This window comes from Ramlibacter sp. PS3R-8 (assembly GCF_037572435.1).
GTDB lineage: Bacteria > Pseudomonadota > Gammaproteobacteria > Burkholderiales > Burkholderiaceae_C > Ramlibacter.
Genome location: NZ_JBBHGT010000002.1, coordinates 1 through 55,424, shown reverse-complemented (window position 1 = coordinate 55,424; position 55,424 = coordinate 1). Strand labels below are relative to the sequence as shown.

At 68.3% G+C, this 55,424-nt stretch carries 56 protein-coding genes and 1 other RNA gene (1 of these 57 running past the window's edge); 39 read left to right on the top strand and 18 right to left on the bottom strand.

Going from position 1 to position 55,424, the window contains the following annotated elements:
* The 5 genes in view from WG902_RS08230 to WG902_RS08210 are tightly spaced (at most 16 nt apart) and all read left to right on the top strand, a layout consistent with a single transcriptional unit that may run on beyond the window.
* Positions 1-85, top strand: partial view of a YciI family protein gene (locus WG902_RS08230; protein WP_340059536.1) — the 3' portion only. It extends 338 nt beyond the left edge of the window; the window shows 85 of its 423 coding nt (coding positions 339-423); the start codon falls outside the window, past its left edge; it ends in the stop codon at positions 83-85.
* An 11-nt stretch (positions 86-96) separates the two neighbouring features.
* The gene (locus WG902_RS08225; protein ID WP_340059535.1) at positions 97-621 is read left to right on the top strand and encodes an SRPBCC family protein; all 525 of its coding nucleotides are present in this window, start codon (positions 97-99) and stop codon (positions 619-621) included.
* Between the two features lie 14 nt (positions 622-635).
* Positions 636-1,094 (top strand): SRPBCC family protein, encoded by a 459-nt coding sequence (locus tag WG902_RS08220; protein WP_340059534.1) that lies wholly within the window; start codon positions 636-638, stop codon positions 1,092-1,094.
* A gap of 16 nt (positions 1,095-1,110) precedes the next feature.
* Positions 1,111-1,521: a VOC family protein gene (locus WG902_RS08215; protein WP_340059533.1), complete on the top strand. Its 411-nt coding sequence runs from the start codon at positions 1,111-1,113 to the stop codon at positions 1,519-1,521.
* Positions 1,522-1,537: 16 nt separating this feature from the next.
* Positions 1,538-2,800 carry an RNA polymerase sigma factor gene (locus WG902_RS08210; protein WP_340059532.1) on the top strand — a complete coding sequence of 421 codons (1,263 nt, stop codon included), beginning with the start codon at positions 1,538-1,540 and terminating at the stop codon, positions 2,798-2,800.
* Between the two features lie 167 nt (positions 2,801-2,967).
* On the opposite strand, the gene WG902_RS08205 is transcribed toward WG902_RS08210, so the two are convergent.
* Complete coding sequence (locus WG902_RS08205; RefSeq protein WP_340059531.1) at positions 2,968-3,540, bottom strand: DUF2889 domain-containing protein; 573 nt, start codon at positions 3,538-3,540, stop codon at positions 2,968-2,970.
* An 86-nt stretch (positions 3,541-3,626) separates the two neighbouring features.
* Here WG902_RS08205 and WG902_RS08200 point away from each other — a divergent pair, with 86 nt between their 5' ends.
* The 12 genes from WG902_RS08200 (at position 3,627) to WG902_RS08145 (ending at position 16,973) form a co-directional block, all read left to right on the top strand.
* Entirely contained in the window at positions 3,627-6,305 is a 2,679-nt protein-coding gene (locus WG902_RS08200; protein ID WP_340059530.1) for an excinuclease ABC subunit UvrA, read from the top strand.
* Positions 6,306-6,371: 66 nt separating this feature from the next.
* Positions 6,372-7,295 carry an adenylate/guanylate cyclase domain-containing protein gene (locus tag WG902_RS08195; protein ID WP_340059529.1) on the top strand — a complete coding sequence of 308 codons (924 nt, stop codon included), beginning with the start codon at positions 6,372-6,374 and terminating at the stop codon, positions 7,293-7,295.
* Between the two features lie 145 nt (positions 7,296-7,440).
* Positions 7,441-8,094, top strand: coding sequence for a TetR/AcrR family transcriptional regulator (locus tag WG902_RS08190; RefSeq protein ID WP_340059528.1), 654 nt, complete (start codon positions 7,441-7,443; stop codon positions 8,092-8,094).
* Complete coding sequence (locus tag WG902_RS08185; protein ID WP_340059526.1) at positions 8,091-8,978, top strand: SDR family oxidoreductase; 888 nt, start codon at positions 8,091-8,093, stop codon at positions 8,976-8,978. Before WG902_RS08190 ends, WG902_RS08185 begins: the two co-directional genes overlap by 4 nt.
* Positions 8,978-10,636, top strand: a complete 1,659-nt coding sequence (locus tag WG902_RS08180; protein ID WP_340059525.1) for an acyl-CoA carboxylase subunit beta — start codon at positions 8,978-8,980, stop codon at positions 10,634-10,636. Before WG902_RS08185 ends, WG902_RS08180 begins: the two co-directional genes overlap by 1 nt.
* A 13-nt stretch (positions 10,637-10,649) precedes the next feature.
* Complete coding sequence (locus tag WG902_RS08175; RefSeq protein ID WP_340059523.1) at positions 10,650-11,828, top strand: acyl-CoA dehydrogenase family protein; 1,179 nt, start codon at positions 10,650-10,652, stop codon at positions 11,826-11,828.
* A 2-nt stretch (positions 11,829-11,830) separates the two neighbouring features.
* Positions 11,831-13,672, top strand: coding sequence for an acetyl/propionyl/methylcrotonyl-CoA carboxylase subunit alpha (locus WG902_RS08170; protein ID WP_340060169.1), 1,842 nt, complete (start codon positions 11,831-11,833; stop codon positions 13,670-13,672).
* Positions 13,669-14,829 (top strand): acyl-CoA dehydrogenase family protein, encoded by a 1,161-nt coding sequence (locus WG902_RS08165; protein ID WP_340059521.1) that lies wholly within the window; start codon positions 13,669-13,671, stop codon positions 14,827-14,829. Before WG902_RS08170 ends, WG902_RS08165 begins: the two co-directional genes overlap by 4 nt.
* The gene (locus WG902_RS08160) at positions 14,826-15,311 is read left to right on the top strand and encodes a thioesterase family protein (protein WP_340059519.1); all 486 of its coding nucleotides are present in this window, start codon (positions 14,826-14,828) and stop codon (positions 15,309-15,311) included. Before WG902_RS08165 ends, WG902_RS08160 begins: the two co-directional genes overlap by 4 nt.
* 13 nt (positions 15,312-15,324) lie before the next feature.
* Positions 15,325-16,152 carry an enoyl-CoA hydratase/isomerase family protein gene (locus WG902_RS08155; RefSeq protein WP_340059518.1) on the top strand — a complete coding sequence of 276 codons (828 nt, stop codon included), beginning with the start codon at positions 15,325-15,327 and terminating at the stop codon, positions 16,150-16,152.
* A 100-nt stretch (positions 16,153-16,252) separates the two neighbouring features.
* Positions 16,253-16,702: an SRPBCC family protein gene (locus tag WG902_RS08150; RefSeq protein WP_340059516.1), complete on the top strand. Its 450-nt coding sequence runs from the start codon at positions 16,253-16,255 to the stop codon at positions 16,700-16,702.
* Positions 16,703-16,709: 7 nt separating this feature from the next.
* On the top strand, positions 16,710-16,973 hold the full coding sequence (locus WG902_RS08145; RefSeq protein WP_340059515.1) for a hypothetical protein: 264 nt from the start codon (positions 16,710-16,712) through the stop codon (positions 16,971-16,973).
* On the opposite strand, the gene WG902_RS08140 is transcribed toward WG902_RS08145, so the two are convergent.
* The 9 genes from WG902_RS08140 to WG902_RS08100 all read right to left on the bottom strand — a co-directional run bounded on the left by WG902_RS08140 (position 16,963) and on the right by WG902_RS08100 (position 27,139).
* Entirely contained in the window at positions 16,963-17,946 is a 984-nt protein-coding gene (locus WG902_RS08140) for an LLM class flavin-dependent oxidoreductase (RefSeq protein ID WP_340059513.1), read from the bottom strand. The two genes, WG902_RS08145 and WG902_RS08140, sit on opposite strands and share 11 nt — an antisense overlap.
* 1 nt (position 17,947) lies before the next feature.
* On the bottom strand, positions 17,948-19,069 hold the full coding sequence (locus WG902_RS08135; RefSeq protein WP_340059512.1) for an AI-2E family transporter: 1,122 nt from the start codon (positions 19,067-19,069) through the stop codon (positions 17,948-17,950).
* Positions 19,070-19,098: 29 nt separating this feature from the next.
* Complete coding sequence (locus WG902_RS08130; protein WP_340059511.1) at positions 19,099-20,268, bottom strand: ABC transporter substrate-binding protein; 1,170 nt, start codon at positions 20,266-20,268, stop codon at positions 19,099-19,101.
* A gap of 244 nt (positions 20,269-20,512) precedes the next feature.
* Positions 20,513-21,673, bottom strand: a complete 1,161-nt coding sequence (locus WG902_RS08125; RefSeq protein WP_340059510.1) for an ABC transporter substrate-binding protein — start codon at positions 21,671-21,673, stop codon at positions 20,513-20,515.
* A gap of 67 nt (positions 21,674-21,740) precedes the next feature.
* Complete coding sequence (locus tag WG902_RS08120; protein WP_340059508.1) at positions 21,741-23,600, bottom strand: AMP-dependent synthetase/ligase; 1,860 nt, start codon at positions 23,598-23,600, stop codon at positions 21,741-21,743.
* Between the two features lie 7 nt (positions 23,601-23,607).
* Positions 23,608-24,396, bottom strand: a complete 789-nt coding sequence (locus WG902_RS08115; RefSeq protein WP_340059507.1) for an ABC transporter ATP-binding protein — start codon at positions 24,394-24,396, stop codon at positions 23,608-23,610.
* The gene (locus tag WG902_RS08110; RefSeq protein WP_340059505.1) at positions 24,393-25,190 is read right to left on the bottom strand and encodes an ABC transporter ATP-binding protein; all 798 of its coding nucleotides are present in this window, start codon (positions 25,188-25,190) and stop codon (positions 24,393-24,395) included. The genes WG902_RS08115 and WG902_RS08110 overlap by 4 nt, the downstream gene beginning before the upstream one ends.
* Entirely contained in the window at positions 25,187-26,263 is a 1,077-nt protein-coding gene (locus tag WG902_RS08105) for a branched-chain amino acid ABC transporter permease (RefSeq protein ID WP_340059504.1), read from the bottom strand. Before WG902_RS08105 ends, WG902_RS08110 begins: the two co-directional genes overlap by 4 nt.
* Positions 26,264-27,139, bottom strand: a complete 876-nt coding sequence (locus WG902_RS08100; protein WP_340059502.1) for a branched-chain amino acid ABC transporter permease — start codon at positions 27,137-27,139, stop codon at positions 26,264-26,266. It lies immediately after the preceding gene.
* A gap of 121 nt (positions 27,140-27,260) precedes the next feature.
* Between WG902_RS08100 and WG902_RS08095 the strand changes: the two genes are divergently transcribed.
* Positions 27,261-28,067 (top strand): crotonase/enoyl-CoA hydratase family protein, encoded by an 807-nt coding sequence (locus WG902_RS08095; RefSeq protein ID WP_340059501.1) that lies wholly within the window; start codon positions 27,261-27,263, stop codon positions 28,065-28,067.
* A gap of 143 nt (positions 28,068-28,210) precedes the next feature.
* Here the strand turns inward: WG902_RS08095 and WG902_RS08090 are convergent, their stop codons facing one another.
* Positions 28,211-28,630, bottom strand: coding sequence for an acyl-CoA thioesterase (locus WG902_RS08090; RefSeq protein WP_340059500.1), 420 nt, complete (start codon positions 28,628-28,630; stop codon positions 28,211-28,213).
* 40 nt (positions 28,631-28,670) lie between these two features.
* Between WG902_RS08090 and WG902_RS08085 the strand changes: the two genes are divergently transcribed.
* The 4 genes from WG902_RS08085 to WG902_RS08070 are packed head-to-tail and all read left to right on the top strand — an operon-like array spanning position 28,671 to position 31,852.
* Entirely contained in the window at positions 28,671-30,548 is a 1,878-nt protein-coding gene (locus WG902_RS08085; RefSeq protein WP_340059499.1) for an ABCB family ABC transporter ATP-binding protein/permease, read from the top strand.
* A gap of 2 nt (positions 30,549-30,550) precedes the next feature.
* Positions 30,551-30,901 carry a hypothetical protein gene (locus WG902_RS08080; protein WP_340059498.1) on the top strand — a complete coding sequence of 117 codons (351 nt, stop codon included), beginning with the start codon at positions 30,551-30,553 and terminating at the stop codon, positions 30,899-30,901.
* A 19-nt stretch (positions 30,902-30,920) separates the two neighbouring features.
* Complete coding sequence (locus WG902_RS08075; protein ID WP_340059497.1) at positions 30,921-31,343, top strand: VOC family protein; 423 nt, start codon at positions 30,921-30,923, stop codon at positions 31,341-31,343.
* A 59-nt stretch (positions 31,344-31,402) separates the two neighbouring features.
* On the top strand, positions 31,403-31,852 hold the full coding sequence (locus tag WG902_RS08070) for a metallophosphoesterase family protein (RefSeq protein ID WP_340059496.1): 450 nt from the start codon (positions 31,403-31,405) through the stop codon (positions 31,850-31,852).
* A 43-nt stretch (positions 31,853-31,895) separates the two neighbouring features.
* Here the strand turns inward: WG902_RS08070 and WG902_RS08065 are convergent, their stop codons facing one another.
* Complete coding sequence (locus tag WG902_RS08065) at positions 31,896-33,113, bottom strand: MFS transporter (RefSeq protein ID WP_340059495.1); 1,218 nt, start codon at positions 33,111-33,113, stop codon at positions 31,896-31,898.
* A gap of 103 nt (positions 33,114-33,216) precedes the next feature.
* On the opposite strand from WG902_RS08065, the gene WG902_RS08060 reads away from it, so the two are divergent.
* The 11 genes from WG902_RS08060 to rnpB all read left to right on the top strand — a co-directional run bounded on the left by WG902_RS08060 (position 33,217) and on the right by rnpB (position 41,872).
* Positions 33,217-33,573 (top strand): hypothetical protein, encoded by a 357-nt coding sequence (locus tag WG902_RS08060; RefSeq protein WP_340059493.1) that lies wholly within the window; start codon positions 33,217-33,219, stop codon positions 33,571-33,573.
* A 78-nt stretch (positions 33,574-33,651) separates the two neighbouring features.
* Positions 33,652-34,578, top strand: a complete 927-nt coding sequence (locus WG902_RS08055) for a LysR substrate-binding domain-containing protein (protein WP_340059491.1) — start codon at positions 33,652-33,654, stop codon at positions 34,576-34,578.
* A 114-nt stretch (positions 34,579-34,692) separates the two neighbouring features.
* A complete protein-coding gene (locus WG902_RS08050; RefSeq protein ID WP_340059490.1) occupies positions 34,693-35,577 on the top strand; it encodes an amino acid ABC transporter substrate-binding protein in 885 nt (294 codons plus the stop codon).
* A 59-nt stretch (positions 35,578-35,636) separates the two neighbouring features.
* On the top strand, positions 35,637-36,401 hold the full coding sequence (locus WG902_RS08045) for an amino acid ABC transporter permease (RefSeq protein ID WP_340059488.1): 765 nt from the start codon (positions 35,637-35,639) through the stop codon (positions 36,399-36,401).
* A 1-nt stretch (position 36,402) separates the two neighbouring features.
* Positions 36,403-37,065, top strand: coding sequence for an amino acid ABC transporter permease (locus tag WG902_RS08040; RefSeq protein ID WP_340059487.1), 663 nt, complete (start codon positions 36,403-36,405; stop codon positions 37,063-37,065).
* Between the two features lie 24 nt (positions 37,066-37,089).
* Entirely contained in the window at positions 37,090-37,827 is a 738-nt protein-coding gene (locus tag WG902_RS08035) for an amino acid ABC transporter ATP-binding protein (RefSeq protein ID WP_340060168.1), read from the top strand.
* 157 nt (positions 37,828-37,984) lie between these two features.
* The gene (pyrC, locus tag WG902_RS08030) at positions 37,985-39,019 is read left to right on the top strand and encodes a dihydroorotase (protein WP_340059485.1); all 1,035 of its coding nucleotides are present in this window, start codon (positions 37,985-37,987) and stop codon (positions 39,017-39,019) included.
* Complete coding sequence (locus WG902_RS08025) at positions 39,016-39,762, top strand: NYN domain-containing protein (RefSeq protein WP_340059484.1); 747 nt, start codon at positions 39,016-39,018, stop codon at positions 39,760-39,762. The genes pyrC and WG902_RS08025 overlap by 4 nt, the downstream gene beginning before the upstream one ends.
* 3 nt (positions 39,763-39,765) lie before the next feature.
* Positions 39,766-40,536, top strand: coding sequence for a DUF3025 domain-containing protein (locus WG902_RS08020; protein WP_340060167.1), 771 nt, complete (start codon positions 39,766-39,768; stop codon positions 40,534-40,536).
* A gap of 68 nt (positions 40,537-40,604) precedes the next feature.
* Positions 40,605-41,474, top strand: a complete 870-nt coding sequence (gene htpX / locus WG902_RS08015; RefSeq protein WP_340059482.1) for a protease HtpX — start codon at positions 40,605-40,607, stop codon at positions 41,472-41,474.
* A gap of 65 nt (positions 41,475-41,539) precedes the next feature.
* Positions 41,540-41,872: RNase P RNA component class A (rnpB, locus tag WG902_RS08010), an RNA gene on the top strand.
* Positions 41,873-41,966: 94 nt separating this feature from the next.
* Here the strand turns inward: rnpB and WG902_RS08005 are convergent.
* The 4 genes from WG902_RS08005 to WG902_RS07990 form a co-directional block, all read right to left on the bottom strand.
* Positions 41,967-43,076: a M48 family metallopeptidase gene (locus WG902_RS08005; RefSeq protein WP_340059480.1), complete on the bottom strand. Its 1,110-nt coding sequence runs from the start codon at positions 43,074-43,076 to the stop codon at positions 41,967-41,969.
* Positions 43,076-44,275: a YjgN family protein gene (locus WG902_RS08000; protein WP_340059479.1), complete on the bottom strand. Its 1,200-nt coding sequence runs from the start codon at positions 44,273-44,275 to the stop codon at positions 43,076-43,078. The genes WG902_RS08005 and WG902_RS08000 overlap by 1 nt, the downstream gene beginning before the upstream one ends.
* A gap of 51 nt (positions 44,276-44,326) precedes the next feature.
* Complete coding sequence (locus WG902_RS07995) at positions 44,327-45,961, bottom strand: MBL fold metallo-hydrolase (RefSeq protein WP_340059478.1); 1,635 nt, start codon at positions 45,959-45,961, stop codon at positions 44,327-44,329.
* Positions 45,962-46,037: 76 nt separating this feature from the next.
* A complete protein-coding gene (locus tag WG902_RS07990) occupies positions 46,038-46,577 on the bottom strand; it encodes a carboxymuconolactone decarboxylase family protein (RefSeq protein WP_340059477.1) in 540 nt (179 codons plus the stop codon).
* A gap of 101 nt (positions 46,578-46,678) precedes the next feature.
* Here WG902_RS07990 and WG902_RS07985 point away from each other — a divergent pair, with 101 nt between their 5' ends.
* Positions 46,679-47,683 carry a Bug family tripartite tricarboxylate transporter substrate binding protein gene (locus WG902_RS07985; protein WP_445263671.1) on the top strand — a complete coding sequence of 335 codons (1,005 nt, stop codon included), beginning with the start codon at positions 46,679-46,681 and terminating at the stop codon, positions 47,681-47,683.
* A gap of 34 nt (positions 47,684-47,717) precedes the next feature.
* On the opposite strand, the gene WG902_RS07980 is transcribed toward WG902_RS07985, so the two are convergent.
* On the bottom strand, positions 47,718-49,226 hold the full coding sequence (locus WG902_RS07980; RefSeq protein WP_340059476.1) for an NAD(P)/FAD-dependent oxidoreductase: 1,509 nt from the start codon (positions 49,224-49,226) through the stop codon (positions 47,718-47,720).
* A gap of 17 nt (positions 49,227-49,243) precedes the next feature.
* Between WG902_RS07980 and WG902_RS07975 the strand changes: the two genes are divergently transcribed.
* Genes WG902_RS07975 through WG902_RS07960 form a run of 4 tightly spaced genes read left to right on the top strand, consistent with a single transcriptional unit; the run spans position 49,244 to position 52,408 of the window.
* Positions 49,244-49,885: a 2-hydroxychromene-2-carboxylate isomerase gene (locus WG902_RS07975; RefSeq protein ID WP_340059475.1), complete on the top strand. Its 642-nt coding sequence runs from the start codon at positions 49,244-49,246 to the stop codon at positions 49,883-49,885.
* Between the two features lie 32 nt (positions 49,886-49,917).
* Positions 49,918-50,790 (top strand): diaminopimelate epimerase, encoded by an 873-nt coding sequence (gene dapF, locus WG902_RS07970; protein ID WP_340059474.1) that lies wholly within the window; start codon positions 49,918-49,920, stop codon positions 50,788-50,790.
* Positions 50,787-51,479: a DUF484 family protein gene (locus WG902_RS07965; RefSeq protein WP_340059472.1), complete on the top strand. Its 693-nt coding sequence runs from the start codon at positions 50,787-50,789 to the stop codon at positions 51,477-51,479. Before dapF ends, WG902_RS07965 begins: the two co-directional genes overlap by 4 nt.
* Positions 51,480-51,481: 2 nt before the next feature.
* Positions 51,482-52,408 (top strand): tyrosine recombinase XerC, encoded by a 927-nt coding sequence (locus tag WG902_RS07960; RefSeq protein WP_340059471.1) that lies wholly within the window; start codon positions 51,482-51,484, stop codon positions 52,406-52,408.
* Positions 52,409-52,573: 165 nt separating this feature from the next.
* Here the strand turns inward: WG902_RS07960 and WG902_RS07955 are convergent, their stop codons facing one another.
* Positions 52,574-54,325: a sensor domain-containing diguanylate cyclase gene (locus tag WG902_RS07955; protein WP_340059470.1), complete on the bottom strand. Its 1,752-nt coding sequence runs from the start codon at positions 54,323-54,325 to the stop codon at positions 52,574-52,576.
* A gap of 70 nt (positions 54,326-54,395) precedes the next feature.
* Between WG902_RS07955 and WG902_RS07950 the strand changes: the two genes are divergently transcribed.
* Positions 54,396-55,424: class I SAM-dependent rRNA methyltransferase (locus WG902_RS07950; RefSeq protein WP_340059469.1), on the top strand; the 1,029-nt coding region annotated here is incomplete at its 3' end.

The window sequence follows — 55,424 nt, the reverse complement described above, 5'->3', positions numbered from 1 at the left end:
GCGGCAGCTGTACGAGATGGAAGACTTCGACGGCCTCGTCGAGGAAAAGACCGCGGAGCGCTTTCGCGCGATGGAAAAGAAGTGAAGGGGGCGGCCATGTGGAAAACCATCGCCCTCGTCGCCGCGGCCGGCATCGCGGCCGTGCTCGCGTACGCGGCAACGCGTCCGGACACCTTCCGCGTGGCGCGTTCCGCCACCGTGCAGGCGCCGCCCGAAAAGCTGCACGCGCTGATCAACGACCTGCACGCTTTCAACACGTGGAACCCGTTCGAGAAGGGCGACCCGCGCAACCGCGGCGAATACAGCGGTCCGCAGGCCGGCCCCGGCGCCACCTACGTGTTCGGTGGCGGCTCGGCCGGTGACGGCACCCTGCGCATCCTGGACTCGACGCCCACGCACGTGCGGATGGAGCTGCACATGGTCAAGCCGATGGAGGCGCGCAACGTGGTGCAGTTCATGCTGCAGCCGCGCGGAAACGCGACCGACGTCACCTGGCAGATGGAGGGCGCCAACCCCTTCCTCGGCAAGTTGATCCATGTCTTCCTGGACATGGACCGCATGGTGGGCGGCCAATTCGAATCCGGCCTGGCCGATCTCAAGCAGCGCGCCGAGCGCACCTGAAGGAGCATCCGGACATGGACACTGCCGCGAGCGAAGCCGGGCGCGAACTCGCCACCAGCCGGGTGCTGCCGTTCCAGCGCGGGGACGTCTACCTGGCCATTGCGGATGCGCAGCGGCTGGCGCGCTGGTGGGGACCGGAAGGTTTCACCAGCACCACAGAGCGTTGCGACTTCCAGCCCGGCGGGCACTGGCGCTTCACCTTCCACGGACCGGATGGCAAGGACTATCCCAACCACAACATCTTCGTGCTGATCGAGCCGGCGCGCCGCGTGGTCATCCGGCACGAAGACCCCACCCACGGCTTTCGCCTGACGATCAGCCTGCAGCACGAAGGCCAGGGCACGCGCGTGGGCTGGCAGCAAGTCTTCGACGACCCTGGCGAGCGCGACCGCATGGCGCCCATCTGCATCCCGGCCAACGAACAGAATCTCGACCGGCTGCACGCCGAAGTCGCGTCGCGGGTCACCGCCTGAACATCGGAGAAAACAAATGGCACGCAAGATCTTCGTCAACCTGCCCATCAAGAACATGGAGCGTGCGCGCACGTTCTTTGGCGCACTGGGCTTTTCCTTCAACCCCCAGTTCAGCAACGAACAGGGCGCCTGCATGGTCGTCGCCGACGACATCTTCGTGATGCTGCTGGTGGAGCCTTTCTTCCAGACCTTCATCAAGAAGCCCATCTCCGACGCGAAGAAGTCCACCGAGGTGCTGGTGTGCCTGTCGTGCGAAAGCCGCGACGAAGTGGATGCGCTGGTGAAGAAGGCCGTCGCCGCCGGCGGCACCGCGCCCAATGCCAGGCAGGACCACGGCTTCATGTACGCCCACGGCTTCGAGGACCTGGACGGCCACGTCTGGGAGCTGGTGTGGATGGATCCGAACGCGGTGCCCCCGCAGGCTTGAGCGCGGACTGCCCGGGATGCATTCGGCCACGCACCAGGCGATCGCGGCGGTCTGGCGCATCGATGCGGCCCGCATCGTGGCCGTCGTCGCACGCATGGTGCGCGACATCGGCGCCGCCGAGGAACTGGCGCAGGACGCACTGGTCGCCGCGCTGGAGCACTGGCCACGCGACGGCATTCCCGACAATCCCGCGGCCTGGCTCATGACCACCGCGAAGCGCCGCGCGCTCGACCACTTGCGGCGAGCCAGGATGCTGGACGACAAGCACCAGGAGATCGGCCACGACCTCGAAGCGCAGGAGGCGCTGGTGGTGCCGGACTTCGTCGATGCGCTCGATGCCGCGCGGCAGGACGACATCGGCGACGACCTGCTGCGGCTGATCTTCACGGCGTGCCACCCGGTGCTGTCGACGGAGGCGCGGGTGGCGCTGACGCTCAAGTTGCTGGGCGGGCTGACCACGCACGAGATCGCGCGTGCGTATCTCGTGCCGGAGCCCACGATTGCGCAGCGCATCGTGCGCGCCAAGCGCACGCTTGGCGAGGCCCGCATTCCTTACGAGGTGCCGCGCGGGGAAGAGCTCGCGCAACGGCTGGCCTCCGTGCTGGAAGTCGTCTACCTGGTGTTCAACGAGGGCTATACGGCCACCGCCGGCAGCGACTGGATGCGGCCCGAGCTGGCGCAGGAGGCTTTGCGGCTGGGCCGGATGCTGGCCGAGATCGCGCCCCAGGAGCCGGAGGTGCACGGGCTGCTGGCGTTGATGGAGTTGCAGGCTTCCCGGATGCAGGCGCGCACGGATGCGCAAGGGCGGCCGATCCTGCTGGCCGACCAGGATCGCTCGCGCTGGGACCCCCTGTTGATCCGCCGCGGGTCGGCCGCGCTTTCGCGGGCCGAAGCGCTGGGTGGCGCACGCGGCATGTATGCGCTGCAGGCAGCGATTGCGGCTTGCCATGCGCGCGCGGCGACCAGTGCGCAGACGGACTGGACGCGCATCGCCGCGCTTTATGGCGAATTGGCGCAAGTGGCGCCATCCCCGGTGGTGGAGCTGAATCGCGGCGTTGCCGTCGGCATGGCCGAAGGACCGGCGGCGGGCCTGGCGATCATCGACCGGCTTGCAGAGGAGAAGAGCCTGCGGCAGTACCAGTGGCTGCCGAGCGTGCGGGGGGATTTGCTGGAGAAGCTGGGGCGGCGGGAGGAGGCGAGGGCGGAGTTCTTGCGCGCGGCGGAGTTGGCGGGGAATGCGCGGGAGCGGGAGCTGTTGCTGCGGCGCGCCGGGGTGTGAATTGTCGGGGTGCGCCTGCGGCGCGGCCCCACCTACGGGATCAATGAATTGTCGGGGTGCGCCTGCGCGCAACCCGACCTACGGGTCAACGAACTGTCCGCGTGCACCTGCGCGCAAAACGACGGTCACTCGTAGGCCGGGTTGCCGAAGGCACCCCGGCATTCGTTTCAACCGTCCTTCTTCCGATAAAACACCGGCGCCAACCGCTGCACCACCGGCCCATCGAACGCCCACGTCATGCACTGCCCCATGTAGAACGGCGGCTTGCCATCCACCGGCGTGTCGTCCTTGCGGCCCGCCTCGGTGGCGCGATGGTGCGGAATCATCTGGAACGCCGCGGTGGCCGCGTTGAACACCAGCTCACGCAAATGGGTGCAACCGCCGACGCCACCGATGGCGCCCTCGATCTTCTTGCGCCAGCCGGGACCCATCGTCAGGCCCACCAGCTTCTGCATCGGCTCAGCAGCGGGCTGGTGGCATTCCTGGAACGGCACGTTCACCACGCCCGTCTGCACCGCCCGGATGGTGAAGCGATCGTCCACCGTCAGCCGCACCTGCAGCAGGTGCACCGGTTCGCCCGCCGGCAACACGCCGCGCTCGCGCATCACGATGTCGTTCGCCTTGGTGTCGCTGAGCTGGCAGTCGATGTCCCACAGCCCGTCTTCGCGCAGGAAGCCTTCGAAGCTGATCCGGCGCGTGTGGATGGGGCGGCGGGACACGGGGGCGGGCAAGCTCGACATCCCGCCATCTTAGGGCGTGCCGCTCCTACAGTCTTTTCCGACGCCTCCCACGGCCCGCGCAGGGCCGCGGCTCTACCGTGGGTCGAATGGGCAAAGAACGCAAGAACAGCATCCAGGCGCCGGAGCCGGAAGCGACACAGCCCGAGCCGCAGCGCCAGCGCGGCTTCGTGCGCGTGCGCGGTGCGCGCGAACACAACCTGAAAGACGTCGACGTCGACATCCCCCGCGACGCGCTGGTGGTGTTCACCGGCGTGTCCGGCTCCGGCAAGTCCTCGCTCGCCTTCGGCACGGTGTACGCCGAGGCGCAACGGCGCTACCTCGAATCCGTCTCGCCCTACGCACGGCGCCTGATCGACCAGGCCGGCGTGCCCGACGTCGATTCCATCGAGGGCCTCCCGCCGGCCGTCGCCCTGCAGCAGCAGCGCGGCACGCCGAGCACGCGGTCCTCGGTCGGCAGCGTGACGACGATCTCCAGCCTGCTGCGCATGCTGTATTCGCGCATCGGCCACTATCCGCCCGGCCAGCCGATGCTGTACGCGGAGGACTTCTCGCCCAACACGCCGCAGGGTGCGTGCCCCGAATGCCACGGCCAGGGACGCGTGTACGACGCGACGGAGGCGTCGATGGTGCCGGACGATTCACTGTCGATTCGCGAGCGCGCCATCGCCGCGTGGCCGCCGGCCTGGCACGGGCAGAACCTGCGCGACATCCTCGTGACCCTGGGCTACGACGTGGACACGCCGTGGCGCGACATGCCGCGCAAGGTGCGCGAGTGGGTCCTGTTCACCGAGGAGACGCCGACCGTGCCGGTCTACCCCGGCTTCACGCCGAAGGAAACGAAGGCCGCGCTGCGCAGCAAGACCGAACCGGCGTACATGGGCACCTTCACCAGCGCCCGCAGCTACGTGCTGAACACCTTCGCCACCTCCCAGAGCGCGATGATGAAAAAGCGCGTGTCGAACTACATGGTCAGCACTCCCTGCCCCGTGTGTGCCGGCAAGCGGCTGAAGCCCGAGGCCCTGTCCGTCACCTTCGCCGGTTACGACATCGGGGAGCTGTCGCGCTTGCCCATCGAGGAGCTGGTAAAGATCCTGCAGCCCGCGGCGGACGGCCGCCTGCAGGACGTGGCCACTGCCGGCGACACGATCACCCGCGCGGCCTCCCGGCAGGCGACCCGCTCGCGGGTTGCGCACGGCGGCAACGCGCATGCCGGTGCGCCGGACGTGCGCCTGACCTCCGGCGTGTCGGAGGAAAAGCGGATCGCCGCGCAACGGCTGGCGCACGACCTGCTCGCGCGCGTGCAGACGTTGGAGCAGCTCGGCCTGGGCTATCTCTCGCTGGACCGCACGACGCCGACGCTGTCACCGGGTGAGCTGCAAAGGCTGCGACTGGCGACGCAGCTCGGCTCGCATTTGTTCGGCGTGATCTACGTGCTGGATGAACCCTCTGCCGGCTTGCACCCCGCCGACGGCGAGGCCTTGCTGCAGGCGTTGAAGCGCTTGAAGGCCAGCGGCAATTCGGTCTACATCGTGGAACACGACCTGTCGCTGATGCGAGAGGCCGACTGGCTGGTGGACGTCGGCCCGGAAGCCGGCGAGCGCGGCGGCCGCGTGCTGTACAGCGGTCCTCCCGAAGGCCTGGCGCGGGTGGAGGAGTCGCAGACGCGCCGCCACCTGTTCGACGAGGTGGCCGCACCGCACCGGGATCTGCGCCGGGCACGCGGCTGGCTCAAGCTGCGAGGCGTCACGCGCAACAACCTGCAGGGCCTGGACGCGGAATTCCCCGTGGGCTGCCTGACCGCCGTCACCGGCGTGTCCGGCTCCGGCAAGTCCACGCTGGTCACGCGCGCGCTGCTGGAACTGGTGGCGCAGCACTTGGGCAGCGACCTGCCCGATGGCGAGGAGGATGCCGACGATGCGTTCGAGCCGAGCGCCCGCGACGGCACGTGGTCCGGCCACCTGGCGGGCGACACCGGCGCGATCCGCAGGCTGGTGCAGGTGGACCAGAAGCCGATCGGCCGCACCCCACGGTCCAACCTGGCGACCTACACCGGCTTGTTCGACACCGTGCGCAAGCTCTTCGCCGCCACGCCGGCGGCCCGCAAGCGCCGCTACGATCCCGGCCGCTTCTCGTTCAACGTGCCCAAGGGCCGCTGCGAAACCTGCGAAGGCGAGGGCTCGGTGTCGGTCGAACTGCTGTTCATGCCCAGCGTTTATGCGCCGTGCCCCACGTGCCATGGTGCGCGCTACAACGCGCAGACGCTGGAGATCCGCTTCAACGACAAGAGCATCGCCGACGTGCTGGGCATGACAGTGGAGGAGGCGGCCGCCTTCTTTGCCGACGAGCCGGCCGTGCTGCGGCCGCTGCAGGTGCTGCTGGACATCGGCCTGGGCTACCTGCGCCTCGGCCAGCCGGCCACCGAGCTGTCGGGCGGCGAAGCGCAGCGCATCAAGCTGGCCACCGAACTGCAGCGCACGCACCGCGGCGACACCTTGTACGTGCTCGACGAGCCGACCACCGGCCTGCACCCGGCCGATGCGGACCGGCTGATGGCGCAGCTGCAGCGGCTGGCCGACGAGGGCAACACGGTGGTGGTGGTGGAGCACGAGATGCGCGTGGTGGCCCAGAGCGACTGGGTCATCGACATGGGGCCGGGCGCCGGCGTGCAAGGCGGCCGCATCGTTGCCGCCGGCGTGCCGGCCGACGTCGCCGCCTCGCGCGCGAGCCGCACGGCGCCGTATTTGAAGCGGGTGCTGCCTTCGTAACGGCCTGAAGCCGTAACCCAGGCTACGGTGCGGCCCTTAGCCCTTCCGCGCTAAACTCCCCGGAGCATGAGCTCCAACACCACGGTGATGTTCGCCGACCTGAGTGGCAGCACGAGCGTCTTCGAGGCGCTCGGCAACGATGCCGCTACCCAGGCGGTGCGATCGCTCACCGACTGGGTGGGCCGCACGTGCGAACAGCACGAAGGCCGCGTCATCAAGTACATGGGCGACGGCGTGCTGGCCCTGTTCGCGCGGGCCGGCGACGCCATGGACGCCGTCGTGCTGATGCAGCGCCATCACGCCCGGCGCAAGGAGCAGCGCGGCCCCATCCACCAGATGCAACTGCAGGTCGGCCTGGCCAGCGGCGACGTGGTGGAAGTGTCGGGCGACTGCTTCGGCGACGCCGTGAACGTGGCCGCACGCCTGTCCGATCTGGCCGGCCACGCCGAAATCCTGGTGACCGACACCGTGGTTCGGCAGCTGCCGGGCCCACCGCCGGGCGTGCGCTTCCACGACATGGGGCTGGTGCCCATCCGTGGCAAGAGCAGCGAGCAGCGCGTGTTCCGCATCGAATGGCACGAGGACACCTCCACCGAGATGATGACCCTGCCGGCGTCCGCCGCACCGATGACCGGCCTGCGGCGCAAGCCCACGGCGGAAGGCTCGCTCATGCTGCGCTACCTCGACCTGGCCCACGAATTTTCGGCCGACGACATGCCGGTGCACCTGGGCCGGGCCCGGGAGGCGGAGTTCCCGGTGCAGGACCCGCGGGTGTCGCGGCTGCACGCGCGCATCGACTGGCGCGGCAACGGTTTCACGCTGGTGGACTTGAGCAGCAACGGCACCTGCGTGCGCTTTTCCGGAGCGTCCACCGAGGTGCGGCTGCGGCGCGACGAGTGCGTGCTGCACGCCAGTGGCGAGATCGCGCTGGCGGCGGACTTCGGGGATTTCACCACCCCGACGGTGATGTTCGAGCTGAAGACGAAGTAGGGCACGTCGGGGTGCGGCGCCGCCGCAACCCGACCTACGGATGTTTCGGCGTAGGTCGGGTTGCCGAAGGCACCCCGACGGCCTCCATCAATTTCACCAAGCACCCGCTTGCCGTAATTCAACGCCTCTGCTATGGTCCTGTGCCATGCACGCCGCCGCATCCGTCGCCGCCCCGGCCAAGCGCCCGCGCGGCCGGCCGCGCAAGACCGTCGACGAGCGCGATGACGGCAACCGGCGGCGCATCGTGTTGCGGCACGCGGCGCGCCTGTTCCGCCGCAACGGCTTCGACGCGACCAGCACCCGCGACATCGCCGCCGCCGCCGGCATGCGCAGTGGCTCGCCCTTCTACCACTTCAAGAGCAAGCAGGCCCTGCTGTTTGCCGTGATGGAAGAGGGCATGCGCTCGGCGCTGCAGCAGCAGCGCGACGCGATGGCGCTCGCCGGCATGGAAGCGCTGGAGCCTGCGGCGCAGTTGCGGCTGCTGGTGCGCAACCATTTCGAAAACCTGTTCGGCGCCGGCAACGACTTCATCCCGGTGATGCTGTACGAGCAGCGCTCCATCACGCGCGCCCAGCGCGCCACTCTCGCGGCGCTGCAAGGCGCGTACGAGGGCGACTGGGAGCCGGTGCTGCGGGCGCTGCACGCGGCCGGCCGGCTGCGCGCCGACGTCAAGCTGGCGCGCCTGATGATCTTCGGTGCATTGAACTGGTCGGTGCAGTGGTTCGACCGCCGCGGCGAGGCGACCCTGGACGACCTGGCCGATGCCGCACTGTCCCTCTTCCTCGCGGAGGCTCCATGACTGCGTCCTATCGCTCCGTGTTCCGGCCCGGCCTGTTCGCCGGCCGCACGATCCTGGTGACCGGCGGCGGATCGGGCATCGGCCGCTGCACCGCGCACGAACTCGCCTCGCTCGGCGCCCACGTGGTGCTGCTCGGCCGAAAGCTCGACAAGCTGCAGCACGCCGCCAGCGAGATCGTCGTCGACGGCGGCCGCTGCAGCTTCCACGCCTGCGACATCCGCGACGAGCAGGCGGTGCAGGACGTGGTCCAGGCCATCGTGGTCGCGCACGGTCGCATCGACGGGCTGGTCAACAACGCGGGCGGCCAGTACATCACGCCGCTGGAGAAGATCAGCGCCAAGGGGTGGGACGCGGTGGTGGCCACCAACCTCACCGGCGGCTTCCTGGTGGCACGCGAGTGCTACGTGCAGTCGATGCAGGCGCACGGCGGCGCCATCGTCAACATCGTCGCGGACATCTGGGGCTCCATGCCGGGCATGGGCCACAGCGGCGCGGCGCGCGCCGGCATGGTGAGCTTCACGGAAACCGCGGCCCTGGAATGGGCGAAGAGCGGTGTGCGCGTGAACGCCGTGGCGCCCGGCTACATCGCTTCCAGCGGCATGGACCATTACCCACCCGAGGCGGGGGCGATGTTGCGCGAGATGCGCGAGACGGTGCCGGCGGGCCGTTTCGGCAACGAGTCCGAGACATCGGCCGGCATCGCCTTCCTGCTGTCGCCGGCGGCGGCCTTCATCAGCGGCAGCGTGCTGCGCATCGATGGTGCGCGGCCCCAGGTGCGCATGGGCTGGGGCCAGGTGGCCGCGTCGCCAGACGCGCAGCAGCGCGACGCGGTCAAGCCCTTCGACGGCTTCCATCGCTACGTCGCGCCCAAGGTGCTCGGCTGATGAAGTTCCGCTCCACCTGGAACGTGCAGGGCAGCGTCGCGCAGCAGCGGCGCGACGCGATGCTGCAGCGCATCGGCCAGCTTCGGGCGCTGGAGCAGCGCGCCGCCGACCAGTCGGCACAGGCGCGCGCGGTGTTCGACAAGCGCGGCCAGTTGTTGCCGCGCGAGCGCGTCGGCCTGCTGCTGGACCCCGGTGCGCCCTTCCTGCCCTTGTGCTCGCTGGCCGGCTACCTGCAGGACACGAAAGAGGTCGAGGCCTCCGTGCCCGGCGGCGGCATGATCGCCGGCATCGGTTTCGTGCGCGGCGTGCGCTGCATGGTGGTGGCCAGCGACTCGGGCATCGACGCCGGCGCCATCCAGGCGATGGGACTGGACAAGATCCTGCGCGTGCAGGAGATCGCCTTGCAGAACCGCCTGCCCTTCCTGCACCTGGTGGAGAGTGCCGGCGCCAACCTGATGAAGTACCGGGTGGAGGGCTTCGTGCATGGCGGCGCCCTGTTCCGCAATCTCGCGCGGCTGTCCGCGGCGGGCATCCCGGTGATCACGGTGCAGCATGGCTCGGGGACCGCGGGCGGGGCGTACATGCCGGGGCTGAGCGACGTGGTGATCATGGTGCGCGGCCGCTCCCGCGCCTTCCTCGCCGGACCGCCGTTGTTGATGGCGGCGACGGGGGAGGTGGCGACCGAGGAGGAGCTGGGTGGGGCGGAGATGCACACCGGGGTGTCGGGGCTGGGGGAGTATCTGGCCGAGGATGATCGGGAGGCGCTGGGGACGGCGCGGGAGGTTGTGGCTCGCTTGGGGAGCGCCCCCACCCCAACCCTCCCCCAGAGGGGGAGGGGGCAAGACAGAAATCTCCCTCCCCCTCTGGGGGAGGGTTGGGGTGGGGGCGCTTCGTCGAGAGAAGAACTCTTGACCCTCATCCCCCCCAACCTCCGCGAACCCGTCGACATGCGCGAAGTGATCGTCCGTCTCGCAGACGACGCAACGCTGCTCGAATTCAAATCCCTCTACGGCGCCGCCACCGTCTGCGCCCAGGCCAGCGTCGGCGGCCACGCGGTCGGCTTCATCAGCAACAACGGCCCCATCGACGTGGCCGGGGCCAACAAGGCGACGCACTTCATCCAGTGGATGTGCCAGCTCGGCCACCCCATCATCTACTTGCAGAACACCACCGGCTACATGGTCGGCAAGGACAGCGAGCAGGGCGGGATGATCAAGCACGGCAGCAAGATGATCCAGGCGGTGACGAATGCGACGGTGCCGCAGCTCACCATCCAGTGCGGCGCATCCTTCGGCGCGGGCAACTACGGCATGTGCGGCCGCGGCTACGCGCCGCGCTTCCTTTTCAGCTGGCCCAGCGCGAAGACGGCGGTGATGGGCGGCGAGCAGGCCGCGCGCACGATGCAGATCGTGACCGAGGCCGCGCTGGCACGCAAGGGCATCACCTCCGACCCCGCGCAGTCGCAGGCGCAATTCGACAAGATCGTCGGCGTCTTCGAGTCGCAGGCCGACCCGTTCTACACCTCGGGCCTGCTGCTGGACGACGGCGTGATCGACCCGCGCGACACCCGCGCGGTGCTGGCCTTCTGCCTGGACACGATCGCGGAAGCGCAGGACAAGACCGTGCGGCCGATGCAGTTCGGCGTCGCGCGCATGTGAGGAGACGAACGAGATGAACTACAGCCACGAACACCTCGAGATCCAGAAGACGCTCCAGCGCTTCATCACCGAGGAGATCAATCCCCACGTCGACGAGTGGGAGCAAGCGGAGATGTTCCCCGCGCACCAGGTGTTCAAGCGGCTCGGTGAGCTCGGGCTGCTGGGCCTGACCAAGCCGGAGGAATACGGCGGCGCCGGCCTCGACTACTCCTACTCGGTCGCGATGGCCGAGGCGCTGGGGCACATCGAGTGCGGCGGCGTGCCGATGGCCATCGGCGTGCAGACCGACATGGCGACGCCCGCACTGGCACGGTTCGGCAGCGAGGAACTCAAGCGCGAGTTCCTGGTGCCCGCGATCGCCGGAACGGCGGTCTCCTGCATCGGCGTCAGCGAGCCGGGCGCCGGCAGCGACGTGTCCGGCATCAAGAGCCGCGCCCGCAAGGACGGCGACGACTACGTGATCACGGGCCAGAAGATGTGGATCACCAACAGCCTGCAGGCCGACTGGATGTGCATGCTGGTGAACACGGGCGAAGGCTCCGTGCACAAGAACAAGAGCCTGGTGATCGTGCCGATGCGCGAGAACGGCAAGCTGCGCCCGGGCATCGAGGTGGCCCGGAAGATCCGCAAGATCGGCATGAACAGCAGCGACACCGGGCTGATCTACTTCGACGAGGTCCGCGTGCCGCAGCGCTATCGCATCGGTGCGGAAGGCCAGGGTTTCATCTACCAGATGCAGCAGTTCCAGGAGGAAAGGCTGTGGGCGGCCGCGAGCTGCCTGCAGTCCTTGACGAACTGCATCCAGTGGACGATCGACTGGGCGCAGGAGCGCAAGCTGTTCGGCGCCGCGCTGGCCGACCAGCAGTGGGTGCAGTTCAAGCTGGCCGAGATGAAGACCGAGGTGGAGGCGCTGCGCGCACTCACCTACCGCGCCTGCGACCTCTACGTGCAGGGGCAGGACGTGATGGAACTCGCCTCGATGGCCAAGCTGAAAGCCGGACGCCTGAACCGGCTGGTGCCGGACACCTGCCTGCAGTTCTGGGGCGGCATGGGCTACACCTGGGAGAACAAGGTGTCGCGCATGTTCCGCGATGGCCGTCTCGCCTCCATCGGCGGCGGTGCGGACGAAGTGATGCTGGGCATCCTGGCCAAGCTCATGGGCATCGCCAAACGCCCGGCCAGGCCGGAATGAAGATCCGCCGCCTGCTCATCGCGAACCGCGGCGAGATCGCACGGCGGGTGATGCGCACCGCGCACGCGCTGGGCATCGAGACCGTCGCCGTGTATTCGCAGCCCGATGCGGCGGCGCTGCACGTGCGCGAGGCCACGACCTCGGTGGCGCTCGGCGGTGATGCGTCGGCCGACAGCTACCTGCGCATCGACAAGATCCTCGCCGCGGCGCGCTTCGCCGGCGCCGACGCCTTGCATCCCGGCTACGGCTTCCTGAGCGAGAACGCCGAATTTGCGCAGGCCGTCGAGGACGCGGGGTTGACGTGGATCGGGCCGCCGGCCGAAGCCATCCGCACGCTGGGCAACAAGTCGCGCGCGAAGGACCTGGCGCAGGCCCGCGGCGTGCCTTGCCTGCCCGGCTACCAGGGCGCGGACCAGTCGGAGGTGCGGTTGCTCGCGGAAGCGCGGGACATCGGCTTTCCGCTGATGGTCAAGGCTGCCTCGGGCGGCGGCGGCCGGGGCATGCGCCTGGTCACCGAAGACTCGCAACTGCGCGCGGCGCTGCAGGGCGCCCGCTCCGAGGCCTTGTCGGCCTTCGGCTCCGGCGAGCTGTTGCTCGAGCAGGCGCTGTCGCGGCCGCGGCACGTGGAGGTGCAGGTGTTCGCCGACATGCACGGCAACTGCCTGCACCTGGGGGAGCGGGATTGCTCGGTGCAGCGCCGCCACCAGAAGATCATCGAGGAGACGCCCAGCCCCGCGGTGGATGCGTCCATGCGCCAGGCGATGGGCAAGTCCGCGGTGGAGCTCGCGCGGTCGGCGGGATACCTGGGCGCCGGCACCGTGGAGTTCCTGGTCGACGAGGACGGCGCGTTCTACCTGATGGAGATGAACACCCGGCTGCAGGTGGAACACACCGTCACCGAGATGGTCGCCGGCCTCGACCTCGTGGAGTGGCAATTGCGCGTGGCCTGCGGCGAGCGGCTGCCCTTCAAGCAAAGCGACCTGCGCCTGCAAGGCCATGCGATCGAGGTGCGGCTGTGCGCGGAGGACGAGGACTTCGTGCCGCATACGGGCACTGTCGTGCACTTCCTTCCTCCGCCCGGCATCCGCTTCGACCACGCCATCTGCCCCGGCCTCGAAGTCTCCCCCCACTACGACTCGATGCTCGGCAAGCTGATCGTCCATGCACCGACGCGCGCCGAAGCGATCTCCCGGCTGGCCACCGCACTGGATCGCCTGCAGATCCTGGGCGTGCCCACCAACCGGCGCTTCCTCAGCGCGTGCCTGCGCCACCCGCTGTTCGGCGAGGGCCTGGCCCAGATCCCCTTTCTCGCGGAGCATGGCGATGCCATCCGCCGCCAGTTGCAGGAAGAGGAATTCGGCGTCGCGGCGGAAGCGGCTTTCTCCGCGCTGCTGCCACAGGGCGGCGCGCCCGCCTTGCCGTCGCCCTTCACCCGGCCGCTGCGCATCCGCCATCGCGACACGCTCTTCGACGTCCCGCTGTGCGAAGCCGACGGCGTTGCGCCGGGGCAGGCGCAAGTCGCAGTCCTGGGTGCCGGCCGTTGGCATGTGCAGTCCGGAGCCGTCGACCTGTTCCTCGACGACGCGTCGTTCGATCCGCCCGCCGCAGCCGGGGGCGCCGACGGCGGCGCCGAATTGCGCGCGCCGTTCAACGGCAAGGTGATCGCGCTGCATGTGCAGCCGGGCGACGAGGTCCGCAAGGGTGACCCGCTCGTGACGCTGGAATCCATGAAGCTGGAGCACGTCCTGTCCGCGCAAGGGGATGGCATCGTGGACACGGTGGAAGTGCAGGCAGGCCAGCAGGTGCTGCCCTCGCAGGTGCTCGTGACCGTCGGCGCCGCATGAAGGCAGACTCGCGCGCCGACGTGGAGGCGCTGACGGACAGCGTGCGCCGCTTTGCGCTGGAGCGCATCGCGCCGCGCGTGCCCGAATGGGAGGCGACCGGCGAGCTGCCGCTCTCGCTGCACGCGGAAGCGGCGGCGCTGGGCCTGCTGGGCCTGGGCTATCCGGAGGAACTGGGCGGCACGCCGGCGCCCTTCGCCTTGCGCAATGCGATGTCCGTCACGCTGGCGCGCTACGGCGGCAGCGGTGGCGTGATGGCAGGCCTTTTCTCGCACAACATCGGGTTGCCGCCGGTCCTGCGCCACGGCACGCCGCAGCTGCAGCGCGAAATCATTCCCGACGTCCTGCGCGGCGAGAAGATTGCGGCGTTGGCGATCACCGAGCCGGGCGCCGGCTCCGACGTGGCAGCCTTGAAGACCAAGGCCCGGCGCGACGGCGATGCATACGTCCTCGACGGCGAGAAGGTGTTCATCACCTCGGGCGTGCGCGCCGACTGGATCACCGTCGCGGTGCGCACCGGCGAGCCGGGAACGCGGGGCTCCAGCGGCATCTCGATGATCGTCGTTCCAGGCGATGCGAAAGGCTTGTCCCGCACGCGGCTCGACAAGATGGGCTGGCACGCCAACGACACGGGCCACCTGCGCTTCGATGGCGTGCGGGTGCCGGCGCGTTACCTGGTCGGCGAAGAGGGCGCGGGCTTTCGCATGATCATGGGCAACTTCAACGGCGAGCGGCTGGCGATGTCGGCCATGGCGCTAGGCTTCGCCCAGGCCTGCTACGACGAAGCGCTGGACTGGGCGCGCGAGCGCAAGACCTTCGGCTCCGCCCTGGTCGACAAGCAGGTGATCCGGCACAAGCTGATGGACATGCAGATGCGCATCCATGCGACGCAGGCGTGGCTGGACGCCGTGACGGCACTGGCCGATGAGGGGAAATTGGAATCTGACCCCAATTGTGTTGCGCAGGTCTGCCTGCTGAAGAACCAGGCGACGCAGGCCATGCAGTTCTGCGCCGACCAGGCGGTGCAGATCCTCGGCGGCATGGGGTACATGCGCGGCACCAAGAGCGAGCGCATCTATCGGGAGGTCAAGGTGATGATGATCGGCGGTGGCGCCGAGGAGATCATGAAGGACCTCGCCGCGAGACAATGGGGCCTATGACACGCCACCCACCCGACAGGCCGCTGGAGTTCGAGGAAGAATTCGTCACCGGCCTCAAGCACATCTTCGAGGAGAAGATCGTCTTCAACAGCGTCATCGGGCTGAAGATCCAGGTCCTGCGGCCCGAGCGCGTGGCCGGCAGCATCGCCATGAAGCACGAGCTGATCGGCCACTATGCCTTCAGCCGCCTGCACGGCGGCGTGATCAGCGCCGGGCTCGACGCGATGGGTGGCCTGGCGGTGATGGCCGCGATCGGTGCGCGGCACATGGACGAAGCCCCGGCGCAGCGGCTGGAACGGTTCGGCAAGCTCGGCACCATCGACCTGCGCGTCGACTACCTGCGACCCGGGGTCGGCGACCGCTTCGAGCTGGAGGCGGAGGTGCTGCGGCTCGGCTCGCGCGTGGCCAGCACGCGCATGGAATTCCGCGGGCCGAACGGCAAGCTGCTGGCGACAGGCGCCGGGGCGTACATCATTTCCTGAGGGAGCGAACGGTATGGACAGGCAGGACCGCTACGCCGGCTACGAGGCGCTGGCCTTGAAGCGCCATGACCACGGCATCCTGGAGATCGTGATGGGCGCCGGCAAGAGCGCCAACGGCAAGCTCTCCACCGCCAACGACCGCATGCACCGCGAGCTGGCCTCCATCTGGACCGACATCGACAAGGATCCGGACGTGCGCGTGGCCATCATCCGTGGCGAGGGCAAGGGCTTTTCGGCCGGCGGCGACCTGGACCTGGTGGAGGAGATGTCGCGCGACTTCAACGTCCGGGCGCGCGTCTGGCGCGAAGCCAGGGACCTGGTCTACAACGTCATCAACTGCTCCAAGCCGGTGGTCTCGGCGATGCACGGGCCGGCAGTGGGCGCGGGGCTCGTCGCCGGGCTGCTGGCCGACATCTCGATTGCCGCCAGGACGGCCCGCATCATCGACGGCCACACCCGTCTGGGTGTCGCGGCCGGCGACCATGCGGCCATCGTCTGGCCGCTGCTGTGCGGCATGGCCAAGGCCAAGTACTACCTGTTGCTGTGCGAGGCCGTGTCGGGCGAGGAAGCGGAGCGCATCGGCCTGGTTTCGCTGGCCGTCGATGAAGCGGACTTGCTGCCGCGCGCCTTCGAGGTGGCGGAGAAACTGGCCAAGGGCTCGTCCACCGCGATCCGCTGGACCAAGTACGCATTGAACAACTGGCTGCGGCTGGCCGGACCGACGTTCGACAGCTCGCTGGCGCTGGAGTTCATGGGGTTCTCGGGGCCGGACGTGCAGGAGGGCATCGCGTCGCTGCGGGAGAAGCGGGCGCCGGTGTTCGATCCGAAATCGCCGTTTTGAATGCGGTGACGGATTTGCGCCTTTGAGGCAGACTAGCGCGTTGAGCCCGCCGGGCCGCCCCAAGGGGAACAACCGTAATGCGTAGCATGGAGGTTTCCGAATGAGCCAGACCGTCCGCCTCCACCGCGTGCTGCGCGCCCCGCCGGAACGCATCTACCGCGCCTTCCTCGACGCCGCCGCTTTCGCCCGGTGGCTGCCGCCGTACGGCTTCACCGCCGAGGTGTTCCAGCTCGAAGCCAAGGTGGGTGGCAGCTGGCGCATGGCGTTCACCAACTTCAGTGGCGGCGGCAGCCACAGCTTCGGCGGAAAGTACCTGGAGCTGGTACCCGGCGAGCGGCTGCGCTACACGAGCAAATTCGACGATCCCGGCCTGCCGGGCGAGATGCAGACCACCGTCACGATGAAGCGTGGCGTGATGGGCACCGAAGTCAGCGTGGTGCAGGAAGGCATTCCCGACGTCATTCCGGCCGACGCCTGTTACCTGGGTTGGCAGGAGTCGCTGCTGCAGCTGGCACACCTGGTCGAGCCTGAAATTCCCGGTGGAACGTGATCCGGCCATGAGCAGGGGCCGCCTCATCACCTTTGCCGTCCTGGCCGTGGTGCTGCTCGTGGCCTTCGCGACCAACCCGTCGCCCGATCGCCATCGCGTCAAGCTGCGCGAGGCCGCGGGCGATCGCAACCCGCTGGCCAGGGTCCCGGGGGTCGGCGTGATGACCGAGCTCTCCACCGGCTACCACTCGCTGGGGGTCGCCTCGTACACCACGGTGGGCAACCGCATCGTCTCGTGGGGCGTGTTCGGGGTGGTGTTCGTCAAGTCCTGACGGCTTCGGCCGTGATCTCGTACGAGTGCAGCCGCGCCGCGTGGTCGTGGATCTGCGAGGTGATCATCAGTTCGTCGGCTCCGGTGCGCGCGATGAAATCGCGCAGGCCGCGCTGCACCGTCTGCGGCGAGCCGATCGCGGAGCAGGAAAGCACGTCCTGCAGCGTCGCGCGTTCCATCGGACCCAGCGTTTCGAAATAGCCGGGCAGCGGCCGCGGCAGCCGGGACGGGCGGCCGGTGCGCAGGTTGACGAAAGCCTGCTGCAGCGACGTCGCGAGCACCGCCGCTTCTTCGTCGCTGTCCGCGGCCACCACGTTGAAACCCAGCATCACATGCGGCTTGGCCAGCTGCGCCGAGGGCTTGAAGCTGGCGCGGTAGACCTCGACCGCCTGCATCATCTGCCCCGGTGCGAAATGCGAGGCGAAAGCGTAGGGCAGGCCGAGCATCGCCGCCAGCTGCGCGCCGAACAGGCTGGAGCCCAGGATCCAGATCGGCACCTTCAACCCGGTGCCGGGCACCGCGCGCACCGCCTGGCGCGGCTCGTCGGACAGGAAGTCCATCAGCTCCACCACGTCCTGCGGAAACTCGTCCGGGCCCGCGTGCATGTTGCGCCGCATGGCGCGCGCGGTGGCCTGGTCCGAACCCGGCGCCCGCCCGAGGCCCAGGTCGATGCGGCCGGGGTACAGCGATTCCAGCGTGCCGAACTGCTCCGCGATCACCAGCGGCGAGTGGTTGGGCAGCATGATGCCGCCGGCGCCGACCCGGATCGTCTTCGTGCCGCCCGCCACGTGGCCGATCAGCACGGACGTCGCCGCACTGGCGATGCCGGGCATGCCGTGGTGCTCGGCCAGCCAGAAGCGGCGGTAGCCGAGCCGTTCGGCGTGCTGCGCGAGCGAGAGGCTGTTGCGAAAGGATTGCGCGGCGTCGGCTCCCTCGGCAATGGGGGCGAGGTCGAGCACGGAAAGAGGGGTCATCTCAGTCAGGTGGGGGCGTGTGCGGCAAGGGCAAGGGGGCGTCCGTCACCGCCTCCGGCTGTTCGCGCGCCGAGGCCAGCATGTCCCAGCTGACCAGGAAGATGGCTGCGATCACCGGCCCGATCACGAAGCCGTTGAGCCCGAACACCACGATGCCGCCCAGCGTGGCGACCAGCACCAGGTAGTCCGGCATGCGCGTGTCCTTGCCCACCAGGATGGGCCGCAGCACGTTGTCCACCAGGCCGATCACCACGGCGCCCCAGAGCGTGAGGCCGATGGCCCGGACCAGGTCCCCGGTGAAGAAGAAGTATGCGGCCACCGGCGCCCACACGAGCACCGCGCCCACGGCAGGCAGCAGCGACAGCATCGCCATCACCGCGCCCCAGAGCACCGCACCGGGCACCCCCAGCACGAAGAAGGCGAGGCCGCCGAGCGCGCCCTGCACCAGCGCCACGACGATGTTGCCCTTGACGGTGGCCCGCACGACCAGGGCGAACTGCGTCATCAGCCGCTGGGTGTGCCGGGGCTGCAAGGGAATGGAGCGGGCGATGCCGCGGGTGAGGCGCTCGCCGTCGCGGAACAGGAAGAACACCACGTACAGCATCACGAAGAAAGCGACGATGAAGTCCAGCGTGACCTGCCCGATGCCCAGCACGCGCGAAGTCACCACCTGGCTGCTGTTGCCCAGCGCGTCCAGGATCTTCTTTTGCAGCAGGCCGAGGTCCGACATGCCGAAACGCTGCAGGATGCCGCGCGCCCAGTCCGGCAACGCCTCGATGAGCTTCTGGAACAGCGCGGTCAGCTGGATCTCGCCGGATCGCAGCTTGGCCACCAGCATGGACGCCTCGTCGGTGATGGAGGCGATGAGCAGCGCCATCGGCAGGATGACGACCAGCAGGATGACGGTGAGCGATGCGAGCGCCGCCGTGTTGCGGCGACCCCTGGCGCCGCGCAGGAAGCGATTGTGCAGCGGCCAGAACACGATGGCGATGAAGACCGCCCAGCAGACCGCGCCGAAGAACGGCCAGAGGATCAGGGCGAACAGCAGCGTGGCCACCAGGACCAGCACCAGAAGCGCCTTGAATTCGAGCTCCGGATTGCGCAGGGGGTTGGGGGAACTCATCTGCGCGAGCGTACCAACAAACCCGGCGGCTAGGGCCTCACGTAGTCTGACACCACCTTCCAGCGGCCATCCTGGATCTGCGACAGGCGCGACATGTCGCTGCCCAGCCGCTTTTGCGGGCCGAACGTGGCTTCGGGGCTGCCGAAGATGTCGGGCTTGATCACCAGCGTGTCCATGGCCTTGATGAACGACTCGGTGGTGAGGTTCGGGCCGGCCTTCTGCGCCGCCGCGATGAAGGCGTCCATGATGTTGTACGCATAGGCGGAGAACACCGAGGGGTCCTCGTTGAAGCGGGTCTTGTACTTGTTGGCCCAGAAGCGCAACGGCTGCGAGGCTTCGTCCAGGTAGGGGTGCTGCGTGGTGTGGGTGGCGTAGAAGCCGTCGACCGCCTTGCCGCCCAGCTTGTGGATCAGGTCGGTGTAGGCGGCCGCGGAGCCCAGGAACACCGGGTTGTAGCCGGTCTTGCGGGCCTCGGCGATGGTGCCGATGGTCTCGCGGATGATGGTGCCCAGCACCACCACCTCGCAGCCCGAGGCCTTGAGCTTGGCGACCTGCGAGGAGAAGTCGGTGGCGCCGCGCTTGTAGGTCGTGCGGTCCGCCAGCTCGGTGTTGATCGCCTTCAGGCCGGCCTCGGCGCCGCGCAGCACCTCCAGCCCGAACTCGTCGTCCTGGTAGAGCGCGCACACCTTCTTCGCGTTCTTCTCCTTCACCAGCTTGGGCAGGGCCGCGCGGATCTGGTCGTAGTAGGAGGAAAGGAAGGCGAACTTGAGCCGGTGGAAGGGCTCGTACATCTCGCGCGCCGCCGTCAGCGGCATGTAGTTGATGACGTTCTTGTCGAACTGCACCGGCATCGCGGCCATGTTCTGCGCGGTGCCGATGTGGCCCACCATCGCGAAGATCTTGTCCTGGTTCACCAGCTTCTGCGCGGCGAGCACGGCCCGCTTGGGGTCGTAGGCGGAGTCCTCGACGATCAGGCGGATCTTGAGCCCGTGCACTCCGCCCTGCTCGTTGATCTCGTCGATGCGCAATTGCAGCCCCATGCGGGACTGCTTGCCGAAGGCGGCGATGGGGCCGGAGAGGTCCTGGATGGAGCCCAGGACGATCTCGTTCTTCGTCACGCCCTGGGCGGCGTTCTGCGCCGTTGCAGTGGTGGCGGCGACCGCGAGCAGGGCGAGGACCAGGAAGGCTTTGCGTTGCATGGCCGGCTCCTTTGGGAACTAACGTTCGCATTGTTCTCCCCTGCAGGGTGCCGTGGTCTGGGGCTTTCCACTACGCGTCTGCCGGGGTCGGCTGGTCGCCGAACCCGGCCTACGAAGCCAGACTCCGGCGGGTTTCGGGCTCACGGTGCAGGACCGGGATGGGCCGGCCCATCGCGGTCCGGGGAGCGGCACCCCAAAAAAGAAAGCCGCCCGAAGGCGGCCTGCTGGTTGGTTGGGCGGGCGCTTACTTGGCGTAGTCGCTGACCACCACCCACTTGCCGTCCTTGATCTGCGACATGCGGGAGATGTCGTTGCCCAGGCGCTTGGTGGCGGTGTAGTTCGACTTCGGGCTGCCGAACATGTCGGGCTCGAAGCTCATGTTGTCCATCGCCTTCACGAAGTTGTCGGTGGTGAGGTTCGGGCCGGTCTTCTGCGCGGCCTTGATGAACTGGTCGATGATCGTGTAGCCGTAGACCGAGAACACCGTCGGGTCCTCGTTGTACTTGGTCTTGTACTTGTTGGCCCAGAAGCGGATCGGCTGCGAGGCTTCGTCCAGGTACGGGTGCTGCACGGTCATGGTGGCGTACAGGCCGTCCATGGCCTTGCCGCCCAGCTTGTGGATCAGGTCGGTGTAGGCGGCGCTGGAGCCCAGGAAGATCGGGTTGAAGCCGGTCTTGCGCGACTCGCCGATGGTGCCGATGGTCTCGCGGATGATGGTGCCCAGCACCACCAGCTCGCAGCCGGAGGACTTCATCTTGGCGACCTGCGACGAGAAGTCGGTGGCGCCGCGCTTGTACGTCGTCTTCTCGGCGATTTCCATGTTGACGGTCTTGAGCCCGGCTTCGGCGCCGCGCTGCACCTCCAGCCCGAAGTCGTCGTCCTGGTAGATCGTGCAGACCTTCTTGACGTTGTTGTCCTTCACCATCTTCGGCAGCGCCTGGCGGATCTGGTCGTAGTAGGTGGCCGCGAAGGAGTACTTCAGCTTGTGCAGCGGCTCGTACATCTCGCGCGCCGCCGTGATCGGCAGGAAGTTGACGATGTTCTTCTCGAACTGCACGGGCATCGCCGCCATGTTCTGCGCCGTGCCCAGGTGGCCGGCGATGATGAACACCTTGTCCTGGTTCACCAGCTTCTGCGCCGCCAGCACGGCCTTCTTGGGGTCGTAGCCGTCGTCCTCGGCCAGCAGCTTGAGCTTGCGGCCATGCACGCTGCCTTGCTGTTCGTTCAGTTCGTCGATGCGCAGCTGCATGCCGTTGCGCGCCTGCTTGCCGTAGCCGGCGAGCGGGCCGGACAGGTCCTGGATGGTTCCGATCAGGATCGTGTCCTTGGTCACGCCCTGCTGCTGGGCGAAGGCGCCCGTGCAGGCCAGGATGGCGGCGGTGGCCAGGGTGGCTTTCAACTTCATTGCATGTCTCCTTGAGAAAAAAACAAAACCTGGAAGCCCTGGTTCCCCGCCTCCGCGGGGATGACGGCTACTGGTACATCGCCTCGATCTGCGGTGCGTACTTCTGCTGCACCAGCTTGCGTTTCAGTTTCATCGTCGGCGTCAGTTCCTCGTCCTCCGCCGACAGCTGCGTGTCCAGCAGGAAGAACTTCTTGACCTGCTCGACCCGCGCGAACTTCCGGTTCACCCGGTCGATCTCGCCCTGGATCAGCGCCTGCACCTCCGGCGAGCGCGTCAGGCTGGCGTAGTTGGAGAAGGGCACGTCGTGGTCCTGCGCGTACTTCTCCACGTTCTCCTGGTCGATCATCACGATCACGGTGAGGTACGGCTTCTTGTCGCCGATCACCACCGCATCGGTGATGTAGGGCGAGAACTTCAGCTCGTTCTCGAATTCGCTGGGCGTCACGTTCTTGCCGCCGGCGGTGATGATGATGTCCTTCATGCGGTCCGTGATCCGGAAGAACCCGTCCCCATCCACGGCGCCGACGTCGCCGGTGTGCAGCCAGCCGTCGGCGTCGATGGTCTCGGCGGTCTTTTCCGGCTGGTTCAGGTAGCCCATGAACACGTTGGGTCCGCGCACCATGATCTCGCCGGTGGCCGGGTCCACCTTCACCTCGTTGTAGCTCGCCGCCGGCCCGATGGAGCCCGGCTTGATGCGGTTGGCCGGCACGCCGGTGGCGGCGCCGCAGGTCTCGGTCATGCCCCAGACCTCCAGCATCGGCACGCCCAGCGCCAGGTACCACTTCACGAGTTCGGGGGAGATCGGCGCCGCGCCCGTCACGAGGAAGCGGGCGCGGTCGATGCCGATCATCTTGCGCACGTTCGACAGCGCCATCCAGTTGGCCAGCATGTACTTGAACTTCAGCGCGCCGTCGACGGGCTGTCCGGCCATCACGCGCTCGGCGATCTGCTCGCCCACCTTGATGGACCAGGCGTACGCCGCCTGCTGCATGCCGCTGGCCTCCTTCAGGCCGATCATCACGCCGGAATAGAACTTCTCCCACACGCGCGGCACGGCGGTGAAGACGGTCGGCGCGATCTCGCGCACGTTCTCCGGCACCGTCTCCGGGTTCTCCACGAAATTGAGCCTGGCCCCGGTGTACAGCGAAAAGTACTCCCCGCCCAGCCGCTCGGCGATGTGGCACAGCGGCAGGAAGCACATGCACTCGTCATCCTCGTGCCGGCCGATCAGCGTGTTGTAGCCGCGCACGGTGTAGACCAGGCCATGGTGCGAATGCATCGCGCCCTTGGGCTTGCCGGTGGTGCCGGAGGTGTAGACCAGGATGGCGAGGTCCTGCGGCTTGACCTGCTGCACGCGTTGCGCGATCTCGCCAGGGTGCTGCGCGATGTAGTCGCGGCCGAGACGGCGCAGTTCGTCCAGGCTGAGGACCATCGGGTCGTCGACGTCCCGCAATCCCTCCATGTCGAAGACCACGATCTTGCGCAGCCGCGGCAACTGGCCGCGCACTTCCAGCGCCTTGTCCAGTTGCTCGTCGTCTTCCACGAACAGGATGCTGGTGCCCGAGTCCTCGCACAGGTACTGGGCCTGCGTGGCCGCGTCCGTGGGGTAGATGCCGTTGGAGACGCCACCGCAGGACAGCACGGCCAGGTCCGCGAGGACCCATTCGATGACGGTGTTCGACAGGATCGAGGCGGTGTCGCGCGGCGCGAAGCCCAGGGCCATCAGCCCGCCGGCGACCTCGCGCACCGCGTCGCCGGTCTGCGTCCAGGTCCAGCTGCGCCAGATGCCCAGCTCCTTCTGCCGCATCCAGACTTTCGGGCCTCGCTGGTCGACCGCGTTCCAGAACATGGCGGGAATGGTGTCGCCCGCGACGACGACGTCCGTCACCGGCTTGGCTTCATCGATCAGGGTCCAGAGATTTCTCATGATGTCGTCATCTCCAGTTCTTCTTCTTCTTCCACCTGCGCTCGCCGCGCACGCCGGCTTCCTTCATGCCCAGGTAGAACTCCTTGATGTCTTCCTTTTCCCGCAGCCGGGCGCAGGTGTCCTCCATGACGATGCGGCCGTTTTCCAGCACATAGCCGTAGTCGGCGGCGTTGAGCGCCATGTTGGCGTTCTGCTCCACCAGCAGGATGGTGGTGCCGCGCTCGCGGTTGATGCGCACCACGATCTCGAAGATCTCCTTGGTCAGCTTGGGCGACAGGCCCAGGCTCGGCTCGTCCAGCAGGATCAGGTCCGGCGCGGCCATGATGGCGCGCGAGATCGACAGCATCTGCTGCTGGCCGCCGGACAGCAGCCCGGCGTCCTGCGTGGCGCGCTCCTGCAGGATCGGGAAGTAGCGGTACACCGCCTCCAGGTCGCGGGCGATGCCGTCCTTGTCCTTGCGCGTGTACGCGCCCATCGCCAGGTTGTCGTGCACGGACAGCAGCGGGAACACCTCGCGCCCTTCGGGCACGTGGGACAGCCCTTGCTGCACGATGAAGGCGGGGTCGCGCGCCGTGATGTTCCCGCCCTTGAATTCGATGCTGCCCTTGCGGGGGTCGATGATGCCGCTGATGGTCTTGAGGATGGTCGACTTGCCGGCGCCGTTGGAGCCCAGCACCGTGGCGATCTCGCCGCGCCGCACCTGCAGGCTCACGCCGCGGATCGCCTTGATCGGGCCGTAGGCGCTTTCGACGTTGAGGAGCTTCAGGACGGGCACGTCGCTGACGGCGGTGTTCATGCGGCCCTCCTGAGCGAGGAAACATCCTCGATGCTCCCCAGGTACGCCTCGATCACTCCCGGATGCTCCTGCACCTGGCGCGGCGTGCCCATGGCCAGCACCTCGCCCTGGTTCATGGCCAGCACGCGGTCGGACACCTTCGATACCAGCGTCATGTCGTGCTCCACCATCAGCACGGTGATGCCCAGCTCGTGCTGGATGTCCTGGATCCAGAAGGCCATGTCCTCCGTCTCCTCCACGTTCAGGCCGGAGGAGGGCTCGTCCAGCAGCAGCAGCTTGGGCTCCGTGCACAAGGCGCGCGCCAGCTCCACCACCTTGCGCACGCCATAGGGCAGGCCCGCCACCATCGAGTCGCGGTGGTGCTGCAGGTCCAGCAGCTCGATCACCTGCTCCACCTTCCTGCGCGCGTCGATCTCGGCGGCGCGCGTGCGGCCGGTGAAGAACATGTCCGCGAACAGCCCGGTCTTGCGGTGCGTGTGCCGCCCGATCAGCAGGTTGTGCAGCACCGAGGCGTGCTCGAACAGCTCGATGTTCTGGAAGGTGCGGGCGATGCCGAGCGAGGCGATGCGGTGCGGCGGCTGCTGCGTGAGCGGCTGGCCCTCGAAGGAGATGGTGCCCGTCGTCGGGTTGTAGATGCGGCTGATCAGGTTGAACACCGTCGTCTTGCCGGCGCCGTTGGGCCCGATCAGCGTGAACACTTCGCCGCGCTTCACATCGAAGCTGACCTTGTTGACGGCGAGCACGCCGCCGAAGCGCACGCTGAGATCCTGGGCGGAAAGGAGGATGTCGCTCATCGCAGGCGATCACTCTTCTGGAACGATTTCTGCCGCTTGAACAGGCCTTTGCGGTAGAACGGAAACAGCTGCAGGTAGGTGCGCACCTTCAGCCAGCGGCCGTACAGGCCGAGCGGCTCGAACAGCACGAAGGCGATCAACACCGCGCCGTACACCACGGCCTTGAGGCCCGGGGCCTGGCCGATGCTTTCCGGCAGGTAGTCCTTCACCGCGCCGATCGCCTGCGGCAGGCCGATGAGGAAAATCGCGCCGAGGAAGGCGCCGTGGATGGAACCGAGGCCGCCGATCACCACCATCAGCAGCAGGTCGATGGACTGGATGATGTTGAACTGGTCGGGCGAGAGAAAGCGGATCTGGTGCGCGTACAGCGCGCCGCCGATGCCGGCCAGCGCCGCCGACAGCGCGAAGCTCAGGGTCTTGTAGCGCGCCAGGTGGATGCCCATGCTCTGCGCGGAGATCTCGGAGTCGCGGATGGCCACGAACGCGCGGCCGGTCGGCGAACGCAGCAAGTTCATGCAGGCCAGGGTGGCCAGCACCGCGACCACCAGGCAGACGAAGTAGAACGACGCGCCGCTGTCGGCCGTCCAGCCGAACATCTTCACCGGCCCCACCGTCTTGCCCGCGTTCCCGCCCGTGACGCTTTCCCAGCGCGCGAACACCTCCTCGACGATGAAGCCGAAGGACAGCGTCGCGATGCCCAGGTAGATGCCCTTGACGCGCAGCGCCGGCAGGCCGACCACGATGCCCACCGCTGCCGACAGCACGGCCCCCACCGCCAGCGCCAGCGGGAAGGGCCAGCCCATCCCGGTGAGCACCGCCTGCGCATAGGCGCCGACACCGAAGAAGGCGGCGTGGCCGATCGAGAACAGGCCGGTGAAACCGGCGAGCAGCATCAGGCCGAGGCCGACGACACCGTAGATCAGGATGAACGTCAGCTGCGCCAGCAGATATTCGGGCAGCAGCACGGGCGCGGCCAGAAGCAGCACCATCAGCAGGCCGTACCAGAACACGTGCCCGCCGTGCTTGGCCAGCCGCAGGTCCTGCGCGTAGTCGGTCTTGAAAAGGAATCTCATTTAGACTTTTTTGCGCAGCTTCTCGCCGAACAACCCGTTCGGCATCACGACCAGCATGATCAGCACCACGATGTAGGCGGCAATGTCCTTGAAGCCTTCCGGCAAGTAGAAGCCGGAGAGCGATTCCACGATGCCGATGATCAAGCCGCCGACGATCGCACCCGGCAGGCTGCCGAAGCCGCCGACCACGGCAGCCGGGAAGGCCTTCAGGCCGATGAACCCCATGTTGGCGTGCACGAAGGTGATGGGCGCCAGCAGCAGGCCGGCGACGGCGGCCACCGCGGCGGCCAGGCCCCACACCAGCGAATTCAGCCGCTTGACCGGAATGCCCATGTAGTACGCGGCCAGCTGGTTCTGCGACGCGGCCTGCATGGCGATCCCGACCTTGCTGTAGCGAAAGATCGCGAACAGCAGGCCGCAGAGCACGGCGGTGGCTGCGATCACCACCATCTGCTCCACGTTCAGCACCAGCCCGCCCGCGTTCCACACCTGGTCCTTGTAGGGCACCAGCAGGGTGTGGGTTTCGGTGCCGATGCCCGGGATCATCGTGATCAGGCCGCGGGCGACGTAGCCGATGCCGATGGTGAGCATCACGATGGAGAAGGCGGGCTGGCCCAGGATCGGCCGGATCACGATGGTTTCCAGCAGCAGCCCGAACAGCGCCATGCCGGCGATGGAGCACAGGATGGACAGCCAGAACGGGAAGCCCATCATGGTCATCGCGGCCAGGCCGAAAAAGGCGCCGAGCATCATGAGTTCGCCCTGGGCGAAGCTCACCGTCTCGGTCGCTTTGTAGATCAGCACGAAGCCCAACGCGATCAGGCCGTAGATGCAGCCCTGGGCGACACCGCTGATCACCAGTTGCACGAATTGCACGCGGAGTCATCCTCTCTTAGGTGGCCCGCATTTATAGCGGCGCATGCCGAATGCGCTCACAGGGTTGGCCCCAAGTGGTGTCACGCACCCGACGCGCAGCGGCATGGGGTGTAATGCGCGGATGGAGCCTTCCAGCAGCCTGCAGGTGGAGCAAGTCGGCGCCGTGACCGTTGTCACGCTGCAGCGGCCCGAGGTGCGCAATGCCGTCGACGGCGACACGGCGCGGCGCCTGCACGAAGCCTTCGTCGCCTTCGACGACGATCCCGGCGCCCGGGTGGCCGTCTTCCACGGGGCGCACGGGCACTTCTGCGCCGGCTGGGACTTGCAGTTCGGCGCCCGCATGGCGCAGCAGCCCGGCGGTGCGAACGTGCTGGCCGGACTGGACTTCGACCCGCAGGACCCGCGCGCCCTGGCCCCGATGGGCCCGTCGCGCCTGCTGTTGTCCAAGCCGGTGATCGCGGCGGTCAGCGGCGCCGCGGTGGCGGGCGGCATGGAGCTGGCGCTGTGGTGCGACCTGCGGGTGATGGAGCAGGACGCCTATTTCGGCGTCTATTGCCGGCGCTTCGGCGTGCCGCTGATCGATGGCGGCACGGTGCGGCTGCCGCGCCTGGTGGGCATGGGCCACGCGATGGACCTGATCCTCACGGGGCGCAAGGTGGAGGCGGACGAGGCCCTGCGGATGGGGTTGGCCAATCGCGTCGTGGCCCATGGCCAGGCGCGGGCGGCGGCGCTGGAACTGGCGGAACAACTGGCGAAGTTTCCGCAGGAGACGATGCGCGCGGACCGCATGAATGCCTACGAGCAGTGGGGCAAGTCCCTGCCCGAGGCGCTGCACGCCGAGTGGGAGCGCAGCAAGTCGCGCATCGGGGACGGGCTGGAAGGGGCGGGGCGCTTCGCGTCAGGCGAAGGGCGGCACGGGAAGTTCTGAAGACGCACAGCCGAACAGCCGGACGCAGAAGGCGCAGAAGTTACGCAGAAGACGCAGAAAAAACCAAAAAAGGTTTTGGATGTCCTTTTGCGTCTTCTGCGTAGTTTCTGCGTCTTCTGCGTCCGGCTGCCCGCTCCCGGCTGTTAGCGCTTGATCGCCTGCGGCTTGCCGTTCTCGTCGATCGCCACGTAGGTCACCAGCGCATCCGTCACCTTGACGAATTCGCCCTGCGCCCGGAAGCGCTCGGCGAACACCTCGACATCCACCGTGATCGACGTATTGCCGATGCGCACGATCGAGGAATAGAAGCTCAGGATGTCGCCCACGCGCACCGGCTGCTTGAAGATGAATTCCTTCACCGCCACGGTCGCCATCCGGCCACGGATCACGCGCGCGGGAAGCACGGAGCCGGCCAGGTCCACCTGGGCCATGACCCAGCCGCCGAAGATGTCGCCGTTGCCGTTGGTGTCCGCGGGCATGGGGATGACCTTCAGGACCAGCTCCTTGCCGGTGGGCGGCGCGGCGGCGGTGTGGCCCTGCGGGGGGCTTGCATTTGCGGACATGGGCACAATCTCGGGCAGTACTGACACCGGATTGTCCCCCATGCGCCGCGGCGGCGAACTCAGCTCCCCCCAGATCCCCATTCCAGCGGCGCAGGCCGGCGTGCAGCCGCCCGCGCGCACGGACTGGGCCACGCTGCGGCGCCTGCTGCCCTACCTGCTGGAATACAAGTGGCGCGTGGCGGCGGCCTTGGCGTTCATGGTCGCGGCCAAGGTGGCCAACGTCAGCGTGCCCCTGCTGCTCAAGCAGCTGGTCGACGCCATGGACGTGAAGGTGGGCGACCCGGCGGCGCTGCTCGCCGTGCCGCTCGGCCTGCTGGTGGCCTATGGCCTGCTGCGGCTTTCCACGTCCCTCTTCACCGAGCTGCGCGAGCTGGTCTTCGCCAAGGCGACGCAGGGCGCGTCGCGCAGCATCGCACTGGAGACCTTCCGCCACCTCCACGCGCTGTCGCTGCGCTTCCACCTGGAGCGGCAGACCGGGGGCATGACGCGCGACATCGAACGCGGCGTGCGCGGCATCGAGTCGCTGATCTCGTACTCGCTCTACAGCATCGTCCCCACATTGATCGAAGTGGCGATGGTGCTCACCATCCTGGCGGTGAAGTTCGACGTCTGGTTCGCCTGGATCACCATCGCCGCGCTGGTGCTGTACATCATCTTCACCGTCAGCATCACGGAGTGGCGCACCAAGTTCCGCCGCGAGGCCAACGAGTACGACTCCGCCGCGCACACGCGGGCGGTGGACTCGCTGCTGAACTACGAGACGGTGAAGTACTTCAGCAACGAGGACTTCGAAGCGCGCCGCTACGACGAGAGCCTGGACCGCTACCGCCGTTCCCGCATCAAGGCGCAGACCACGCTGTCGCTGCTGAACACCGGCCAGCAGCTGATCATCGCGGTGAGCCTGGTGGCGATGCTGTGGCGCGCCACGCTGGGCGTGGTCGAAGGCCGCATGACGCTGGGTGACCTGGTCATGATCAATGCCTTCATGATCCAGCTGTACATCCCCCTGAACTTCCTGGGCGTGCTGTACCGCGAGATCAAGCAGAGCCTGACGGACCTGGACAAGATGTTCACGTTGATGGAGAAAGAGCGTGAGATCGCGGATCGGCCAGAGGCGCTCCCTCTCCCGCTTGCGGGAGAGGGCAGGGTTGAGGGCGACTGGACCGTCCGCTTCGACCACGTCCATTTCGCCTACGAGTCCAACCGCCCGATCCTGCACGACGTCTCCTTCGAGATCCCCGCCGGCAAGACGGTGGCCGTGGTCGGCCCGTCCGGCTCCGGCAAATCGACGCTCGCGCGCCTGCTGTACCGCTTCTACGACGTGCAGCAGGGCCGCATCTCCATCGCCGGCCACGACGTGCGGGACGTCACCCAGGCGAGCGTGCGGCAGGCCATCGGCATCGTGCCGCAGGACACCGTGCTGTTCAACGACACCGTGGAATACAACATCGCCTATGGCCGTCCCGGCGCCACCCGCGAGCAGGTGGAGGAGGCGGCCCGTTCGGCGCGCATCCACGACTTCATCGCCTCCACGCCCAAGGGCTACGCGACGATGGTGGGTGAGCGCGGCCTGAAGCTGTCGGGCGGCGAGAAGCAGCGGGTCGCAATCGCGCGCACGCTGCTGAAGAATCCGCCGATCCTGATTTTCGACGAGGCGACGTCCGCGCTGGACAGCGCCAACGAACGCGCGATCCAGGCGGAGCTCAAGGGCGTGGCCCGCAACAAGACGGCGCTGGTCATCGCGCACCGGCTGTCCACGGTGGTCGATGCGCACCAGATCCTGGTGATGGAAGCCGGCCGCATCATCGAACGCGGCACCCACCAGGAACTGCTGGCGCTCGACGGCCGGTACGCCGACATGTGGGCGTTGCAGCAGAGCGCCGAAGGCGAGAAGTTCGCCGACGTGATGGGGATGTAGCGATGGCCGATGCAGCCTCCGGGGAATTCGCGGAGTACGTGGCGCACGAGGATTTCCGCAGCGGCCTGCCGGCCGGCCGCTTCCGCGTCATCGTCGATCCCAAGCTGGCGCGCCGCTACGTCTCCCAGCGCCTGCTGCTCGTGGTCGTCGTGCTGCCCGTGATAGGCGTGGGCATCGCGCTCGCGCTGACCGGGCGCACGTGGCCGGGCGCGCTGTTGATCGCCGCCGGCGTGCTGTTGAACCGCGTGGTCATGTGGCAGGCCGGCCGCATCCTGCTGCACCTGGCCTTGCGCGATGCGAAGACCTATGAACAGGTCACGCAGGGCGGTGTGATGGAAGTGCGGCGGGTTTGAGCGGATCGGAGTGGCAACGATGAAGCCTCGCATCACCCTCATCACCCTGGCCGTCGAGGATCTCGAACGCGGCGTGCGCTTCTATCGTGACGCGCTGGGTTGGCCCACCGACGGCATCGTGGGTCGGGAGTTCGAACACGGCGCAGTCGCCTTCTTCGACCTGGACCAGGGGCTGCGCCTGGCGCTCTGGCTGCGCGCGAGCCTCGCGCACGACAGCGGCCTGCCGGCCGCGCCAGGCAGCGCCACGCAGTTCTGCCTGGCCCACAACGTGCGCAGCCGGGAGGAAGTGGATGCGGTGATGGCGCAGGTGCGTTCCGCGGGCGCCACGGTGACCAAGGAGCCGCACGACACGTTCTATGGCGGCTATGCGGGCTACTTCCAGGATCCCGATGGCCATCTTTGGGAGGTGGCGTGGAATCCGCAGATGCTGCCGGCGGAATGAGGGAGAGCTGGGGTTCCTGACGTCACCGCCAGCCTACGAAGCCACCCACCCCATCCGTCATGTTCCGCATCGGCCTCGTCTCCGACACCCACGACCTGCTGCGACCGGAGGTGCTGGCCTTCCTGCGGGGCAGCGACCACATCGTGCATGCGGGAGACATCTGCGGGCCGGAGGTGATCGCCGCATTGGCGCAACTTGCGCCGCTGACGGTGGTGCGGGGCAACAATGACCGCGGCGACTGGGCGCAGGACATTCCCGAAGCCGTGACCGTGCAGCTGGCCGGCGTCAGACTGCACGTCGTTCACGACCTCGCTGAACTCGTGCTGCCAGGCGAGGCGAAGGTGGTCGTCACCGGCCACTCGCACCGCCCGCGCGTGGAAGAGCGGGATGGCGTGCTCTACGTCAACCCGGGCAGCGCGGGGCCGCGGCGTTTCAAGCTGCCGATCTCCGCTGGCGAACTCCTGGTGGACGGGAGCGCGATCACGCCCCGGCTCGTGACCTTTCTGTAGGCCGGTGGTGAGCCGAAGCCGAACCCCGGTGGGGACTCACCGATCACCGGGGTTCGGCTTCGCGCTCACCCCGGCCTACGAGCGGCCAGAGCATCCACAACCCCAGCGCGGGACCGATGGCGAGCCAGGGAAGCACCAGCGCGAGCGGCCAGATGTGCGCGGCGCGCACGAACAGCTCGATGCTCACCACCGAGATCGCGAAGCCGATGCAATTGCTGAACGTGAGCACGCTGCCCACGACGGCCGGCGGCGCGTTCTGCGCGGTCAGCGTGGAAAATTGAGGCGAGTCGCCGGACACGGTGGCGCCCCACAGCAGCAGCCAGCCGATGAACAGCGGCAGCGGCGCCGCCAGCAGCAGCGGCGCCAGGAGGCAGCACGCACCGCTGACCGCCAGCTGCACCCACGCCACGCGCGCGCTTCCCAGCCGCCGCGCCAGCAATCCGCCGCCCACGCAGCCCAGGAAGCCGGCGGCGATGGCCCAGAACGCGGCGGCGCTCACGGCGGAACCGGACAGCCGCGTGGCCAGGATCAGCGGCACGAGCACGACGAAGGCATACAGCTCCCACATGTGGCCGAAGTAGCCGAACACCGACGCCCGGACCCGCGCGTCCGACCAGATCACGCCCAGCGCCTTCGGCGTGATGCGCGCGCCCTTCGCTGCCTGCGCATGGGGCGGCACCAGCAACGCCGTGGCGAAGCCGCCGGATGCGGCGAGCACGGACACGCAGGCCACGACCGCCTGCCAGGCTGGCAAACCGCCGAAGGCGATGCCGGCGCCATCGCCGCTGCCGGCCAGGGCCCGCAACCCATGCGGCAGCGCCGTGCCTAGGACGAGCGCGCCGATCAGCACCCCCATCACCGCGCCGAGCCGCTCCCGGTACCAGCTGGCGGCGATCTTCATGCCGACGGGGTAGACGCCCGCGAGGAAGAAGCCGACCGCGAAGCGCAGCGCCAGCAGCACGTCGAGCCGGCCCGCCGCCGCCAGCATGGCGGCGTTGCAGGCCGCCCCGGCCAGGGAGCAGGCGAGGAACACCTTTGCCGGCGCAAACCGGTCGGCCAGCATCAGCAGGGCGAACACCAGCGTGCCGGCCACGAAACCGGCTTGCACCGCGGAGGTCAGGGTGCCCAACGCAGCGGCGGGCAGCCCCCAGTCACGCTGGAGGTCCGGCATCACCGCATTCACCGCGAACCACAGCGACGTGCCGGCGAACTGGGAAAGCACGATCACTGGCAGGATGCGGCGCGGTACGGCTGGGCTCATGGGCGCAGCATACGGGCAGGCGCCATGGACCCTGGCGCCGCGGTCGGCGGATCGCCGAACCCGGCCTACAGACGGGCAGGCGGCGAGTCCGCACAATGGGACCATGACCCGTCGCTCCTCCCCCCGGCTCGCCCGCCAGGCCGCCGAACTCGCCATCGCCGTGCCGCAGGTGATGGCCCACCGCCTGACGCGCATGGCGCTCGCCGGCGCGCAGCCGAACGCGCGCGACCGCCGAGAGTTCGACGGCATGAAGCAGGAGAAGGTGGTTGCCATGTGGCAGTCCGGCTTCGCGATGAGCTTGGGCATGATGCAGGCGTCGCAGAAGGCCTGGCTCGCCATGCTCACGGGCACACGGGTGCCGATGGTCGACACCCAGCGCATCCTGTCCCAGGCGCTGGCGCCGGTGCACCGCAAGGCCACGGCGAACGCGAAACGGCTGGCGCGCACGAAATTGCGCTGAGTGCGTCACCGGGGTTCGGCTCCGCGCTCCGCGCCGGCCGACCAAGGCACGTTTCCGCCTCCGCCGCAATAATCGGCCATGGAAACCAAATGGCTGGAAGACTTCGTCAGCCTCGCCGAAACGCGCAGCTTCAGCCGCTCCGCCCAGCTGCGGCACGTGACGCAGCCGGCATTTTCGCGCCGCATCCAGGCGTTGGAGGCCTGGGCCGGCACCGACCTGGTGGACCGCAGTTCCTACCCCACCCGGCTCACGCCGGCGGGTGAAACGCTGTATGCGCAGTCGCTGGAACTGCTGCAGTCGCTGCAAAGCACGCGGGCCATGCTGCGCGGCCACGCCTCCGCCGGCCAGGACGTCATCGAGTTCGCCGCGCCGCATACGCTGGCTTTCACCTTCTTTCCCGCGTGGGTCTCCAGCCTGCGCGAGCAATTCGGGCCGATCAAGAGCCGCCTGATCGCGCTGAACGTGCACGACGCCGCCATGCGGCTGGTGGAAGGCAGTTGCGACCTGCTGATCGCCTACCACCACGCCGCGCAACCGCTGCAACTGGATGCCGACCGGTACGAGATGGTCGCCCTCGGCCTGGAGACCCTGGCGCCCTACTGCAAGGGCGACGCGGTGGGCGGGCCCCTGTTTCGCCTGCCGGGCCGCGCCGGCCATCCGCTGCCTTACCTGGGCTACGCACCGGGCGCCTACCTGGGGCAGGTGACCGACCTCCTGATCAAGCAGGCCGGCACGGCCCTGCACCTGGATCGCGTCTACGAAACGGACATGGCCGAGGGCCTGAAAGTGATGGCCCTCGAAGGCCACGGGATCGCCTTCCTGCCGCACAGCGCGGTGCAGAAGGAGCTTCACGCGGGCAAGCTGGTGAGCCCGTTGCCAACCGAGCTGAAAGGGCTGGAGATCGCCATGGAGGTGCGCGCCTACCGGGAGCGGCCGACCGGCAAGCACACGCCCAAGCGCACCGCGCAGGCGCTCTGGGCCTTCCTGGCGGAGCACCGGGCATAAACCCTGCTTGCAGGCCGCACCGCAAGCTCTAAGCTTCCGCACCAAGCCGGGCGCCGCGCGCGCCCCCTAGAATCCGCAACGCATTTGTCTGATGCGCTTACAAGGAGTTTTGCCATGAAAAAGAAGTTCCTGCTGGCCGCCATGCTGTCCGCCACCGCGTTCGGCGCCCTGGCCCAGGCCAACGACACCATCGCCAAGGCCAAGGCCGCCGGCAAGGTGGTGATGGGCGTGCGCGAGTCGTCCGCCCCCCTGTCGTACACGACCGGTGGCGGCCAGTTCACCGGCTACCACGTGGAGCTCTGCCAGCGCATCCTGAAGGCGGTGCTGCCCGGCGTGTCGGTCGAATACACGCCCGTCACGTCCGCCAACCGCATCCCGCTGGTGCAGAACGGCACGGTCGACATCGAGTGCGGCTCCACCACCAACAACGCCACGCGCCAGAAGGACGTGTCGTTCGCGCTGACCACGTACGTCACCGAAGTGCGCACCGCGGTCAAGGCCGACTCCAAGATCAAGTCGGTGGCCGACCTGAACAACAAGACGGTCGCCACGACCACGGGCACCACGTCCGTCGCCCTGCTGCGCAAGAACAAGCGCGCCTCGAACATCCAGTTCAAGGAGGTCTACGGCAAGGACCACGCCGACAGCTTCCTGCTGCTGGAGTCCGGCCGCGCCGACGCCTTCGTGATGGACGACAACATCCTGGCGGGCCTGATCGCCTCGTCGCAGAACCCGAAAGGCTACATGATCGTCGGCGAGACGCTGAACGTCGAGCCCATCGCGATCATGATCCGCAAGGACGACCCCAACTTCAAGAAGGCGGTGGACGACTACATCCGCGGCGCCATCAAGGCCGGCGAGCTGCAGCTGCTGTACACCAAGTGGTTCATGCAGCCCATCCCGCCCAAGAACACCAGCGTCAACCTGAAGATGGGTACCATCCTCACCGGCCTGCTGAAGAATCCGTCGGACGCCCCGGCGGAAGAGTTCAACAAGTAATCCGTGCCACACCGGCCGTGCGCAAGCGCGGCTGGTGACAACAAGACGAGGAGGGGCCAATGGCGTTCGAATGGCAAATCTTTTGCCAGGACATCATCGATCGCACGCCGGTGGCCGGCTGCTTCGGCAGCGGCGGCGCCAGGGGCACGCAGACCTACCTGGACTGGCTGCTGGCCGCCTGGGGGCAGACCGTGCTGGTGGCGGGCCTCTCGCTGGTCGTCGCGCTGGTGATCGGCGCGATCATCGGCATCTTCCGCACGCTCCCGGACAGCCCATGGCTGTCCCGCTTCGCCAACGGGTGGGTCGAGCTGTTCCGCAACATCCCGCTGCTGGTGCAGATCTTCCTCTGGTACCACGTGATGCCGGTGCTCATCCCGGTGTTCGCCGACACGCCCAAGCTGCTGCTGGTGGTCTTCGGCCTCGGTTTCTTCACGTCCGCCCGCATCGCCGAACAGGTGCGCGCCGGGGTCCAGGCGCTGCCGCGCGGCCAGCGGTACGCCGGCATGGCGATGGGGTTCACCACGGTGCAGTACTACCGCTACGTGCTGCTGCCCATGGCCTTTCGCATCATCATCCCGCCGCTCACCAGCGAGTCGATGAACATCTTCAAGAACTCCTCGGTGGCCTTCGCCGTGTCCATCACCGAACTGACCTTCTATGCGCAGCAGGTGGGCGAGGAGACGTCGCGCGGCATCGAGGTGTACATGGCCGTGACGGCGCTGTACATCGTCTCCGCCTTCGCCATCAACCGCATCATGGCCTTCATCGAGAAGCGGGTGCGGGTGCCGGGCTTCGTGGCCAACGTCGGCGCGGGCGGGCACTGACATGCTGGACTTTTCCTTCTTCACCTGGGAAGTCTTCAAGGCCTACGTCCTCAGCGGCCTGTACTTCAGTTTCATCCTGACGATCGTGGCCACCGCCGGCGGCATCTTCTTCGGCACCATCCTGGCGATGATGCGGCTGTCGGGCATCAAGGCGCTGGAAATTCCGGCCACCTTCTACGTCAACGGCATGCGTTCCATCCCGCTGCTGATGGTGCTGCTGTGGTTCTTCCTGCTGGTGCCCTTCATCATCGGCCGCCCGATCGGCGCCGAACTGACGGCGGTGATCACCTTCATCGCCTTCGAGGCGGCGTACTTCTCGGAGATCATGCGCGCGGGCATCCAGTCCATCCCGCGCGGGCAGGTGCATGCCGGCCAGGCGGTTGGCATGACCTACGGCCAGAACATGAAGCTGGTGATCCTGCCGCAGGCCTTTCGCAACATGCTGCCGATCCTGCTGACGCAGACCATCATCCTGTTCCAGGACACGTCGCTGGTGTACATCATCACCGCGCACGACCTGCTGCACGGCTTCACGGTGGCCGGCAGCAACCTGAGCCGCACGCGCGAGTCGTACATCCTCGCCGCCGTGCTGTACTTCGTCATCTGCTTCACGCTGTCCGCGCTCGTGAAGCGCCTGAACAAGAAAATAGCCATCATTCGCTGAGGACACCCCATGAGCGACAAACCGATGATCGAGATCCGCAACGTGTCCAAGTGGTACGGGCCGGTGCAGGTGCTGACCGATTGCAACGTGGCGATCAACAAGAGCGACGTGGTCGTGGTCTGCGGGCCGTCCGGCTCCGGCAAGTCGACGCTGATCAAGACGGTGAACGCGCTGGAGCCGATCCAGAAGGGCGACATCTTCGTCGACGGCGTCCAGGTCAATGCCAAGGAGACCAACCTGCCCAAGCTGCGCAGCCGCGTGGGCATGGTGTTCCAGCACTTCGAGCTGTTCCCGCACCTGTCGGTGACCGAAAACCTGACCATTGCGCAGATCAAGGTGCTGGGCCGCAGCGCCGACGAGGCGCAAAAGCGCGGGCTGAAGGTGCTCGACCGCGTGGGGCTGATGGCGCACAAGGACAAGTATCCCGGCCAGCTGTCCGGCGGCCAGCAGCAGCGCGTGGCGATCGCCCGCGCGCTGTCGATGGACCCGATCGTGATGCTGTTCGACGAGCCGACCTCGGCGCTGGACCCCGAGATGGTGGGCGAGGTGCTGGACGTGATGGTGGCCCTGGCCAAGGAAGGCATGACCATGATGGTGGTCACGCACGAGATGGGCTTCGCCCGCAAGGTCGCCAACCGCGTGATCTTCATCGACGTCGGCGGCAGGATCCTGGAGGATTGCTCGAAGGAGGAGTTTTTCGGCAACGCCGAGGCGCGGCAGCCGCGCACCAAGGATTTCCTGAACAAGATCCTGTCGCATTAAGCCGGTAGCGGACAGCCGGACGCAGAAGGCGCAGAAACTACGCAGAAGACGCAGAAAAAACCAATGAAAGGTTTTGGAAGTCCTTCTGCGTCTTCTGCGTAACTTTTGCGCCTTCTGCGTCCGGTTGTCCGCTTTCCAGCGGTGGGACAATCGGCACATGTCCCAGACCCTCACCATCACCCGCCCCGACGACTGGCACCTGCACGTGCGCGATGGCGCGGCCATGGCCTCGGTCGTGCCGCACTCGGCGGCGCAGTTCGGCCGGGCGCTGATCATGCCCAACCTGCGGCCGCCGGTGACGACCGCGGCGCTGGCCGCCGCCTACCGCGAGCGCATCCTGGCGGCCACGCCGCAAGGCGTGGAGTTCGAGCCGCTGATGTCGCTGTACCTCACCGACAACCTGCCGCCCGAAGAGATCCTGCTGGCGCGCCGCGCCGGCGTGGTGGCCGCCAAGCTTTATCCCGCCGGCGCCACGACCAACAGCGACGCGGGCGTGACGGACCTGCGCAAGATCCACAAGACGCTGGAAGCCATGCAGCGCAGCGGCATGCTGCTGCTGGTGCACGGCGAGGTGACCGACCCGGAGGTCGACATCTTCGACCGCGAGGCCGTGTTCCTGGAGACAAAGCTCGTGCCGCTGCGCAAGGACTTCCCGGAACTGAAGATCGTGGTGGAGCACATGACCACGAAGGAGGCGGTGGACTACGTGCGCGACGCCGGCCGCTTCACCGCCGCGACCATCACCGCGCACCACCTCCTGTACAACCGCAACGCCATCTTCACCGGCGGCATCCGCCCGCACTACTACTGCCTGCCCGTGCTCAAGCGCGAGGTGCACCGCCAGGCGCTGCTGGAAGCGGCCACCAGCGGCAGCCCGCGCTTCTTCCTCGGCACCGACAGCGCGCCGCATCCGGCCGTGCTGAAGGAGCACGCCCTCGGCTGCGCCGGCTGCTACACCGCGCTGACCGCGATGGAGCTGTATGCCGAGGCCTTCGACAGCGTCGGCGCACTCGACAAGCTGGAGGGTTTCGCCAGCTTCCACGGCGCCGACTTCTACGGGGTGCCGCGCAATGCCGGCACCCTGACCCTGCACAAGGAGAACTGGCAAGTGCCCGACAAAGTCCCGTTCGGCGAGGCCGAACTCAAGCCGCTGCGCGGCGGTGAATCCCTGCAATGGAAGGTGGCTGCATGACCGCCAAACCCCGCGTGGCGTTGCTGATCGACGCCGACAACTCGCCGGCGAGCAAGATCGGGCTCATCCTCAACGAGCTTTCCACGATCGGCGAGACCAACATCCGCCGCGCCTACGGCAACTGGAAGAAAAGCGAGCTCAAGGGCTGGGAGGAGCAGTTGCACGAGCACGCGATCCGCCCGATGCAGCAGTTCGACTACAGCAAGGGCAAGAACGCCAGCGACATGGCGATGATCATCGACGCCCTCGACCTGCTGTACACCGACCGGCCCGATGCATTCGGCATCGTCTCGTCGGATTCCGACTTCACGCCGATGGTGATGCACCTGCGCGCCAAGGGGGCTGCCGTCTATGGGTTCGGCTCGCGCAAGACGCCCGAGCCTTTCGTCAATGCGTGCTCGCGTTTCCTGTTCCTCGACGAACTGCAGACGCAGGGCGAGGCGGACCAGGACGCACCCGAGCGCACCCAGCGCCTGCGCCGCACCGGCGCCGAACTGCGGCAGGACAAGAAGCTGGTCGCGCTGCTGCTCAACGCCGTCCGGGGGGCCGAGGACGACGAGGGCTGGTCGCGCGTCAACGAGGTGCGCCAGCAGATCGGCAACCAGGCATCGTTCGACCAGCGCAACTACGGCTACTCCACCCTGACCAAGCTGCTGGCCGCCACCGACCTGTTCGAGCTGATCGACGAAGGGACCTCGCACGTGTCGGTGCGCGAAAAACCGGTGCGGCGCGGAAAGGCCTGATTGCTGCCGGCGCCGGACTTCACGCAGCCCTGGTACGCAGCGTGGCGCGGCACCGGCGAAGCGGCCGCGGCCCGCTGCGCGGCAGGGCAGGCAATGCATGACGCCCTGAACGTCGCCACCGCCGCGCCCGTGCGCTTCGTGCCGCAGGAGGCGCTGCCTGCCGGCACGCCGTACGAGCAGTTCGTGTTCGACACCCGGCAGGTCCCGATGCGGCCCGGAGCGCACGACTTCTTCAACGCGCTGGTGTGGCTGGGATTGCCGCGCACCAAGGCGGCGCTCAATCGCCTGCAGGCGCAGGAGATCGCCCGGCTGGGCATCGGGGCGCAGCGCGGACCGGTGCGCGACGCCATCACCGTGTTCGACGAAAACGGCGCACTGCTGCAGGCGCCCGCTGCGATCTGGCAGGCGCTGCAGGCACGCGCGTGGCGCGAACTGTTCGTGGAACTGCGCCCCTTGTGGCGGCAGGCGCGGCTGCTGGTCTTCGGCCACGCCCTGCTGGAGCAACTGGCCTTTCCGCGAAAGGGTCTCACCGCCCATGTCTGGCGCGCCGATGCCGCTATGGATTCGCTAGCGCAAGCCGACGCCTGGCTGGCGGGGCGCTGCACGGCGGAGGCGTTGGCCGGCAAACCCTTCACGCCGCTGCCGGTGCTCGGCGTGCCCGGCTGGTGGCCGGAGAACGAGAACTTTTCCTTTTATGATGACTCCCTCGTATTCCGCCCGCGCCGGCCGACAGAACCCACAACAACAGCGTCGCCGGGCCCGTCGCCCCCTTGATTTCCGCAGGCCGCGCCTCATCTGCGCGCGGGGGTGACCTCTAACGCCCTTTCGGAGTTTGCCAAGCAATGAAACGCATCTTCCTGTTCGTCCTGACCAACCTCGCCGTGGTGGTGGTGCTGGGCGTCGTCGCCAGCCTGCTCGGGGTGAACCGCTACCTCACGGCGAATGGCCTGAACCTGGGCATGCTGCTCGTGTTCGCGGCCATCATGGGCTTCGGCGGCGCGATCATCTCGCTGCTGATCTCCAAGCCGGTGGCCAAGTGGAGCTCGAAAGTCCAGGTGATCAGCGGCACCGAAGGCGCCGACGAAGCCTGGATCGTCAACACCGTGCGCAAGTTCGCCGACCAGGCCGGCATCGGCATGCCCGAGGTCGGCGTGTTCCCGGGCGAGCCCAACGCCTTCGCCACCGGCGCCTTCAAGAACAGTGCGCTGGTCGCGGTGTCCACCGGCCTCCTGCAAGGCATGACGCGCGAGGAAGTCGAGGCCGTGATCGGCCACGAGGTGGCGCACATCGCCAACGGCGACATGGTCACCATGACGCTGATCCAGGGCGTGATGAACACCTTCGTCGTGTTCCTGTCGCGGGTGGTGGGCTACTTCGTCGACGGGTTCCTCAGCCGCGGCGAGAACCGGTCGGGTCCCGGCATCGGCTACTACGTGACGACCATCGTGCTGGACATCCTGCTCGGTTTCGTCGCCGCCATCATTGTGGCCTGGTTCTCGCGCCAGCGCGAGTTCCGTGCCGACAGCGGCGCCGCCAGGCTGATGGGCCGCAAGCAGCCGATGATCAACGCGCTGGCCCGCCTGGGCGGCATGGTCCCCGGCGAGCTGCCGAAGGGCCTGCAGACCGCAGGCATCACCGCCGGCGTGGGCAAGCTGTTCTCGACGCACCCGCCGATCGAGGAGCGCATCGCGGCGCTGCAGAGCGCGCAGTAAGCGTCGTGCCCCCGGAAAAGGCCGCCTTCGGGCGGCTTTTTCGTGCGGGGGGATAATCGTCCCGTGAAGCACTCCAGGCCGTCGCTGGTGCATCAGCCGAAAGGCCGCACTGGAGGAACGTCCGGACTGCACAGGATGGCGTAGCAGGTAACACCTGTCCACCGTGAGGTGAGGATCAGAGCAACAGAGACGAGTCCCGAGTGCCACGCAAGTGGTGTGAGGGGGTGAAACGGGCAATCTCTACGCGCAGCAATACCAAATAGGCCAGCGTTGATGTGGTCCGCGGAGCTGGCGGGTAGGTAGCACCGAGCCGGTGGGGCGACCCCCGGCCCAGAAGAATGACGGTCACGCGTGGGCAACCACGCGCACAAAATCCGGCGTATCGGGGCGCTTCACATTTTTCATTGGCGGGGTGCGCGTTCGCGCAACCCGCCCTACGCGACCACGGTGACGCCGTAGGTCGGGTTGCGGCGAAGCCGCACCCCGACACCCTCAGCGGCAACCCTCGGTGTGGCCGTCCTTCAGGCCCCTGGCCCGCTGCGGCGTATCGGGGTGGCTGCTCAGGAGGTTCGTCCAGCTGCTGCCTTGCGCCGATTCGGCCCCCGGTTTCCGGCCGTGCTGTCCTGCTTCGATGCCCAGGAGCAGGTCGGCCATCGGCGCAGTGGGAAGCGCGGCACGCCGCATCAAGGCGATGGCAAAACAATCCGCCTCCGTTTCGTGGTTCCGGCGATAGGCGAGGCCGGTGAGGACGGAGCCGCCCATGGAAACGATGGTCGACACATCCCCCAGCGCGATGCCGAGCCCGACGTTCAGGACGCCTTGTTCGACCACCATGCGCGTGGTGTGCCGGTGCACCACATGCCCGATCTCGTGGGCCAGCACGCCCACCAGCGCATCGTCGCCCAACCCTTGCTTCGCGGCGGCTTCGACCATCCCATCCGTCATCACGATCGTCCCACCGGGCAGTGCGAACGCGTTGGCGCCGAGGCCCGATCGCAAGTGCAGGGCGAGCTTGGGTGCATAGGCCGGGTAGCGGCGCAGGTCCGGCGTGACCAGCGCCGTCATCGCGTCGAAGCGCGCGCGCAGTTCGGCCTCGCGTTCCGGTGGCAACTTGCTCGGCTTGAGCCAGGCGGCGTCCATGTCTCGCAGGCCGCGGTCCGAAACACCGAGTTCCCACTCCAGCGGAACCTGGCGCGTCAGTTGCGTGGCCGCCCACGGCGTGCCCCAGCGGTAGAAGGCGGCCAGGCCCGCAATGGCGACCGCCGCCACCAGCAGGAACACGCTCCAGCGCGTCTGCATGCGCTGCGCCAGCGGGATCTTGCGGCCCGCGGCTTCGGCAGCGGCGTGCCAGCCGGCGGCGTCGTCCACCTGCAGGCTGCCGTGCCGGCCCAGGTCCACCACCACCTTGGCGGGGATGCGGCGCGCGCTCCAGGCTTCGGGCCATTCCACCTCGTGATGCGCCAATTGCAGGGGCGGCGTGCCATCGCGGGGCGCGAGCGAGAGCGAAGGCCCGCGTGCTGCGCGCGACAGCGTGATGTCGACCTCGCGGGCGCCGCTGCTGGCGCCATCGAACCAGGCGCCGCGCAGGCTGCCGGTCGCCATCAGCCCACCAGGTCGAGCCCGGCGGCGTCGGCGAGGGCGTCGCCGAGGCCGTTCTCCTCGCGCGCCAGCTGGCCGACCAGTTGACCGAGGCTGCCCTTGACGTGCAGCGACACCGAGTCCGTCTTCATGGCGTATTCGCTGAGCATCGCGAACGGCCGGTAGAGGCCGAGCGTCAGCAGCGTGAAGAGGATGTTGCGGATTCGCAGCCACACATAGCTGGCGACGCTCAGGTCGCAGCGAAAGCGGGCCACGTGGCTCACGCCGATGTTGTTCCATACCAGGTGGAACATCCGGGCTTCGCGGTAGGCGCGGGCCGGGCCCGAGATGAGAAACAGGACGAAGAAGCCCAGGATGACCAGGGCGATGGTGACCAGGATCACCATCAAGCCGGTTCCCTGCAGCTGGCGAAACAGGGCGATGGAGCCGCCCAGCGCCACTGCGATGGCCACTCCCACCAGCAGCACGCTCAAGAGGAACACGCCCAGCGTGGCCACCCAGATCTGCACGAAGTCGCCGAACACCGGCTTCCAGCGCCCCGATTGACCGCCGATGCGCGCGCGCGCCACCAGCAGGCTCTTGTAGTTGAACTCCAGGCGGATGGCGCACAGGATGCTCACCACCAAGGCGACGGCGCCCACCCCGAGGATCGGCCCCAGGACCGCGTAGACCTGCGGCTTCGTGGCCCCCGGTGCGACCAGGGTGCCGGCAAAGGCCGATACGCCGATCCACGCCAGGGCGATCACGAACAGCGGCCAGCTGGCAAGGTACACCTGGAGCCAGCCCGCGGTGAACTGCAGCCGCACGCCGCGCCAACGCGTCGAGCCCAGGCGAAAGCGCATGGCGCTGGCCCAGAAGTAGGGCGCGAGGACGGCGCCGGCCACCATCATGAAGGTGACCATGCTGTCCTGGCCGGTTTCCGCGGCGAGCTGGAAGGCGCCATAGAGGACCACCAGGATCAGGAAGCCCACCACCATCTTCTTCTTGCCGGCGGTGAACTCCAGCGGGCTGCTGGCCACCAGGGTGTGGCTGTAGAAGTATTGGGCGGTGCGGCGCCGGGCGAACGGCGTGTAGAAGCCGAAGGTCACCACCGTGAGCAGCACGTTGACGATCCAGACGCGGAAGAATTCGCGCCCGGTGCCGGTGAATTCCAGCAGGTACGCGTCGATGCGGGGGCGCTCCCCAAGCCTATCGTTGTCCATGACAGGGTTCCCTCCCAGGTACCACTGTCGAGCAGTTTACCGGGCAGGGGCTCAGCCGACCAGTTGCAAGGCCTCGATCCGTTGTACGTGCGCCAGCAACGACCGCTTGGCCACCGGCCACATGCGCGGCGGCACGTCGGCATAGGCGAGTTCCACCCAGTCTTCCAGCGTCCCGGTGGGCCGCTCGCGCATCGCGGCGACGATGCGCGCCTCGCGTTGCAGCCGGTGCGCCTTGAGCATCTCGATCGCGCGCTTCGCGAACCCCAGCACGTGGCCGTGCGCCGGCAGGATGAAGTCGATGCCGTATTCGTCGCAGGCCGCTGCCAACCGGTCCAGCGAGTCGAGGTAAGCCGTCATGTCCCCGTCCGGCGGGTCCACGACCGTGGTGCTGCCGTTCAGGATGTGGTCGCCCGAGCACAGCAGGCCGTCTTCCAGCAGCACCAGGCACAGGTGGTTGGCCGCATGGCCGGGCGTGTGGAGCACCTTCAGCGTGTGCGTCACGCCATGGCCCGCCAGCACCAGCGTCTCGCCGTCGGCCAGCGCGCGATCGGGGGTGAATTCGCTGGCAGGCCGCGCGGTGGGCGCGGAGGGCAGGCCCAGGATCGGTGGCTTGTGCCTGCACAGCGCCTGCAGCGGCCGCGCGCCCGGCGAATGGTCGGCGTGCGAATGCGTGCAGACGATCATGCGGATGTCACCGTTGGTGGCCCGCCAGATGCGTTGCTGGTGCTCCGGTTCGTTCGGTCCCGGGTCGATGACGATGTAGCCCGTGTCGGGATCGCCGACGATGTAGCCGTTGGTGCCGGGGCCCGTCATCGCGCCGGGGTTCGGCGCCGTGACGCGCTGCAGGTTCCTGAGCAGCGCGACGCTCTGGTCGGTGCGCCAGTCCAGGTGGTGCAGCATCTGGCCGTCGGGGCAGACCAGCGCCAGCTCCCCGAAAGCCATCTCGTGCTCCATGTAGCGCGCCTCCGCGCCCTGCAGCAGGCCGGCGCGCGGGCAACTGGTCCACAACGGCTCCTCCGAAGCACACGCGCAAAGCACGGCGTCGACCGAGGCGAACTTCACCAGCCGCTCCAGCGTGCGGATGGTGGGGAAGATCATGAAGAACTGGCCGGCCTTGTGGCGCGCCAGCGCGTCGGCGGGGCGCACCCACACCGGCTCGAACTGTTCGGCCTCGTCGGCCACCGGTTGCTGGCCCTCCGGCATCCGCGCCACCAGGAAGGGCACGTCGAAGCGGCGCGGCAGGTCGCGGTCCGTGATCCAGTGCGCCAGCAGGAAGACCTGGTCGGCCGCCAGCACCAGGTCGCGTTGCCGCACTTGCGCCGCGAACGGGGCCTTGCGGTCCAGCGCGGTGACGTCCGACGGGCTCACCGGACGGCCGTCCGCATGGCGCGCCAGCAGCGCGCCGAGCTCTTCGAAGCTTTCGCGGATGGCGGCGATGGCCTGCGTGAGCCGCAAGTCCGACTGCGTCGGCCGGCGCGCGGCCAGGGCATGGGCTTCGGTGTCCGCGGCATCGATGCCGCCGCCCGGGAAGACGTAGGCGCCGGGGGCGAAACTGGCGGTGGCCGAGCGCCGCGTCATCAGCACCTCGATCCCGCCGCCAGCGTCGCGCAGCAGCAGCACCGTTGCGGCCGGCCGCGGCACGGCCGGTTCCCGCTGGGGATGCAGAAGCTGGCTGGCTCTTACCATGCCGGGCATTACATCATGGAGTGAGGCCGCCACACCTCACCCCAACCCTCTCCCGCAAGCGGGAGAGGGAGCCGATTCATTCCTCCGGCGAGACGCCCAGCGCCACCAGGAACCGCGCGACCATGTTGTAGGTGGCGATCGCCGCGGTGATCTCCACCAGCTCCGTGGTGTCGAAGCGCTCCTGCATCTGCGCGAACAGCCCGTCGTCCACCTTGACGTCGCGCGTCATCTGGAGCGCGTAGAGCGCCACCAGCGCCTCGTCGCCGGCCAGTCCGACCGGGCCGCGGCCATCCCTGGCCTTGGTGAACTCCTGCAGCGCGTCCAGCGAGGCCTGCGTGCCGCCGGCCGCCAGGAAGTCCGGTGCATGGTGGTGGTATTCGTAGTGCGCGCCAGTGATCAGCGCAACCGTGCAGATGCCCAGCTCGCGCAGCTTGCGGCTGGCGCCCAGGCCCGTGCGCACGTTCTTCAGGTAGGTGTTCCAGCCGCGGGCGAGCGGTTCGCTCCAGAGCAGTGCACGGTCCAGGTTCAGCAGTTCGCCGCCGCGCCGCTCGAGGATGGCCTGCACCAGGTCCTGCGGCTGTGGCTTGCGTTCGGGGGTCCAGTCGGGAATGCGCATGGGGGTTCCGGGGTCGAAAGTCCGCAGCATAAGCTCATGGTGGCGCGGCAACACGGGGCTTGCCACAATGGCGCATCCCCCGTCGTTCCGGAGTCCGTCCAGTGATCCTTCTTTCGCCCGCCCGCCGCCTCCTCGCGGCCGCCGCCTTCGCCCTGTGCCTGGCTCCGCTCGCGCACGCCCAGGCCCCTGCCGCCGACTGGCCGCAGCATCCGGTCACCTTCATCATGACATTCCCGGCAGGCTCCGGCGTCGACGTCGTCGCGCGCACGCTGCAGGAACCGCTGGGCCGGGTGCTGGGCCAGCCCGTGGTGGTCGACTACAAGGTGGGCGCCGCCGGCAACGTGGCCAGCGAGTACGTGTCGCGCGCCAAGCCGGACGGCTACACGCTCGTCTTCGGCACGGCGGCCACGCACGGCAGCAACGCGGCCCTCTACAAGAAGCTGTCTTTCGACGTGGAGGCCGACTTCGTGCCGGTGACGCCGATCCTCGACGTCTCCAACGTCCTCACCATCAATCCCGACGTGATGGACGTGAAGACGCTCAAGGAGTTCGTCGACCTGGTGCGCGCCAATCCGGGCAAGTACAACTACGCCTCCACCGGCAACGGCACCGGCACGCACATGGCGTTTGCCGAGCTGAACGCGCGCCTGGGCCTGAACATGGTGCACGTGCCGTACAAGGGCGGGCCGGAGGCCATGCAGGCCATCCTGAAAGGCGAGACCTGCTGCATCATGAACCAGGTGCAGACCGTGCTGACGCAGTACAAGGCGGGCAAGGTGCGGCTGCTCGGCGTGACCACCGCCAGGCGCGTCGCCGCCGTGCAGGAAGTGCCGACCATCGGCGAGAGCGGCATCCCCGGGACGCAGGGCTTCGACAGCTCGACGTGGTTCGCGTTGTTCGCGCCCAAGGGCACGGACGCCGCCGTGGTGGCCAAGCTGAACGCCGCCGTGCGGCAGGTGCTGCAGATGCCGGACGTGCGCAACAAGCTGGAGAGCGCGGGCAACACCATTCGACTGGAAACGCCGGAGCAGTTCCGCGCCACCGTCCGTGCCAACCGCCTGAAGTGGGCGGAGGTGGTGAAGGCGGCGAACATCACGATCGAGTGAACCATGCCGGGTTGCGGCTGCGCCGCAACCCGGCCTACGAGTTTCGTTTCTCCGGCGGGAGGTACCACTTCGTCGGCAACAGCTCCGGCTCTTCCAGCGCCTGCAGGCGCTGCCAATGCGCATCGGCATCCGCGACGAACAGGTCGCGGGCGATCGACTGGGCCAGGCGGCCGGCGCCGATGGCCAGGCCCGGGATGTCGCCGGCCAGCGCGCCATGGCTCATGGTGCTGCCCCAGTTGAACAAGTGCATCTGCGCCAGCGCCTGCCGGTGCGCCGCATCCGTCGATAGAAGCTCGAAGCCCTCGCCGAGATAGGGAAAGCGCGCGGCCTCGGGACTGCGCGCGGCTTCTTCTGCACCGACGTGCCTGCCCCAGGTGTCCACGTGCGGCAGGTAGCGCGCCAGCTCCGGCCGGTCCAGCAGGTCCACGTCGAAACCGGTGCCGAAGATCACCGCATCGAAACGCTCCTCGCCTTGCGGCGTCGCGACGATCACCGCATCCGCCTGCGGCCGCACGTCGTGCCAGGGCGTGGCCAGCCGCAGCGTGAAGGCGGCCTGTGCATCGCAGCGGCGCACCGTCTCCCAGGGCGGCGGCACCTGCTCGTCGAAGATGTAGGTGTAGAAGCGCCAGCGCCGCGCATCGTCCAGCGACGCGAAACCGCGGAAGAAACCGGCGAACGAGGTCCACTTGCTCTTGTTGACCTGCGGCAGGAAGGCCCGGCGCGCGAACAGGTCCACGACCGCGCCGGCTTCCAGCGCGCAGGCCGCATTGTCGAAAGCGGAAGCGCCCGCGCCGAGCACGCCGACGCGCCGGCCGCGCAGCGCGTCGAAGTCGATCGCCTCGGCGGAATGGAAGACCCGTGCCGCGGCGAGCGGATCGCCACGGCGCAGCGACGGGAGGTCCGGCCAGCGCGGCGCGCCGCTGCCTTCGCGGCCGAGCGCCAGCACCAGCTTGCGCGTCCACACGACCTCCTCGCCTGCCGACGAGGAAAGGCGGGCCCGCAGCAGTCCGCCCTGGTCGTCCACCGACAGCAGCGCCACGCCGTTGTCGACGCGCACGCCCACGGTGTCCCGCACCCACAACAGGTAGTCGCGCCAGTCGATCCGGCCGATCTTGTGCAGCGCGCTCCAGCCCGCGCCTCCATGCTGCGCCTCGTACCAGGCGCGGAAGGTCAGCGACGGCACGCCCAGGTCGGGCCCGGTCAGGTGCTTCGGGCTGCGCAGCGTGAGCATGCGCGCGAAGGTGCCCCAGGGCCCTTCGTCGCCGCGGGCCGCGCGGTCGATCACGCGCAGGTTGCCCACGCCTTCGCGCAGCAGGGCGTAGGCAGCGGTCTGGCCGCACATGCCGCCGCCCGCCACCAGCACGTCCAGCACGCCCGTTCCGTCCGGCGCGGTGGAGGGTGGCACCCAGTTGGCCGGCGGGAAGTTCAGCCGCGCCAGGTCGGCCCGCGCCTGCTGGGCCAGCCGGGCCAGCGCCGCCGGGTCGCGCGGGCTGGCGATCGACTGCGGCGGCAGCGGGGGCAAGGCGTGGGAGTCGGGGATCACGGGCATATCATCCGCGGATGACGATTCAACTGGACTGCTATTACAGCCTGTCATCGCCTTGGGCCTATTTTGCCGGGCCGCAGTTGCAGGACATCGTGCGGCGGCATCGCGTGAAGCTGGTGCTCAAGCCCTACGACTTCCAGGCCGTCGTGCTCAAGACCGGCGGCGTGCCGATCCGCACCCGCCCGGCGCCGCGCCGCAGCTACCACGCCGAGGAACTGGCGCGCTGGCGCGACTACCTCGGCATGCCGCTGACGCTGGAGCCGAAGTACTACCCGCAGGCGACGCCCGCCGATCCGGAATGGAACAAGTACGCGGGCTGGATGGTCATCGCGGCCCAGCAGCAGGGGCTGGATGCGTTCGTGCTGTCGCATGCGCTGCTGCGGGCGCTGTGGGCGGAGGAACGCGATACGTCCCAGCCGGACGTGCGCATCGCGGTGGCCGACCAGAACGGCTTCGACGGCCGCGCGCTGCACGCCCTGGAGCAGTCGCGGCAGGTGCAGGTGCAGTACCGCGCCTTCAGCGAGGAAGCCGAGACCCTGGGCGTGTTCGGCTCGCCCACTTTCGTCATTCCGGGCCAGCCGGATCGCTGGTGGGGCCAGGACCGCCTGTTCTTCGTGGACCGCGCGCTGGACCAATTGCGGCAAACCCATCCCTAGGAGCCCGGGCTCCCAGCGCTGATAATCCGCGCATGCGCATCCGCTTCACCAAGATGCAAGGCGCGGGCAACGACTTCGTGGTGCTCGACGAAACGCGCGGGCGCCTGAACCTGACGTCCGCCCAGTACCGGCAACTGGCCGACCGCCACTTCGGCGTCGGCGCCGACCAGGTGCTTTCCGTGCGGCCCTCGCCGGGCCCCGGCATCGACTTCGAATACGTCATCCACAACAGCGACGGCGGCGAGGTCGAACAGTGCGGCAACGGCGCGCGCTGCTTTGCGCGCTACGTCGCCGACAAGGGGCTGGCGCGCGGCGACAGCATCCGCGTGCGCACGCTCTCGGGCGTGATCGAGCCGCGGCTGAACGCGGACGGCCGCGTCACCGTGGACATGGGCACGCCGGTGTTCGACCTGCCCGCCGTTCCCTTCGTGGCCGCGGGGCTCAGCCCGCACAAGGACGGCGGCTGGGAGAAATGGCACCTCGCCCTGGGCACCTATGCCGATTCCCCGATCGTCGCCGTTTGCGTGCTTTCCATGGGCAATCCGCACGCGGTGCAGGAAGTGCTGGACGTCGACCGGGCGCCCGTCACCAGGCAGGGCCCGCTGATCGAGCACCACGCGCGCTTTCCCAAGCGCGTGAACGCGGGCTTCATGCAGGTGCAGGAGCGCGGCCGCATCAAGCTGCGGGTGTGGGAGCGCGGCGCCGGCGAGACGCTGGCGTGCGGCACGGGCGCCTGCGCCGCGGTCGTGGCGGGCATCCGCCTCGGGCGGCTCGGCCCGAACGTCGACGTGGAAACGCGCGGCGGCCTGCTCACCATCGATTGGGCCGGCGGCAACGCCCCCGTGTACATGACAGGCCCGGCCACCACCGTGTTCGAGGGCGAAATAGAACTGCAGGATCCATGAGCAACAACCCAATGAACCCCATCACCGAAGACGACATCGCCAACTACCTGGCCAACAGCCCCGGCTTCTTCGAGCGCCACGCCGAACTGCTGGCATCGGTGTTGCTCACCAGCCCGCACGGCAACCGCGCGGTCAGCCTGCAGGAGCGGCAGGCCGAGATGCTGCGCGAAAAGATCAAGGCGTTCGAGCACCGCGTCATGGACATGGTGCGGCACGGCAACGAGAACATGGTGATCTCCGACCGGGTGCACCGCTGGGCCAAGTCGCTGTTGCTGGTGCAGTCCACGCGGGCCCTGCCGGCGACGTTGGTATCGGAGCTGCAAACCCACTTCATGGTGCCGCAGGTGGCGCTGAAGGTGTGGGACGTGGATGCCCGCTATGCGCAGGACCCGTATGCGCAGGGGGTGAGCGAGGATGCCCGGACCTTCGCCGCGTCGCTGACGCAGCCGTACTGCGGCGTGCATTCCGGCATCGAGGCGGTGCGCTGGCTCGACGATCCCAACGCGGCGATGTCCATCGCGCTGGTCCCGCTGCGCTCGGGTCCCATGAGCGCGGCCGGTCCTGCGTTCGGGATGCTGGTGCTGGCGTCGCCGGATCCGCAGCGCTTCCAGTCCGGCCTGGCCACCGACTTCCTGGAGCGCATCGCCGAACTCGCGGCGGCGGCGCTGACCCGGCTGCGTCCCCGCTGACCATGGACAACGACGACGGGCTGATCGAGCGCTACCTCGAACACGTCCGCGTCGAGAAGCGGCTGGCGCAGCGCACGCTGGAGCTTTACTCGCTCGACCTGCAGAAGCTCTCGGAGCAGGCGCGGCAGGCCGGCGTGCCAGTGCTGCAGGTGCAGAACGCGCACATCCGCCGCTGGGTGGCGCAGATGCATGGCGCCGGCCGCAGCGGCCGCGGCATCGCGTTGATCCTCTCCGGCTGGCGCGGCCTGTACACCTGGCTCGGTCGCGAAGGCCTGGTCAAGAGCAATCCGGTGCAGGACGTGCGCGCGCCCAAGGCGCCCAAGCCCCTGCCCAAGGCGCTGGGCGTGGACGAGGCCGTGCAGTTCGCCGATTTCAGCGCGGAGGAGGCCGACCCGTGGCTGGAGGCGCGCGATGCGGCCATCGTCGAACTGCTGTATGGCTGCGGCTTGCGCGTAGGCGAACTGGTCGGGCTGGACGTGCAGGCCAGCGGCACGGCCAAGGGCTGGATCGATGTGCAGGCCGGCGAGGCCCACGTGCTGGGCAAGGGCAGCAAGCGGCGCAGCGTTCCGGTGGGGAGCAAGGCGTTGGAAGCGCTGCAAACGTGGCTGGCGGCAAGGGAGGCCGGCGCCCACGCGCAGCAGCCCGCGCTGTTCATCGGCCGGCATGGCTCGCGCCTGAGTGCGCAGGCCATCTGGCAGCGCCTGCAGCAGCGCAGCCTGCGCGCGGGCCTGGCCACGCCGGTGCATCCGCACATGCTGCGGCATTCGTTCGCCAGCCACGTACTGCAGTCCAGCGGCGACCTGCGGGCGGTGCAGGAGTTGCTGGGCCACGCGAACATCGGGACGACGCAGGTGTACACGCGGCTCGATTTCCAGCATCTGGCGAAGGCGTACGACGCGGCGCATCCGCGGGCGAAGCGCAAGGGTTGAGAAGAGACATCCAACAGCCGGACGCAGAAGACGCAGAAGTTACGCAGAAGACGCAGAAAAATCCAAGAAAGGTTTTGGTTCCTTTTTGCGCCTTCTGCGTAACTTCTGCGATTTCTGCGTCCGGTTGTCGGGTTTCGCGCAAGCCTGCCGCACCCCAATCCGGAGCTACGGCGTCAGTGCAGCGGGTCGGGTGATCGGCGGCCGCGACAGCATGAACACCGAGCGGCGGCTGTCGGCGGGCGCGCTGGCCAGCAACAGCTCCAGCTGGCCCACCAGCTGCGCCGGATCGGTGCCGTCCATGGGGATCACCGCCTGCGCCACCCGCACGTGCGGCACCCATTCCAGCGGCCGGCTGGGAAAGGGCATGAGGCAGCGCGCCACCACGCGCGGGCCGGCCTCGGCGACTTCGTTGGCCCGCAACGGCCCTTCCATCAGGATGCCGAAGCGATGGTCCGACAGCCGTGCCACCGTGTCGATCTCGCGCGCCACCGACAGCAGCCGGCCGGCGACGCGCAAGGTGATCTCGTGCGACACGTCGCTGCCGAACCGGCGCCGCAGCGCATCGCTGTTGGCGATGTCCACCAGCAGCATCGCGCTGCGCACCTTGGAGCGCTGCGAGCGCGTGATCAGGCGCACCAGCCGCTCGTGGAACACCGTCGCGTTGATCAGTCCCGTGGCGGGATCGAAGCGGTCCAGGCCCTGGAGGCGCCGCACGTGCTCGCGCCGGTGCTGGCTGCGCAAGGCCAGCAGGACCAGCATCACCGGCAGCTCGATGGCGATCATGAGCTGCATGACGTGGTTGGTCCAGAAGCTCACCGGGATCAGCCCGGACGCCCGGGCGATCGGGGCGAGGGCGCCGATCGCCACCGGCAGCACGCCCAGCAGCAGCCAGGGCGCATAACGATCGCCGCGCAGGGCGGCCCAGGCCGTCACGCCCAACCCGCCTGCCGTGGAGAGGATGACGTACGTCACCAGCATGCGCAGCCGCTCCTCGACATCCGGCGAGAACATCATGGCGATGGCGATCGGCGCGGAGGCTGCGGCCAGCGCGACCAGCAGCCAGTACAGCACCCGCGAGCGGTCGCGCAGCGACACGACTTCGGCAAAGAACAGCTGCAGCGAGGAAACGGCGAACAGCGGCATGACGTGCGCCGCCATGCCGTTCCACCAGGCCCAGTCGGGCCACAGGTGCACGCCGCCCAGCCCGGTCAGCGCGGCTTGCGTGGCGCCCATCAGCACGATCGACAGGCCGTACAGGGAGTACGCGCGATCGCGCAGCGTCACCGCACCCACCAGCGCCAGCACCACGGCCAGCGCCGACAGGCCGAAATAGACCCCGAGCGCGAGCGACACGCGCTGCTCGCTGCGGCCCAGGTGGCTTTCGCTGACAAAACGCAGTGGCACCCCGAAGGCAGCCCCGTTCTCCACGTGCAGCAGGTGCAGCTGCGATTCGGCCGCCGAAACCTGCAGCGGGAGCACCGGGTGGCGGTGCGGCACCGGCCACGCGGCGACCGGGACCGAATCGCCGGCGATCCGGGCCTGCCAGCGCCCTGCGGCATCGCGGGAGTAGAGCGTCACCTTGTCGACGCCGGCGTACGGGACCTCGAGATACCAGCGCTCGCTGGCCCGGGTGGGCGGGACGGAGAAGCGGATCCAGAGCGACCTGCCGCGGTGCAGCGGGTAGATGGCTTCGGCGGAGGTGGGCTCCCAACGCACGCCGCCCATGCGGGCGACGTCCTCGACCTGGAGACTGCTGCTTTCGTCGGTCCAGGCCTGGCCGGCGTCGTCCAGCAGGATGGGCTGCCTGGCGCCGAAGTCCAGCGGAGCAGCCGCCGATGCGTGCCCCGGGAGCAGCAGCGCTGCCAGCAGCAGCACCACCGCCACGCCCCAACGCGAAACGCGGGCGAACGGACCCATCGACGCTTTCTCCTTGACTGCCGGACTGCCGCCATTCTTGCGGAACGGCCCTGCGCCGACAATAGGGTCCATGAAAGCGATCAGATTGCGGGAGGGCCGGGAGCGCTCACTCCTGCGCCGGCATCCATGGATCTTCGATTCGGCCGTGGCGCGTGGCAGCGCGGATGCGGGCGAGACCGTGCGGGTGGAAACCAGCGACGGCCAGTTCCTGGCGTGGGCGGCGTTCAGCCCGGCCTCGCGCATCCGTGCGCGCGCCTGGAGTTTCGAGGAGGCCGACCGCATCGAGCCGGCCTTCTTCCGGCAGCGGCTGGCGGCTGCGGTGGCCCTGCGCGCGCGGCTGCAGGTGCCCAGCGACGGCGTGCGCCTGGTGCACGGCGAGTCGGACGGGCTGCCTGGCTTCGTGGTGGACCGCTATGGCGACACGCTGGTGGCGCAATTCCTGTCCGCCGGCGCCGAACGCTGGAAGAAGGTGCTGGCGGATGCGTTGCTGGAAGTCACGGGGCTCACGCGCCTCTACGAGCGTTCCGACGCCAGCTCGCGCGGTCTCGAGGGGCTGCCGGAGGCCACCGGCTGGCTGCGCGGCGACGGCGCCACGGAGGTGATCGTGACCGAACACGAATGGAAGTTCGGCCTGGACATCGCCACCGGCCACAAGACCGGCTTCTACCTGGACCAGCGCGACAGCCGTGCGCGCTTTGCGCAGTGGGTGCGGCTCTTGCGCAGCCAGCGGGTGCTGAACTGCTACTGCTACACCGGCGGCTTCACCGTCGCCGCCATGGCGGGCGGAGCGGCGGAAGTCACATCGATCGATTCGTCGGCGCCGGCGCTCGAGCGCGCGCGCGCGAACGTGGCGCTCAATGGCTTCGATGCGGGTCGCGCGGAGTTGCTCGATGCCGACGTCAATGCGAGCCTGCGGCGCTTCCTGGAAACGGGGCGCATTTTCGACGCCATCGTGCTGGACCCGCCCAAGCTGGCGCCGACGGTGGCGCATGCCGAAAAGGCGGCGCGTGCCTACAAGGACATCAACCGGCTGGCCCTGAAGCTGCTGGCGCCGGGTGGGGTGTTGTTCACGTATTCGTGTTCGGGCGGCATCAGCGCC

Coding starts and splice junctions, on each gene's coding strand:
- WG902_RS08215 (WP_340059533.1), top strand. CDS start 1,111: ATGGCACGCAAGATCTTCGTCAACCTGCCCATCAAGAACATGGAGCGT.
- WG902_RS08135 (WP_340059512.1), bottom strand. CDS start 19,069: ATGAGTTCCCCCAACCCCCTGCGCAATCCGGAGCTCGAATTCAAGGCG.
- WG902_RS08150 (WP_340059516.1), top strand. CDS start 16,253: ATGAGCCAGACCGTCCGCCTCCACCGCGTGCTGCGCGCCCCGCCGGAA.
- WG902_RS08085 (WP_340059499.1), top strand. CDS start 28,671: ATGCGCCGCGGCGGCGAACTCAGCTCCCCCCAGATCCCCATTCCAGCG.
- WG902_RS08195 (WP_340059529.1), top strand. CDS start 6,372: ATGAGCTCCAACACCACGGTGATGTTCGCCGACCTGAGTGGCAGCACG.
- WG902_RS08115 (WP_340059507.1), bottom strand. CDS start 24,396: ATGAACACCGCCGTCAGCGACGTGCCCGTCCTGAAGCTCCTCAACGTC.
- dapF (WP_340059474.1), top strand. CDS start 49,918: ATGCGCATCCGCTTCACCAAGATGCAAGGCGCGGGCAACGACTTCGTG.
- WG902_RS08050 (WP_340059490.1), top strand. CDS start 34,693: ATGAAAAAGAAGTTCCTGCTGGCCGCCATGCTGTCCGCCACCGCGTTC.
- WG902_RS08165 (WP_340059521.1), top strand. CDS start 13,669: ATGAAGGCAGACTCGCGCGCCGACGTGGAGGCGCTGACGGACAGCGTG.
- WG902_RS08065 (WP_340059495.1), bottom strand. CDS start 33,113: ATGAGCCCAGCCGTACCGCGCCGCATCCTGCCAGTGATCGTGCTTTCC.
- WG902_RS08180 (WP_340059525.1), top strand. CDS start 8,978: ATGAAGTTCCGCTCCACCTGGAACGTGCAGGGCAGCGTCGCGCAGCAG.
- WG902_RS08005 (WP_340059480.1), bottom strand. CDS start 43,076: ATGGCGACCGGCAGCCTGCGCGGCGCCTGGTTCGATGGCGCCAGCAGC.
- htpX (WP_340059482.1), top strand. CDS start 40,605: ATGAAACGCATCTTCCTGTTCGTCCTGACCAACCTCGCCGTGGTGGTG.
- WG902_RS07990 (WP_340059477.1), bottom strand. CDS start 46,577: ATGCGCATTCCCGACTGGACCCCCGAACGCAAGCCACAGCCGCAGGAC.
- WG902_RS08190 (WP_340059528.1), top strand. CDS start 7,441: ATGCACGCCGCCGCATCCGTCGCCGCCCCGGCCAAGCGCCCGCGCGGC.
- WG902_RS08220 (WP_340059534.1), top strand. CDS start 636: ATGGACACTGCCGCGAGCGAAGCCGGGCGCGAACTCGCCACCAGCCGG.
- WG902_RS08120 (WP_340059508.1), bottom strand. CDS start 23,600: ATGAGAAATCTCTGGACCCTGATCGATGAAGCCAAGCCGGTGACGGAC.
- WG902_RS08225 (WP_340059535.1), top strand. CDS start 97: ATGTGGAAAACCATCGCCCTCGTCGCCGCGGCCGGCATCGCGGCCGTG.
- WG902_RS07955 (WP_340059470.1), bottom strand. CDS start 54,325: ATGGGTCCGTTCGCCCGCGTTTCGCGTTGGGGCGTGGCGGTGGTGCTG.
- WG902_RS08090 (WP_340059500.1), bottom strand. CDS start 28,630: ATGTCCGCAAATGCAAGCCCCCCGCAGGGCCACACCGCCGCCGCGCCG.
- WG902_RS08075 (WP_340059497.1), top strand. CDS start 30,921: ATGAAGCCTCGCATCACCCTCATCACCCTGGCCGTCGAGGATCTCGAA.
- WG902_RS08145 (WP_340059515.1), top strand. CDS start 16,710: ATGAGCAGGGGCCGCCTCATCACCTTTGCCGTCCTGGCCGTGGTGCTG.
- WG902_RS08210 (WP_340059532.1), top strand. CDS start 1,538: ATGCATTCGGCCACGCACCAGGCGATCGCGGCGGTCTGGCGCATCGAT.
- WG902_RS08000 (WP_340059479.1), bottom strand. CDS start 44,275: ATGGACAACGATAGGCTTGGGGAGCGCCCCCGCATCGACGCGTACCTG.
- WG902_RS08040 (WP_340059487.1), top strand. CDS start 36,403: ATGCTGGACTTTTCCTTCTTCACCTGGGAAGTCTTCAAGGCCTACGTC.
- WG902_RS08080 (WP_340059498.1), top strand. CDS start 30,551: ATGGCCGATGCAGCCTCCGGGGAATTCGCGGAGTACGTGGCGCACGAG.
- WG902_RS07975 (WP_340059475.1), top strand. CDS start 49,244: ATGACGATTCAACTGGACTGCTATTACAGCCTGTCATCGCCTTGGGCC.
- WG902_RS08045 (WP_340059488.1), top strand. CDS start 35,637: ATGGCGTTCGAATGGCAAATCTTTTGCCAGGACATCATCGATCGCACG.
- WG902_RS08110 (WP_340059505.1), bottom strand. CDS start 25,190: ATGAGCGACATCCTCCTTTCCGCCCAGGATCTCAGCGTGCGCTTCGGC.
- WG902_RS08070 (WP_340059496.1), top strand. CDS start 31,403: ATGTTCCGCATCGGCCTCGTCTCCGACACCCACGACCTGCTGCGACCG.
- WG902_RS08175 (WP_340059523.1), top strand. CDS start 10,650: ATGAACTACAGCCACGAACACCTCGAGATCCAGAAGACGCTCCAGCGC.
- WG902_RS08200 (WP_340059530.1), top strand. CDS start 3,627: ATGGGCAAAGAACGCAAGAACAGCATCCAGGCGCCGGAGCCGGAAGCG.
- WG902_RS08155 (WP_340059518.1), top strand. CDS start 15,325: ATGGACAGGCAGGACCGCTACGCCGGCTACGAGGCGCTGGCCTTGAAG.
- WG902_RS08035 (WP_340060168.1), top strand. CDS start 37,090: ATGATCGAGATCCGCAACGTGTCCAAGTGGTACGGGCCGGTGCAGGTG.
- WG902_RS08125 (WP_340059510.1), bottom strand. CDS start 21,673: ATGAAGTTGAAAGCCACCCTGGCCACCGCCGCCATCCTGGCCTGCACG.
- WG902_RS08205 (WP_340059531.1), bottom strand. CDS start 3,540: ATGTCGAGCTTGCCCGCCCCCGTGTCCCGCCGCCCCATCCACACGCGC.
- WG902_RS07965 (WP_340059472.1), top strand. CDS start 50,787: ATGAGCAACAACCCAATGAACCCCATCACCGAAGACGACATCGCCAAC.
- WG902_RS08140 (WP_340059513.1), bottom strand. CDS start 17,946: ATGACCCCTCTTTCCGTGCTCGACCTCGCCCCCATTGCCGAGGGAGCC.
- pyrC (WP_340059485.1), top strand. CDS start 37,985: ATGTCCCAGACCCTCACCATCACCCGCCCCGACGACTGGCACCTGCAC.
- WG902_RS08185 (WP_340059526.1), top strand. CDS start 8,091: ATGACTGCGTCCTATCGCTCCGTGTTCCGGCCCGGCCTGTTCGCCGGC.
- WG902_RS08130 (WP_340059511.1), bottom strand. CDS start 20,268: ATGCAACGCAAAGCCTTCCTGGTCCTCGCCCTGCTCGCGGTCGCCGCC.
- WG902_RS08025 (WP_340059484.1), top strand. CDS start 39,016: ATGACCGCCAAACCCCGCGTGGCGTTGCTGATCGACGCCGACAACTCG.
- WG902_RS07960 (WP_340059471.1), top strand. CDS start 51,482: ATGGACAACGACGACGGGCTGATCGAGCGCTACCTCGAACACGTCCGC.
- WG902_RS08105 (WP_340059504.1), bottom strand. CDS start 26,263: ATGAGATTCCTTTTCAAGACCGACTACGCGCAGGACCTGCGGCTGGCC.
- WG902_RS08060 (WP_340059493.1), top strand. CDS start 33,217: ATGACCCGTCGCTCCTCCCCCCGGCTCGCCCGCCAGGCCGCCGAACTC.
- WG902_RS08095 (WP_340059501.1), top strand. CDS start 27,261: ATGGAGCCTTCCAGCAGCCTGCAGGTGGAGCAAGTCGGCGCCGTGACC.
- WG902_RS08160 (WP_340059519.1), top strand. CDS start 14,826: ATGACACGCCACCCACCCGACAGGCCGCTGGAGTTCGAGGAAGAATTC.
- WG902_RS08055 (WP_340059491.1), top strand. CDS start 33,652: ATGGAAACCAAATGGCTGGAAGACTTCGTCAGCCTCGCCGAAACGCGC.
- WG902_RS07995 (WP_340059478.1), bottom strand. CDS start 45,961: ATGGTAAGAGCCAGCCAGCTTCTGCATCCCCAGCGGGAACCGGCCGTG.